At 41.8% G+C, this 57,671-nt stretch carries 56 protein-coding genes, 4 tRNA genes and 2 rRNA genes (2 of these 62 cut by a window edge); 29 read left to right on the forward strand and 33 right to left on the reverse strand.

Features of this window, described 5'->3' with window-relative positions; all coding sequences use genetic code 11:
* Both leuA and fabR read right to left on the reverse strand, forming a co-directional pair.
* Positions 1–412: the 5' portion of a 2-isopropylmalate synthase gene (leuA, locus tag NDQ71_RS11315; RefSeq protein ID WP_301561649.1), read on the reverse strand. 1,142 nt of this gene lie to the left of the window's left edge; only the first 412 of its 1,554 coding nucleotides appear in the window; the start codon lies at positions 410–412; the stop codon falls past the left edge of the window.
* Between the two features lie 383 nt (positions 413–795).
* Entirely contained in the window at positions 796–1,413 is a 618-nt protein-coding gene (gene fabR, locus NDQ71_RS11320) for an HTH-type transcriptional repressor FabR (RefSeq protein WP_064667700.1), read from the reverse strand.
* A 127-nt stretch (positions 1,414–1,540) separates the two neighbouring features.
* Between fabR and NDQ71_RS11325 the strand changes: the two genes are divergently transcribed.
* Positions 1,541–2,674, forward strand: coding sequence for a fatty acid desaturase (locus NDQ71_RS11325; RefSeq protein WP_301561650.1), 1,134 nt, complete (start codon positions 1,541–1,543; stop codon positions 2,672–2,674).
* A gap of 13 nt (positions 2,675–2,687) precedes the next feature.
* Positions 2,688–4,115, forward strand: coding sequence for a Si-specific NAD(P)(+) transhydrogenase (sthA, locus tag NDQ71_RS11330; protein ID WP_301561651.1), 1,428 nt, complete (start codon positions 2,688–2,690; stop codon positions 4,113–4,115).
* Positions 4,116–4,205: 90 nt separating this feature from the next.
* Here sthA and hemE read toward each other — a convergent pair whose 3' ends face one another.
* Complete coding sequence (hemE, locus tag NDQ71_RS11335; protein WP_301561652.1) at positions 4,206–5,270, reverse strand: uroporphyrinogen decarboxylase; 1,065 nt, start codon at positions 5,268–5,270, stop codon at positions 4,206–4,208.
* 484 nt (positions 5,271–5,754) lie between these two features.
* On the opposite strand from hemE, the gene rsd reads away from it, so the two are divergent.
* Positions 5,755–6,222 (forward strand): sigma D regulator, encoded by a 468-nt coding sequence (gene rsd / locus NDQ71_RS11340; RefSeq protein ID WP_283709843.1) that lies wholly within the window; start codon positions 5,755–5,757, stop codon positions 6,220–6,222.
* 164 nt (positions 6,223–6,386) lie between these two features.
* Positions 6,387–7,436: an LD-carboxypeptidase gene (locus NDQ71_RS11345; RefSeq protein ID WP_192540590.1), complete on the forward strand. Its 1,050-nt coding sequence runs from the start codon at positions 6,387–6,389 to the stop codon at positions 7,434–7,436.
* 55 nt (positions 7,437–7,491) lie between these two features.
* Here the strand turns inward: NDQ71_RS11345 and fkpA are convergent, their stop codons facing one another.
* Positions 7,492–8,244: an FKBP-type peptidyl-prolyl cis-trans isomerase gene (gene fkpA / locus NDQ71_RS11350; RefSeq protein ID WP_192540589.1), complete on the reverse strand. Its 753-nt coding sequence runs from the start codon at positions 8,242–8,244 to the stop codon at positions 7,492–7,494.
* A 201-nt stretch (positions 8,245–8,445) separates the two neighbouring features.
* Here fkpA and NDQ71_RS11355 point away from each other — a divergent pair, with 201 nt between their 5' ends.
* The gene (locus tag NDQ71_RS11355; protein ID WP_192540588.1) at positions 8,446–9,444 is read left to right on the forward strand and encodes a WD40 repeat domain-containing protein; all 999 of its coding nucleotides are present in this window, start codon (positions 8,446–8,448) and stop codon (positions 9,442–9,444) included.
* Complete coding sequence (locus NDQ71_RS11360; RefSeq protein ID WP_064667692.1) at positions 9,431–9,646, forward strand: SlyX family protein; 216 nt, start codon at positions 9,431–9,433, stop codon at positions 9,644–9,646. The genes NDQ71_RS11355 and NDQ71_RS11360 overlap by 14 nt, the downstream gene beginning before the upstream one ends.
* Before the next feature lie 10 nt (positions 9,647–9,656).
* On the opposite strand, the gene NDQ71_RS11365 is transcribed toward NDQ71_RS11360, so the two are convergent.
* On the reverse strand, positions 9,657–9,860 hold the full coding sequence (locus NDQ71_RS11365) for a YheV family putative zinc ribbon protein (protein ID WP_029216159.1): 204 nt from the start codon (positions 9,858–9,860) through the stop codon (positions 9,657–9,659).
* 143 nt (positions 9,861–10,003) lie between these two features.
* On the opposite strand from NDQ71_RS11365, the gene NDQ71_RS11370 reads away from it, so the two are divergent.
* Positions 10,004–11,926: an ATP-binding cassette domain-containing protein gene (locus NDQ71_RS11370; RefSeq protein ID WP_192540587.1), complete on the forward strand. Its 1,923-nt coding sequence runs from the start codon at positions 10,004–10,006 to the stop codon at positions 11,924–11,926.
* Positions 11,913–12,326, forward strand: a complete 414-nt coding sequence (locus NDQ71_RS11375; protein ID WP_192540586.1) for a TIGR02444 family protein — start codon at positions 11,913–11,915, stop codon at positions 12,324–12,326. Before NDQ71_RS11370 ends, NDQ71_RS11375 begins: the two co-directional genes overlap by 14 nt.
* 653 nt (positions 12,327–12,979) lie before the next feature.
* Here NDQ71_RS11375 and NDQ71_RS11380 read toward each other — a convergent pair.
* The gene (locus tag NDQ71_RS11380) at positions 12,980–14,188 is read right to left on the reverse strand and encodes an IS256 family transposase (protein WP_192543251.1); all 1,209 of its coding nucleotides are present in this window, start codon (positions 14,186–14,188) and stop codon (positions 12,980–12,982) included.
* 633 nt (positions 14,189–14,821) lie between these two features.
* Between NDQ71_RS11380 and NDQ71_RS11385 the strand changes: the two genes are divergently transcribed.
* The 6 genes from NDQ71_RS11385 (at position 14,822) to NDQ71_RS11410 (ending at position 20,555) form a co-directional block, all read left to right on the forward strand.
* A complete protein-coding gene (locus NDQ71_RS11385; RefSeq protein WP_064667686.1) occupies positions 14,822–15,802 on the forward strand; it encodes a hydrolase in 981 nt (326 codons plus the stop codon).
* Positions 15,799–16,044, forward strand: a complete 246-nt coding sequence (locus NDQ71_RS11390; RefSeq protein ID WP_192543172.1) for a YheU family protein — start codon at positions 15,799–15,801, stop codon at positions 16,042–16,044. The genes NDQ71_RS11385 and NDQ71_RS11390 overlap by 4 nt, the downstream gene beginning before the upstream one ends.
* Positions 16,045–16,103: 59 nt before the next feature.
* Positions 16,104–17,297 (forward strand): dipeptidase, encoded by a 1,194-nt coding sequence (locus NDQ71_RS11395; protein ID WP_192543171.1) that lies wholly within the window; start codon positions 16,104–16,106, stop codon positions 17,295–17,297.
* Between the two features lie 387 nt (positions 17,298–17,684).
* The gene (locus NDQ71_RS11400) at positions 17,685–17,954 is read left to right on the forward strand and encodes a hypothetical protein (RefSeq protein WP_283709838.1); all 270 of its coding nucleotides are present in this window, start codon (positions 17,685–17,687) and stop codon (positions 17,952–17,954) included.
* A gap of 124 nt (positions 17,955–18,078) precedes the next feature.
* A complete protein-coding gene (locus NDQ71_RS11405; protein WP_192543170.1) occupies positions 18,079–19,008 on the forward strand; it encodes an alpha/beta hydrolase in 930 nt (309 codons plus the stop codon).
* A gap of 146 nt (positions 19,009–19,154) precedes the next feature.
* Positions 19,155–20,555, forward strand: coding sequence for an IS4 family transposase (locus NDQ71_RS11410; RefSeq protein ID WP_301561653.1), 1,401 nt, complete (start codon positions 19,155–19,157; stop codon positions 20,553–20,555).
* Between the two features lie 101 nt (positions 20,556–20,656).
* Here the strand turns inward: NDQ71_RS11410 and tuf are convergent, their stop codons facing one another.
* The 8 genes from tuf to murB all read right to left on the reverse strand — a co-directional run bounded on the left by tuf (position 20,657) and on the right by murB (position 25,195).
* On the reverse strand, positions 20,657–21,841 hold the full coding sequence (gene tuf / locus NDQ71_RS11415; protein ID WP_064668786.1) for an elongation factor Tu: 1,185 nt from the start codon (positions 21,839–21,841) through the stop codon (positions 20,657–20,659).
* A gap of 134 nt (positions 21,842–21,975) precedes the next feature.
* Positions 21,976–22,051 (reverse strand) — tRNA-Thr (locus NDQ71_RS11420).
* A gap of 12 nt (positions 22,052–22,063) precedes the next feature.
* Positions 22,064–22,138: transfer RNA gene (locus NDQ71_RS11425), tRNA-Gly, on the reverse strand.
* Positions 22,139–22,183: 45 nt separating this feature from the next.
* Positions 22,184–22,268, reverse strand: a tRNA-Tyr gene (locus tag NDQ71_RS11430).
* 39 nt (positions 22,269–22,307) lie between these two features.
* Positions 22,308–22,383 (reverse strand) — tRNA-Thr (locus tag NDQ71_RS11435).
* Positions 22,384–22,503: 120 nt separating this feature from the next.
* Positions 22,504–23,199 (reverse strand): type III pantothenate kinase, encoded by a 696-nt coding sequence (locus tag NDQ71_RS11440; RefSeq protein WP_192542583.1) that lies wholly within the window; start codon positions 23,197–23,199, stop codon positions 22,504–22,506.
* A complete protein-coding gene (gene birA, locus NDQ71_RS11445) occupies positions 23,196–24,188 on the reverse strand; it encodes a bifunctional biotin--[acetyl-CoA-carboxylase] ligase/biotin operon repressor BirA (protein WP_192542582.1) in 993 nt (330 codons plus the stop codon). The genes NDQ71_RS11440 and birA overlap by 4 nt, the downstream gene beginning before the upstream one ends.
* Positions 24,185–25,195 (reverse strand): UDP-N-acetylmuramate dehydrogenase, encoded by a 1,011-nt coding sequence (gene murB / locus NDQ71_RS11450; protein ID WP_192542581.1) that lies wholly within the window; start codon positions 25,193–25,195, stop codon positions 24,185–24,187. The genes birA and murB overlap by 4 nt, the downstream gene beginning before the upstream one ends.
* Positions 25,196–25,338: 143 nt before the next feature.
* On the opposite strand from murB, the gene NDQ71_RS11455 reads away from it, so the two are divergent.
* A complete protein-coding gene (locus NDQ71_RS11455) occupies positions 25,339–27,183 on the forward strand; it encodes a M1 family metallopeptidase (RefSeq protein ID WP_192542580.1) in 1,845 nt (614 codons plus the stop codon).
* 46 nt (positions 27,184–27,229) lie between these two features.
* Here NDQ71_RS11455 and NDQ71_RS11460 read toward each other — a convergent pair whose 3' ends face one another.
* Positions 27,230–27,853, reverse strand: coding sequence for a DUF2057 family protein (locus tag NDQ71_RS11460; protein ID WP_064668685.1), 624 nt, complete (start codon positions 27,851–27,853; stop codon positions 27,230–27,232).
* A 93-nt stretch (positions 27,854–27,946) separates the two neighbouring features.
* Between NDQ71_RS11460 and NDQ71_RS11465 the strand changes: the two genes are divergently transcribed.
* From NDQ71_RS11465 to NDQ71_RS11480, 4 genes are all read left to right on the forward strand, one after another.
* Complete coding sequence (locus tag NDQ71_RS11465) at positions 27,947–28,312, forward strand: histidine triad nucleotide-binding protein (RefSeq protein WP_064668684.1); 366 nt, start codon at positions 27,947–27,949, stop codon at positions 28,310–28,312.
* 232 nt (positions 28,313–28,544) lie between these two features.
* A complete protein-coding gene (locus NDQ71_RS11470) occupies positions 28,545–29,201 on the forward strand; it encodes a response regulator transcription factor (protein ID WP_064668683.1) in 657 nt (218 codons plus the stop codon).
* Positions 29,202–29,336: 135 nt separating this feature from the next.
* On the forward strand, positions 29,337–31,493 hold the full coding sequence (locus tag NDQ71_RS11475; RefSeq protein ID WP_192542579.1) for an ATP-binding protein: 2,157 nt from the start codon (positions 29,337–29,339) through the stop codon (positions 31,491–31,493).
* 61 nt (positions 31,494–31,554) lie between these two features.
* Complete coding sequence (locus NDQ71_RS11480) at positions 31,555–31,908, forward strand: 2OG-Fe(II) oxygenase (protein ID WP_192542578.1); 354 nt, start codon at positions 31,555–31,557, stop codon at positions 31,906–31,908.
* A gap of 6 nt (positions 31,909–31,914) precedes the next feature.
* Here the strand turns inward: NDQ71_RS11480 and NDQ71_RS11485 are convergent, their stop codons facing one another.
* Positions 31,915–33,333, reverse strand: coding sequence for a mannose-1-phosphate guanylyltransferase/mannose-6-phosphate isomerase (locus NDQ71_RS11485; protein ID WP_192542577.1), 1,419 nt, complete (start codon positions 33,331–33,333; stop codon positions 31,915–31,917).
* Between the two features lie 160 nt (positions 33,334–33,493).
* Between NDQ71_RS11485 and NDQ71_RS11490 the strand changes: the two genes are divergently transcribed.
* Positions 33,494–33,955, forward strand: coding sequence for an RNA-binding protein (locus tag NDQ71_RS11490; protein WP_192542576.1), 462 nt, complete (start codon positions 33,494–33,496; stop codon positions 33,953–33,955).
* Positions 33,956–33,963: 8 nt separating this feature from the next.
* Here NDQ71_RS11490 and NDQ71_RS11495 read toward each other — a convergent pair whose 3' ends face one another.
* Together NDQ71_RS11495 and NDQ71_RS11500 are read right to left on the reverse strand one after the other, a co-directional pair.
* Complete coding sequence (locus tag NDQ71_RS11495; RefSeq protein WP_192542575.1) at positions 33,964–35,076, reverse strand: aminotransferase class V-fold PLP-dependent enzyme; 1,113 nt, start codon at positions 35,074–35,076, stop codon at positions 33,964–33,966.
* 1 nt (position 35,077) lies between these two features.
* Positions 35,078–36,250: a monodechloroaminopyrrolnitrin synthase PrnB family protein gene (locus tag NDQ71_RS11500; protein ID WP_192542574.1), complete on the reverse strand. Its 1,173-nt coding sequence runs from the start codon at positions 36,248–36,250 to the stop codon at positions 35,078–35,080.
* A 144-nt stretch (positions 36,251–36,394) separates the two neighbouring features.
* Between NDQ71_RS11500 and NDQ71_RS11505 the strand changes: the two genes are divergently transcribed.
* The 4 genes from NDQ71_RS11505 (at position 36,395) to NDQ71_RS11520 (ending at position 42,150) form a co-directional block, all read left to right on the forward strand.
* On the forward strand, positions 36,395–36,853 hold the full coding sequence (locus NDQ71_RS11505; protein WP_301561654.1) for an Lrp/AsnC family transcriptional regulator: 459 nt from the start codon (positions 36,395–36,397) through the stop codon (positions 36,851–36,853).
* Between the two features lie 74 nt (positions 36,854–36,927).
* Positions 36,928–39,654, forward strand: coding sequence for a CHASE domain-containing protein (locus NDQ71_RS11510; protein WP_192542572.1), 2,727 nt, complete (start codon positions 36,928–36,930; stop codon positions 39,652–39,654).
* Positions 39,644–41,008: a carboxylesterase gene (locus tag NDQ71_RS11515; RefSeq protein WP_192542571.1), complete on the forward strand. Its 1,365-nt coding sequence runs from the start codon at positions 39,644–39,646 to the stop codon at positions 41,006–41,008. The genes NDQ71_RS11510 and NDQ71_RS11515 overlap by 11 nt, the downstream gene beginning before the upstream one ends.
* Positions 41,008–42,150, forward strand: coding sequence for a GNAT family N-acetyltransferase (locus NDQ71_RS11520; RefSeq protein WP_192542570.1), 1,143 nt, complete (start codon positions 41,008–41,010; stop codon positions 42,148–42,150). Before NDQ71_RS11515 ends, NDQ71_RS11520 begins: the two co-directional genes overlap by 1 nt.
* Here NDQ71_RS11520 and NDQ71_RS11525 read toward each other — a convergent pair.
* Positions 42,147–42,740, reverse strand: coding sequence for a DUF938 domain-containing protein (locus tag NDQ71_RS11525; protein ID WP_192542569.1), 594 nt, complete (start codon positions 42,738–42,740; stop codon positions 42,147–42,149). The two genes, NDQ71_RS11520 and NDQ71_RS11525, sit on opposite strands and share 4 nt — an antisense overlap.
* A gap of 182 nt (positions 42,741–42,922) precedes the next feature.
* Between NDQ71_RS11525 and NDQ71_RS11530 the strand changes: the two genes are divergently transcribed.
* The 5 genes from NDQ71_RS11530 (at position 42,923) to NDQ71_RS11550 (ending at position 45,957) form a co-directional block, all read left to right on the forward strand.
* A complete protein-coding gene (locus tag NDQ71_RS11530; RefSeq protein ID WP_064668671.1) occupies positions 42,923–43,105 on the forward strand; it encodes a hypothetical protein in 183 nt (60 codons plus the stop codon).
* Positions 43,106–43,202: 97 nt separating this feature from the next.
* Positions 43,203–43,568: a hypothetical protein gene (locus tag NDQ71_RS11535; protein WP_064668670.1), complete on the forward strand. Its 366-nt coding sequence runs from the start codon at positions 43,203–43,205 to the stop codon at positions 43,566–43,568.
* 8 nt (positions 43,569–43,576) lie between these two features.
* Positions 43,577–44,953 carry a lyase family protein gene (locus NDQ71_RS11540; RefSeq protein WP_064668669.1) on the forward strand — a complete coding sequence of 459 codons (1,377 nt, stop codon included), beginning with the start codon at positions 43,577–43,579 and terminating at the stop codon, positions 44,951–44,953.
* 117 nt (positions 44,954–45,070) lie between these two features.
* On the forward strand, positions 45,071–45,550 hold the full coding sequence (locus tag NDQ71_RS11545) for a hypothetical protein (RefSeq protein WP_301561655.1): 480 nt from the start codon (positions 45,071–45,073) through the stop codon (positions 45,548–45,550).
* Positions 45,551–45,561: 11 nt separating this feature from the next.
* Entirely contained in the window at positions 45,562–45,957 is a 396-nt protein-coding gene (locus NDQ71_RS11550) for a hypothetical protein (RefSeq protein ID WP_301561656.1), read from the forward strand.
* 17 nt (positions 45,958–45,974) lie between these two features.
* On the opposite strand, the gene NDQ71_RS11555 is transcribed toward NDQ71_RS11550, so the two are convergent.
* The 14 genes from NDQ71_RS11555 to NDQ71_RS11620 all read right to left on the reverse strand — a co-directional run.
* Positions 45,975–46,160, reverse strand: coding sequence for a hypothetical protein (locus NDQ71_RS11555; protein ID WP_192542566.1), 186 nt, complete (start codon positions 46,158–46,160; stop codon positions 45,975–45,977).
* A gap of 73 nt (positions 46,161–46,233) precedes the next feature.
* Positions 46,234–46,551 carry a hypothetical protein gene (locus NDQ71_RS11560; RefSeq protein WP_064668665.1) on the reverse strand — a complete coding sequence of 106 codons (318 nt, stop codon included), beginning with the start codon at positions 46,549–46,551 and terminating at the stop codon, positions 46,234–46,236.
* A complete protein-coding gene (locus tag NDQ71_RS11565; protein WP_301561657.1) occupies positions 46,548–47,186 on the reverse strand; it encodes a hypothetical protein in 639 nt (212 codons plus the stop codon). Before NDQ71_RS11565 ends, NDQ71_RS11560 begins: the two co-directional genes overlap by 4 nt.
* A 71-nt stretch (positions 47,187–47,257) precedes the next feature.
* A complete protein-coding gene (locus tag NDQ71_RS11570) occupies positions 47,258–47,950 on the reverse strand; it encodes a PspA/IM30 family protein (RefSeq protein WP_064668663.1) in 693 nt (230 codons plus the stop codon).
* A gap of 30 nt (positions 47,951–47,980) precedes the next feature.
* On the reverse strand, positions 47,981–48,394 hold the full coding sequence (locus tag NDQ71_RS11575) for a YjfI family protein (protein ID WP_064668662.1): 414 nt from the start codon (positions 48,392–48,394) through the stop codon (positions 47,981–47,983).
* Between the two features lie 76 nt (positions 48,395–48,470).
* On the reverse strand, positions 48,471–50,195 hold the full coding sequence (locus NDQ71_RS11580) for a polyamine aminopropyltransferase (RefSeq protein ID WP_301561658.1): 1,725 nt from the start codon (positions 50,193–50,195) through the stop codon (positions 48,471–48,473).
* 3 nt (positions 50,196–50,198) lie between these two features.
* Complete coding sequence (locus NDQ71_RS11585) at positions 50,199–51,098, reverse strand: DUF350 domain-containing protein (protein ID WP_192542563.1); 900 nt, start codon at positions 51,096–51,098, stop codon at positions 50,199–50,201.
* Between the two features lie 39 nt (positions 51,099–51,137).
* Complete coding sequence (locus NDQ71_RS11590; protein WP_192542562.1) at positions 51,138–52,070, reverse strand: CHAD domain-containing protein; 933 nt, start codon at positions 52,068–52,070, stop codon at positions 51,138–51,140.
* 102 nt (positions 52,071–52,172) lie between these two features.
* Positions 52,173–52,706, reverse strand: coding sequence for an IS630 family transposase (locus tag NDQ71_RS11595; protein ID WP_301561659.1), 534 nt, complete (start codon positions 52,704–52,706; stop codon positions 52,173–52,175).
* 25 nt (positions 52,707–52,731) lie between these two features.
* On the reverse strand, positions 52,732–53,190 hold the full coding sequence (locus NDQ71_RS11600) for a winged helix-turn-helix domain-containing protein (RefSeq protein ID WP_301561660.1): 459 nt from the start codon (positions 53,188–53,190) through the stop codon (positions 52,732–52,734).
* 107 nt (positions 53,191–53,297) lie between these two features.
* A complete protein-coding gene (locus NDQ71_RS11605; protein WP_301561659.1) occupies positions 53,298–53,831 on the reverse strand; it encodes an IS630 family transposase in 534 nt (177 codons plus the stop codon).
* A 25-nt stretch (positions 53,832–53,856) separates the two neighbouring features.
* Positions 53,857–54,315 (reverse strand): winged helix-turn-helix domain-containing protein, encoded by a 459-nt coding sequence (locus tag NDQ71_RS11610; protein WP_301561660.1) that lies wholly within the window; start codon positions 54,313–54,315, stop codon positions 53,857–53,859.
* A 342-nt stretch (positions 54,316–54,657) separates the two neighbouring features.
* Positions 54,658–54,772: ribosomal RNA gene (gene rrf, locus NDQ71_RS11615) — 5S ribosomal RNA — on the reverse strand.
* A 203-nt stretch (positions 54,773–54,975) separates the two neighbouring features.
* Positions 54,976–57,671 (reverse strand): 23S ribosomal RNA (locus NDQ71_RS11620); it runs 293 nt beyond the window's last position.

A 57,671-nucleotide genomic window follows, 5' to 3' on the forward strand; every position in this document is an offset into this window, starting at 1 on the left:
CATCATCAGTATAATTACGGGCAAGTTTGATTGATTTAACCGCCATTGCTGTGGCGTCATCTAAGCTCATGCGCAGTTTGTGTTCTAAATGCAACGGGCTAGTAGCAATAAAAGTATGAATTCGACTTTGCTGTGCGCTGCGAAGTGCTTCGCCACAGGCTTCAATATCTTTAGCAACAGCACGCGCTAAACCACAAATAATTGGGCCTTTCACTTCTGTGGCAATACGTTGTACTGAACGAAAATCAGCAGGGCTCGAAACCGGAAAACCAACTTCCATCACATCCACATTTAGGCGACTAATAGTATGCGCCAGCTGGATTTTATCTTCTTCAGTTAGGCTCGCTTTAAGCGCTTGCTCACCATCACGTAAGGTGGTGTCGAAAATCCATACTTTATCTTGTTCTTGCATAATCTACCCTTAATTCTCTGCTGCCCTGGATGCGAGATAAAAAAAACCCCGCAATATGCGGGGTTTTTTGTGTTTACTTAATGCAAATACACTAATCCCCGCTCACGTGCACTAGCAGTAAGAGGTTTAGTTTTAATGTAATTAAATGAGTATTTTGCATCGTCTTTACTAAATGTGTGTGTTCAGTGAGGCCTATTTTTAACACTTCAAAACAATACAAGCAAGCATAATATTTCCAAGAAAAGGAATTTAACACCATATAAAAAGAAATAACAATCCAAAAAATTAAATTTAAAGCATAAAAAAACACAAAAAACCAAAAATAAAAGTCTATTAAACTAATCAGCTTACAGCCTTCGCCTAGATTAACTCTTTGTTATTTTTTACTCTTTATTCCCATCTCGTACATAATTGCTAGCGCCACGAGTAATGTAGCGTAATTGCCAAATTAAGCGCTCGACTAACTCTTCTCGTTGTTGGCCTTCAATATCAAGGGCTTCAGCACCGGCATTAAATACTAGCGTGACCATAGCCTCTGCTTGAATATACGCATGAGTGGCATCACAGGGAGTTTCGCTTTCAAGGTAGTGGGCAAGCTCTAAAATAAAGTGTTTAATTTCACGGGCTACAGCGGCTCTAAACGCTTTAGAAGTGCCGGAACGTTCCCGTAGTAGTAGCCTAAATTGGTTACTAGAATTATCGATAAACTCCATAAATGTTACCACTGAGGTGGTAATAATACTGCCACCACTAGCTATACGGCGACGTGCTTGGCGCATTAGCTGGCGCAGCGTTAAACCGGCTTCATCTACCATAGTTAAACCTAGTTCATTCATGTCTTTAAAGTGGCGGTAAAATGAGGTTGGTGCTATACCTGCTTCACGGGCAACTTCACGTAAACTTAAATTAGAAAAACTATGATCGGCGCTCAATTGGTTAAATGCCGCCTCAATTAAAGCTTGTCGTGTTTTTTGTTTCTGTTGCGCGCGAACACCCGACATGAACTACTCCTTGATTTAATTTAAATCAATTTATGGTGATTTTTATCTTAATTCCCCAGTCTAATACTTGACGGCAGGAGAATGAAATATTATTTTAGCTTACAAGTGTACGCTCAGATTTGAACAGATGAAAAAACCACCGATTATTTGGACCAACGTCCTATTTTTTAGCATTACCTTTTTGGCAGCCGCCATCTTAGTACCTTGGTATGGAATTACCTACGGGTTTACTAGCGCGCATTGGATTGCCTTCGTTGCTTGTATGTTTTATGCCGGTATGTCGATTACCGCTGGCTACCATCGCTTGTGGGCCCATAAAACTTACGACGCCCACCCTTTTGTTGAAGCTTTTTTTGCTTTAGGTGGTGCTTTTGCACTGCAAAATAGTGCTCTGCACTGGAGTAGTGACCATCGCGTTCATCATGGCCAAGTTGATGACCCTGTAAAAGACCCTTATGCTGCAACTAATGGCTTTTGGTATAGCCACATCGGCTGGATGCTTCGTGATTACCAAGGCGACAGCTATGGTGATTACAGTAATTGTCGTGATTTACAACGCAATAAAATAGTGATGTGGCAACACCGCCATTATATGAAATTAGTGCTAGCGACTAATATTGGCATTCCACTTGTACTTGGCTTAATGATTGGTGATGTATTGGGTATGCTTTTATTAGCCGGATTATTGCGCTTGGTATTGAGTCAGCATTTCACCTTCTTTATCAATTCTGTGGCACATATCTGGGGATCTCGTCCTTATACTGAAAAAAATACCGCCCGTGATAACGGCTTTTTAGCCTTATTTACTTATGGCGAGGGTTACCATAACTTTCACCATATTTTTGCCAGTGACTATCGCAATGGCATAAAATGGTTTCATTATGATCCAACAAAATGGATGATCCGCGCTTTTGCGGCTGTTGGTCTTGCTAAAAAATTAAAACGTACGCCGGTTGAACGCATCGAAAAAGCTAAAGCCGAAACGTTAATGAATAGAACGCAAAACCGTTTAGCTAAATTGCCTTTAGCGCAAGATAAGCTTACATTATTGCAGCAAGAGTACGATTTATTGCTGAAAAAGCTACAGCACTATTGCGCACTAAAAAAGCAGGTATTAGAAGTTAAAAAGAATAACATGCTGCAACAATGCGAAAAATCAGCTTTAATGACACAATATCATGAGTTGGAAGCGGCCTGGGAAAACCAAAAACAGGCGTGGCTTGCACTCAATGCGAGGTTATTAAAAGCCTCTTTTAGCTAATGTAGGAGTGGCTGTGGCCAAACAACAAGTAAAGCAAGAACAACCATCATTTCAGTATGATGCAATTATTATAGGCACAGGTCCTGGCGGTGAAGGTACCGCCATGAACCTGTCTAAAAGCAACAAAAAAGTGGCCGTTATCGAACGCCAAGCTGCCGTTGGTGGTGGTTGCGTACATTGGGGTACTATCCCTTCAAAAGCACTACGTCACTCTGTTAGCCGCTACATAGAATACAAAGCAAACCCATTGTTTAATGTCGGTGAGCGCCCTAGTCGGTTAACGTTTCCTGATATTTTGCACCACGCCAGCTCGGTTATTTCTAAGCAATCAAATTTACGCAGTAGCTTTTACGACCGTAACCGCATTCATATGTTTCAAGGTGATGCCAGCTTTGTTGATAAGCACACGATTGAAATTAAACGTCTTGATGGTTCAACCGAACGACTAACTGCTAAAACCATTGTTATTGCTACAGGTTCTCGCCCTTATCGTCCACCTGAAGTCGACTTTACCCATTCACGTATTTACGACAGCGATACTATTTTAGGGCTAGAGCATGACCCTCATCGCGTTTTAATTTATGGCGCTGGGGTAATTGGCTGTGAATACGCTTCGATCTTTAAGGGTTTAGGCGCAAAGGTAGATTTAGTAAATACTCGCGACCGCTTACTCGCTTTTATGGATGCTGAAATCTCAGATGCGTTAAGCTATCACTTTTGGAATAGCGGCATTGTAATTCGTCATAACGAAGAGTTTGACCGCATTGAAACCCGTGATGATTGCGTTGTTATGCATTTAAAATCAGGCAAACGCGTTAAAGCTGACTGTATTTTATTTGCCAATGGTCGCACCGGCAACACTGACGGACTTAACCTTGCAGCGGTTGATTTAAAAGCCGATGGCCGCGGGCAGTTAAAAGTTAATGAAACTTACCAAACTGAGGTCGATAACATTTATGCAGTCGGTGATGTCATTGGCTACCCTAGCCTTGCCAGTGCGGCGTTTGATCAAGGCCGCATTGCAGCCGATGCGATTGCCTGTGGCAACTGCGATGAAAAACTCATTATTGATATTCCGGCAGGTATTTATACCATTCCTGAAATGAGCTCTGTGGGTAAAACCGAGCAACAGCTTACTGCTGCTAAAATCCCCTATGAAGTGGGTCGTGCGCAGTTTAAACACTTAGCGCGAGCACAGATTGCCGGTACCGAAGTAGGTAGTTTAAAAATATTATTCCACACTGAAACCAAAGAAGTACTGGGTGTGCATTGTTTTGGCGAGCGTGCCTCGGAAATCGTGCACATTGGCCAAGCCATTATGGAACAAAAAAATGGCGGCAATAATATTGATTACTTTGTAAATACCACTTTTAACTACCCAACCATGGCTGAGGCCTACCGTGTTGCGGCGTTAAATGGTTTGAATCGCTTGTTTAAATAACCATTGATAACGACTAACAAAAAGCCCGCTTAATGTAAGCGGGCTTTTTTAATGACAAAAATAACTAATTACTCGTTACTTAACATATTATTACTTATGGTATTGCGCGCTAAATTCATGCACTGCGTTTATGAATACACCTGCATTTTCAGGATCTACATCTGGGGTAATACCGTGGCCTAAATTAAATACATGACCATTACCGGTACCAAAATCCTTAAGAATTGTTGCTACTTCTTCGCGAATACGTTCTGGTGTGCCATGAAGCATTGACGGGTCCATATTACCCTGTAGCGCCACTTTATCGCCAACACGTCGTTTGGCATCGCCAATATTTATAGTCCAATCAAGGCCTACGGCATCACAGCCAGTTGCAGCAATTGCTTCTATCCATTGGCCGCCATTTTTAGTAAACAGCGTTACAGGCACTTTACGGCCATCGTAATCACGAATTAAGCCATCAACAATCTTATGCATATATTGTAATGAAAACTCGTTGTAATCACGTGGGCTTAAAACGCCACCCCATGAGTCAAATACCATGAGTGACTGTGCACCCGCTTTAATTTGCGCATTTAGGTAATCGATCACAGAGTCGGCTAGCTTATCAAGCAATAAGTGCAGTGTTTGTGGCTCTGCAAATGCCATTTTTTTTATTTTACCGAAGACCTTGCTGCTACCACCTTCAACCATGTAAGTCGCAAGAGTCCAAGGCGAACCTGAAAAACCAATTAACGGCACTTCACCTTTCAACTCACGGCGAATAGTGCTCACCGCATTCATTACATAACCAAGTTCATCAGTTGGGTCTAACTTTGGAATCTTTTTAACATCAGCTAATGATGAAATCGGGCGCTCAAACTTAGGGCCTTCACCCGTTTCAAAGTACAAGCCTAAACCCATTGCATCAGGGATAGTTAAAATGTCACTAAATAAAATAGCGGCATCTAATGGGTAGCGTCGCAGTGGCTGAAGTGTCACTTCGCACGCTAGCTCAGCATTTTTACACAGGCTCATAAAATCGCCCGCTTGTGCACGTGTTGCGCGGTATTCAGGTAAATAACGCCCTGCTTGGCGCATCATCCATACCGGAGTTACATCAACTGGTTGTTTTTGTAATGCACGTAAATAACGGTCGTTTTTTAATTCGCTCATGCGTAAGTGATCCTAAAGCTTTTATGAAATTGCGCAGATTGTATCACCATATCGCACAGCGCTCTATCGCTATAACAGCAAAACGCACTTGGATAGATATAGATCATGGGTTTTATTTTTCGCTTAAAAACCGAGCAACACGCAGTAACATTTGAAGTTTTTTATTAATATGTTTGCAACATTGTAAAAAGCTTGGTATAACTTGTTCCGCGTTAACAATAAAAACAATAAAAATTTAATAACAACAAAAATAAAAATCTTCCCATAACAATAAGAAAGCTTGTTTTAACAGGTCATGGAAAAAGAAATTAAACCACCATTTATGGTGGTTTTTTCTTGCCTGAAACAATTGCAAAGTAGTAATAATAACTACATAAATATCAATGCATTAAGCTTTTATTACTAAATTATTTAAAAAATGTGTTGATCTTTACTGCATATTTCATTGTTATAGAAGAAACCAACCCAGCTAAGGAGAATGATAATGCTGACGCGTTTGGAAAAAGCTCAACAAAAATGGGGTGGTAGCCACACCGTTATCGATAAATGGCTTACAGAACGTCAAGAGCTGTTAGTTTTATATTGTCGTATTGCTGGCTTTTCACCGTATGATCAAAAAGACCACGCTTTACCAGATCAATTACAGATCCAAAGTTTTTGTCAAATTTTGATGGATTACTTATCTGCTGGGCATTTTGAAGTGTATGACGACATTGCCAAAGCATGCGAGCAAAAAGGCCCGAGTAGCCAGCAGCTTGCAAGTGAACTTTATCCGCGAATTTCAGAAACCACCGATATTGCACTTGATTTTAATGATAAATATGCGGAAGTGGATAAAGAAGATTTACTCAAAGATTTTGATGATGACTTATCAAAACTAGGCGAAGCACTTGAGCTGCGCTTTGAGTTAGAAGATGAATTAATCGATAATTTATATTCTAATCACACCTAAATAACACACAATTATGATGCAGCAAGGAGTCCAGCTCCTTGTTTGTTTCACTGTAGCCCAACCAATAAAAAATTAAATATTCCAAACCACCCCAAATAATTGAAATTTATATTCTCATAATGTAATGATAGCGCCATTGTGTATAAAAATAACAAAGGCTCACTATGAATAAACGTACATTTTTAAAGTCTGTATCACTCATCAGTGCAGGATTACTCGCTAGCAATAGCGTTCAAGCAGCTAACCTATCAAGCCAAACTACGCTAAGTTTAAAAAAGCCGAACGCCTTGCCAAGAAGAGGCACAATTGGTGTAGCTAGCCCATCAGCGGCAACAGCAAATCAAAAAGATATTATTTTAGCTAAGCAAGTTATAGAGGCACTCGGTTACCAAGCTAAGTTAGCTCCCAATATTATGGCCAGACGTGGGCACCTTGCAGGTACTGATACACAGCGTGCAGATGATCTTAATGCACTGTTTAGCGACAGCAGTGTTGATGCTATTTTTTGCTTACGAGGTGGCTCAGGGGCTGCGCGTATTTTACCGTTACTCGATTACGCCATGATCCGCGCTAACGCTAAACCATTGATGGGCTACTCAGATATTACGGCACTTCACAATGCGTTGCTGGCTAAGGCGGGGATTGTTAGCTTTCATGGTCCCAATGCATCAAGTAACTGGAACCCGTTTCATGTGAAGCAGTTTAAACAAATGTTTGAACAACAAACACGCATGCATTTTAGCAACTTACCTAAAGCCGAAGACGAACTAGTTAATAGCCAATACCTCACCCAAACCATCACACCTGGTAAAGCAACTGGGCAACTAATTGGTGGTAACTTAACTGTACTTACGGCCTTGGCGGGCTCAGCTTATTTACCTGATTTTGACGGGGCAATTTTATTTTTAGAAGATATTGATGAAGCACCTTATCGCATTGACCGTATGCTTAGCACTTTAAAGCTCATGGGCGCGCTGGATAAAATAGCCGGTTTTGTATTTGGTGATTGTAATGACTGTAAGCCTGGTAGAGGCTATGGCTCATTAACCCTTGATGAAATTTTTGCAGATTACATTAAACCACTAGGTATTCCTGCTTATCGTGGCGCGATGATTGGCCATATTAAACGACAGTTTATTTTACCAGTCGGTACGCAAATTGAGCTTAATGCTGATGCAGGTACGTTGACCATGAAAGAAGCCGCTTTCAGCTAAAATTTTAGCAATAAAAAAGGGGCTAATTAGCCCCTTCTCAATACAGAATAACTCATTACTCTGCAGCAGCTGCCTGCTCTTCGTCTTGAATTTCAAGTAGTTCTACTTCAAAAACAAGCGTTGAGTTAGCTGGAATTTTACCTAAGTCACGGTCGCCGTAAGCAAGCTCAGCAGGAATAGTGAACTTGTACTTAGAGCCAACTGGCATAAGTTGCAAACCTTCAGTCCAACCAGCGATTACGCGGTTAAGAGGGAAAGTTGTTGGTTCGTTACGTGAATAAGAGCTGTCAAATTCAGTGCCGTCTAATAAAGTACCTTTGTAATGTACTTTTACTACATCAGTAGCAACTGGTTTTTCGCCATCACCTTGAGTGATCACTTCATACTGTAGGCCAGACTCAGTAACTGTAACGCCTTCTTTGTTAGCGTTATCTGCTAGGTATTTAACGCCTGCAGCTTGGCTCTTTTCAGCTTCAACTTTAGCCTGTGCTTCTTGTTTAGTACGCACTGATGTATCTAATGCAGTTAATACTTCACGAATTTTTTCTTCGTCAATTTTTGCATCGCCAGCAAGGGCGTCTTCAAAACCACGAATTAGTAGTGTTTGATCAAGCTCAATACCTAGCTCTTTTTTGTCAGCTAAATCTTTATTTAAGAAGTTACCAACAGATGCACCGATGCCGTATGCTTGTTGTTGTGCTTCAGTATCTAGTTTAACAGGTGCTTGCTCTTGTTTTGCTTCTTGATTACAAGCTGTTAGCGCAAAAACTGACGCTGCAATCAATGACAATTTAATCGTCTTTTTCATTTTAAATCTCCGACACACTTTGCAGATGTCATTTATTGTATTATTACTAGTTAATGATTAACGGCCCATGATAGGCTACTTATCTAATTGCTGATTGCAAGCTACCGCTCACTTTCAAGTTATTAGATAAACAACCTTGGCCTTTAACGTGCCCTAGTCTAACCTCTCAATCACTAAGAGTTAAGGGGAAATACCTGTAATATGTCGATATTTCGTACTTTTTTGTATCTTCTGTGCTGCACCTTACTAATTGCCTGCTCAGAACAAAAAGACCAAGCGACTGCAAGCTATGAGCATGCAGCTAGAGGTGCGTTTGCCTCAGCGGTATCCCATGATGGCAAATACAGCCTGATCTCATCCATACACCATGGGGTCGCCCTGTGGGATAATCAACAGCAAGTACTAAAATACCAATGGTTTCAGCAGCGAGCTCAAGATAGCTTAGTCCACACTGTCGCCATTGCGTATGACAATAGCCATGCTGTCACCGCAGAAAAAACCACTTTTGCAGTTTGGGATATTGCTAGCGGTAAAAATACCGGCTATTACAAAATCAAAACCGCCACCATTCGAGATATCGCTATTAGCAACCAAGGTCGCAGCGTTTTATACGGCCGTAGCGATGGCGTGGTCGTTTACCTCGAGTTAGAGACCGGTAGACGCATAGAGTTCCTTGGCCACCAAGAAAAAATTAACGCGGTGGATTTATCCCCTAATGGACATTTTGCCCTCAGTGGCTCTAACGACTACGTCGCCTACTTTTGGGACACGCGAACAGGGCAAGTGATCCATCGCTTTAATCACCCAACCAGAGTGACTCAAGTGACCCTTGATCCACAAGGTCGCTATGCATTTACCGCAGACAGTATGGCACAAGCACATGTATGGCAGCTGACAACAGGTGATCTTGTTAGTAAACTGGCGTATATTGCCCGACAGAAAATTTTCACTGCGGTACGCTTTAATGACGCAGGCACCTTACTTGCTACCGGCTCACCTAATCGCTTAGTTGAGTTATGGCAATTAGATACCGGTGAAAAAATTCAAAGTTGGCATGTCACCCCGCGCGAAGGCAGCAGACCTAAATCGGCGGTGGTGCTAGATGTTGCTTTTACTGACAACGATACAAGGTTGTTAACCGAAAGCTCCAGCGGAATAGCTGAGCGCTTTATTAGACGAGATAAAAATGAACACAATTGAACATCGCTTAACAGAACTTGAAGCTAAAATAGCCTTTCAAGATGAAACGATTGAAATTTTAAATGACGAAATTAAGGTTCACCAGCAGCTGTTAGCGAAAATGAAACGCCAAACAGAGCTACTGGCCGAAAAAATTAAAGAGTCGCAATCATCACCGTCGATGATGTCTAATATGCCAGAGCCACCACCACCGCATTATTAATTGCAGTGGCTTAATCGCCTGGTTTAAACACGCCAATAACTTGCTCAAATTGGCGTGTTGATGCTTGCACTGCCTGTTCTGGCTGCGCCATTTTATGTCCGCATTGCATGCATTCAACTTTTTCTACGTCATGCTCTTTATAAAGCATCATCATATCCATTGTTTTACATTCTGGGCAGGTTGCTCCTGCAATAAATCGTTTTTTCTGCTTCACTACGCTTACTCACAGTTAGAAAAGAAACTCGCCGCATTTTAACCCAATAACTGTTCAGTTGATACGCTAGCAATTGAAATATAGCCCAGCTTCCGTGCTATGATAGCGCCAAGTTCACACAGGCACAGTAAAGCGCATAATACATGATCCAGATCTCAGAAATTGAATTACTCCGCGGCGGTAAAGCACTGCTTAAAGATGCATCGGCAACGTTATTTCCAGAGCACAAAGTCGGCCTCGTTGGTGCAAATGGTTGCGGTAAGTCGACACTGTTTAGCTTATTAAAATCTGAGCTACAGCTTGATGCAGGTAATTGCAGCATTCCTAAAGATTGGTCGATTGCCTCGGTAAAGCAAGAAACCCCTGCACTTGAGATAAGCGCCATAGATTATGTATTACAAGGCCACCCAGATTATTACGCCTTGCGTATTGCCCTGCGCGAGGCTGAACAGAATAACGATGGCGACACGCAAGCCAAAGTTCATATCCAGTTAGAAAACATCAAAGGCTACAGCATTGAAGCCAAAGCCGGTGAACTGCTGCATGGTTTAGGGTTTGCCAATAACCAAATCGAAAACCCAGTGAGTGATTTTTCCGGTGGTTGGCGGATGCGCTTAAATCTTGCCCAAGCACTTATTCGCGACGCGGATTTATTATTACTGGATGAGCCAACCAACCATTTAGATTTAGATGCCGTGTATTGGCTAGAACGCTTTTTACGCGCCTACACAGGTACACTGGTATTAATATCGCATGACCGTGAGTTTTTAGACGCGGTAGTTGATCAAATTTGGCATATTGATAAGCAGCTGATCAATGTCTACAAAGGTAATTACTCGCAGTTTGAACGCCAAAAAGCAGAACGCTTATTACAGCACCAAGCCATGTTTGAAAAACAACAAGAACAAATTGCCCACCTTGAGCAGTTTATTACCCGCTTTAAAGCCAAAGCCAGTAAAGCTAAGCAAGCACAAAGCCGTGTTAAAGCGCTTGAACGTATGGAAAAACTCGCCCCCGCTCACGCCGACTCGCCCTTTGACTTTGAATTTGCCGAGCCAATCGCGCTGCCAAACCCTTTGATGACCCTAGATAAAGCGCAAGCAGGTTATGGCGACACCACCATATTACACAGCATTAAACTTAACTTAGTACCGGGTAGTCGTATCGCCCTACTTGGTCGTAATGGCGCGGGTAAGTCTACGTTAATCAAATTGCTATCAGGTGAGTTACAACCGCAAGCCGGTGAAGTGTTCCAACATCAGGGTTTAAACATTGGTTACTTTGCCCAGCATCAGTTAGAGTCGCTGGATTTAAAAGCCAGCGCAGTCACTCATTTACAGCGCCTAAATCCAAAAGCCAGCGAGCAATCGCTACGCGACTTTTTAGGTGGTTTTGCCTTTATTGGTGATAAAGCCCTTGAGCCAGTTGCGCCGTTTTCTGGTGGCGAAAAAGCCCGCCTAGTTTTAGCCATGCTGGTTTATCAAAAACCGAACCTACTGCTACTGGATGAGCCTACTAACCACCTTGATTTAGAGATGCGTCATGCCCTGGTTATGGCACTGCAAGGCTTTGAAGGCGCGATGGTAACGGTATCTCATGATCGTCACATGCTAAAAAACACCGCCGACGAATACTACTTAGTCGATAACGGTGAAGTAACTCAATTTGGCTACGACTTAGACGAATACTATCAATGGCTACTCAACGCCAACAAAGAAGCGGCAAAAGCCACTCAAGCTGACGATGAACCAAAAGCAAACTCACAAGTAAATCGTAAAGAGCAAAAGCGCCTAGAGGCCGAATTTAGAAAAGCCGTGCAACCACTTAAAAAACAGATTGAAAAGCTTGAAAAACAACTCGATAAACACTCAGCGGAATTAGCTGAAATCGAAGAGGCACTTGGCGATAACGAGCTTTATAACGATGACAATAAAGCAAAGTTAAAAGAGCTAATAGCAAAACAAGCGACATTAACGCCAAAAGTAAATGACATCGAAGAGCAGCTACTTATGGCCCTTGAAGAGATGGAAGAAAAAGAACAAGCGTTTGCCGATGAACTTGCTTAACAGCAACGACTTTTGGCAATTTGCATGTCAGCTTTATAGTGAAGGTGATATGCAAGCGCGCCTGTTAGATTATCAAAATCAGCAAGGTAAAAACGTTAACCTGTGCCTGCTACTGTATTATTTAGATTCCCTCAATCTAGCAATTAGCCAAGATCAGCTAAACAAGCTTGAAGAATCCATTAGTGAGTTTGAGCAGCAGGTATTAACACCCTTGCGTGCCACACGCGTCTATTTAAAAGCCAATCAAACCGAAATTGCAGATTATGCTGCAATTCGTAAAGAACTGCTCAGTGCCGAGCTAAAACTAGAAAAACAACAACAACAGATGTTAATAACCACAATTAATAGCTTTGCGCTAACACCTTGCAGCGCGCCACATAACATATCGCTCTATTTGTAAAAGTTCTCATGTAGGTCGTGCTTTAGCGCGACAATCCTAATAACAAAAATAATTCATGGCTAAAGCCATTTCCTACGGGTAACCAAATTTTTTCATTCCCCCCTCATTTACTTCTCATTCTCTTCTCTTTGTGCAAAAAGACCTTTTAATGACTTATTCACAAAGAGGGTGAGAGACACTGCGTTTATTAAGAGGAAAGCCAGTAAAAGCTATACTAGCGCTTGTGTAGGTCGTGCTTTAGCGCGTTAATTCTGAGGCTGTAGGCTTGTTGTTATTTTTGGTTCTCAACCTTATACCTATTAATGTTCCTATAACTGCACTTAAAAATGAAATAGGTAGCTCAAAAGCTAAAGTTGGCGGGATATACAACTCTTGCAAAATAAACGAAGTGATCGCAGTGCTAAATAAAAACCCCAACACATAAACCGCACATGCGTATTGCCAATTATGGCTCGAACTTCTGTAAGCCATAACCCCATACATGAACATGGATAAGAAAGCTGAGGGGATTAACTGGATTACGAAAAAGTCTTCAAAGGTTAGTCTCGCAACCCTATTGATAACCAGGGGTGTCAAGAAACCTAAAATTACATAAAAAAATGCCATCACTAAAGAGCCTGTAACGGATTCTGTGTAACTGCCCGTTTTACATTTTAAATATGCTTGCTGAGTCGTTCCTCAAATTCAATGATAAAACGACTCATTGCATTTCGCCAGTCACGAATTGGCATCGTCCATTTTTTCGATGCCTCTTTTATTGCCAAATAAATCATTTTTCTCGCAGAGTCGTCATTTGGAAATATCTTACGCTTTTTAATCGCTCGGCGAATAACGCTGTTGAGTGACTCAATGGCATTCGTTGTATAAATGGCTTTTCGTATTGCATCCGGATAATTAAATAACGTGTTTAAATTGTCCCAATTCGCACGCCATGACTTTGCTATTTGAGGATATTGATTGTCCCATTTCTCTGCAAATCGCTCCAACTCCAGCAACGCCTCCTCTTCTGTCGACGAGCGGTAAATCAGCTTCAAATCAGCCGTCACGGCTTTATAATCTTTCCATGAGACATATTTCAATGAGTTGCGAACCATATGCACTATACACAATTGAACATGAGTTTGCGGGTAAGCAGTATTAATTGCATCAGGAAATCCCTTCAGGCCATCTACGCACGCGATTAAGATATCTTCAACGCCCCGTTGGCTTAATTCGGTGAGCACGCTCAACCAAAACTTAGCCCCTTCATTTTCTGAAATCCACATGCCAAGCAATTCTTTATGGCCGTCAATATTAATACCTAAAGCAAGGTAAATAGACTTTTTGATAACGCGCTTATCTTGGCGTATTTTTACAACCAGGCAATCCAAATAAACAATAGGATAAATCGCATCCAGGGGGCGAGATTGCCATTCAGTGACCTGCTCCATAACAGCACTGGTAACACGTGACACCAATGTGGGAGAGATATCAGCGCCATACCACTCATGAAAAGCATTCACGATATCGCGTGTGCTCATTCCTTGGGCATACAGCCATAAAATTTTATTATCCATTGAGGTGAATCGAGATTGATGCTTTTTAACAAGCTGCGGCTCAAAAGAGCCTTCACGGTCGCGGGGCGTATCAAGCTCAAACTCACCGTCTTCTGTCTTGATACGCTTACTTGTTTTACCGTTTCGGCTATTACTGCTCGTGGATTTACTGTGTTTTTGATAGCCTAAATGTTCATCCATTTCTGCATTAAGTGCGGCTTCAACGGTTATCTTTTTTAACATCTGACTAAATTGATTTAAATCGTCAGGTGTTTTAATGCTTTTAGCTGCTTCTTTTGCAAACGCTTCAAGTTCTTCTTTATTCATGTTCATCGCCTAATCCTTAAACTCTTGATAGAGTAAATTATGATAGGCATTTACACAAAATTAGTTACATCCTCTCACTAAAGTGTATTTAACTATCCGCGTAACCCTCAAGATCTCTCCTTACATTACAGTTTTTATAAACAATGCAGTTTACAAGAAAACTGTAAAGACTGGTAACTTCCAATTTTGCTCATCAATGATGGCCCACAAGATCCCCAGAGCTTTGTCTCTTTAACCTTCCCCCTTCTCTAACTTCACTTAGCTTCCTTGATCCAAATCAACTTCTCAATCACGCTTTTTATAATCAACAAAGTAGCTTGATCTGGATCATATCAGCCTCTGCCAACTCGCACTATGATGAACCCATAGCCATTAGGAGGCATTTATGGACGTATTCTTCAGAGACTTTTTTAGTGACCCAGTACTATTTTTATCATTCGGTTTTCTGGGAGTCGTGATCAGTTTATGCCTTTTCTTTGTGTACTTTTTTATCAAGAAAGTGCATGACGACCAAACACCCAATTAGAATTAAGCACGACGCGCAAAGCCCCTTATCAAGTTGTTTGATTAGGGGCTTTTTATTGCTAAAAATTTGTTACACTAATACTTCAATTAGCTGGGTAGTTATAAATAATGCTTACAAATTTCAAGCCTGCGTGGTGGATGAGTAACCGTCACGTACAAACAATTATGCCGCGTTTCTTTCGCCCTTTTCATAATACCCGTTACCAATTAGAACAGCTTGATACCCCAGACGGTGATTTTTTAGAGCTTGCTTGGTCGTTACCAAAAAATGACGATGCCCCGCTGGCTATTGTGCTGCACGGCCTTGAGGGCAACATAAATAGCTTTTATGCCAAAGGTATGATGAAAGCCCTGAAAAAAAGTGGTTTTAGTGTTGTATTAATGCATTTTCGTAATTGTTCGACTGAAGCTAACCGCCTACCCCGTGCTTATCACAGTGGTGAAACTGGCGACCTTGATTTTTTTATAAAACAGCTCAAACAGCAGTTTCCAGATCGACCTTTGCTGGCAGTTGGTTTTTCACTCGGTGGTAACGTACTGGCAAAATACTTAGGTGAACAAGGGTCGCAATGTTTACTTAATGGCGCAGCGGTTGTATCTGCACCTTATGATTTATCGGCATCATGCCAAGTAATACGTAAAAGCTTAGCAAAAATTTATCAGAAGTATTTGCTCGATCGGATGAAGAAGTCCATGCACCGTAAACTGCCGCAAATCAAGCAACAAATTAATTTAACGCCAGAGCAATTACTGGCCATTGATGATTTATGGCTGTTTGATGAGCACCTCACAGCACCACTGCATGGCTTTAATGGCGCTGAAGATTATTACCAGCAAGCCAGTGCCAAGGCATATTTAAAACATATCGCCACACCCACTTTAATTATTCACGCTAAAGATGACCCTATGCTGTCGATTAAAGCCGTACCTAGTAGGCAAGATGTGAGTGAGCATGTTACGCTGCGTATCTCAGAAAAAGGCGGCCATGTTGGTTTTATAACGGGTAGTAACCCATTTAAACCTGTTTACTGGTTAGAGCAAATCGTGCCTGAGTACTTCAATCAGATCGTTAAAAAAGAGCCGTTATGATCATTCCACACCAACAACTCGATAAAGATACATTGTATAACCTTATTGAAAGCTATGTTTTGCGTGAAGGCACCGATTACGGTGAGCAAGAATTCAGCATTGAAAGTAAAGTGGCGCAAGTCAAGCAGCAATTAACCACTGGCGAAGCGCTGGTGTTTTTCTCTGAACTACACGAATCGGTCACTATTATTTCGAAGAGCGAATTTAAAGCACTGCAAAGTGAAGAGCAATTTAACGAGTAAACTTGTAACCAGCGTTGCAAAAATAGACAATGGCTTTTTTCCTTAAAGAGCCATTAAAAATGATAAAACTAAGCTCAATGGTTGTTGCTATTTCTTTAGCTCTTAGCAGCCAAGTAAATGCAGCTACAATTACCCCCTCAGCTAAAGCAATTAAACTCACGCAAGATACCATTTTGATCGATACTCATATCGATGTGCCGTACCGTATTCATGCGAAATGGGCTGATGTGACTAAAGCCACTGATGACGGTGATTTTGACTACCCGCGCGCAGTACAAGGTGGCTTAAATGCGCCGTTTATGTCGATTTATATTCCAGCTCATTTAGAGTTTGAAGGAAAAGGTAAAAGCTACCAATTAGCAAATCAACTCATTGATAGCATGGAAGCGATTGCACAACGTGCTCCAGACAAGTTTGCTATTGCAAGCTCTACCGCTGATATTAAAGCGCAATTTAAGCAAGGTAAAATGTCACTTGCCATGGGCATGGAAAACGGCTCACCCATTGAAGGCGATATGAAAAACCTACAACACTTTTTTGACCGTGGTGTGCGCTATATCACCCTAGCTCACTCACAAAGCAACCATATTGCAGATTCGTCGTATGATATTCGCCGCAAATGGAAAGGCCTAAGCCCATTTGGTAAAAAGCTGGTTACTGAGATGAACAACATCGGCATGCTGATTGATGTTTCACATATTTCAGATGATGCGTTTTATCAAGTAATAGAACTATCTAAAACGCCGGTGATCGCCTCACACTCATCGCTACGTAAATACACGCCGGGCTTTGAGCGTAATATGGATGACGATATGCTGCTCGCACTGAAAAAGAATGGCGGTGTTATTCAAATTAACTTTGGTTCAAGCTTTGTTACATCGAGCTCGCGCAGTTGGTACGACCAACTCAATAACAAAAAAGACGATGCTAAAAAGCAAGGCGTTAAACTAAGTAAAGATTTTGATGCCGCGTATCGTGCTAAAAACCCATTCCCGTTTGCCAGCCTTGAGCAAGTGCTAGATCATATTGATCACGTTGTTGAGCTTATTGGTATCGATTACGTTGGTATTGGCTCTGACTATGACGGTGTAGGCGATTCGTTACCGATAGGCTTAAAAGATGTATCTAGCTACCCTAACCTTGTACAAGGCTTGATGGATAGAGGCTACAGCGACACTGATATCAAAAAAATATTAAGTGGTAATGTATTACGCGTATGGCAGCAAGCTGAAGAGTATGCGAAAAAGCACTAATCCGTAAATTTTAAGCTCTGGGCAACTGGAGCTTATGCCCTATCCACTAAAAAATGCATTTGTGTACCTACCTTCTTACATCTTTTAACAGAACTTTTTCGCCAAAAGAGGTAAATTAGCGTTTTATCTTTGGAGCACATTTTTAATGCCTATCAATAAGGGCTCTGTAGCAATTGTTATCGCCACAATGGCCATTGCTATATCGTGTTACGGTACTTTTTTCGCAGAACATATAGTAACCCCACATACAAAACAAAACGCTATACACCAAAATGGCTCGGAAATAGTGGTTACTAACATCCCATTAAATAGCGATTATAATGAGCTATCAATTGCACTGATGGTAATTTTAAAATACAAGCAATAGAGACCATTACACAAACACCGGTGCTTGATCACCGTGTTGTCGAAAAGTTTACTCATTTATTAGAAACTGATAACAATGACTATGTGCGTCGCTTAGCTGTACAAGGTTTAGTGATGCAATACTATCAAGCGCAAAATGAGCAAAGTGACTACACCCAACAAGTAGCGCAGCATCTTTTAACTTTATATCAAAATCCCACTGATAATGACGTAAAAACGTTACTAGATGAGGTATTCGGCAATCAAAAAATGCTAGAAAAACTGCAGGGCCATGCAAGCGGCGGTAGTTAAAAGCAAATAGTTGCAAAGCAGAAGCCTTTGAATATAAAAAATTCATACTAATAAACATGAAGCTACTCGTTGTTCTAGCTATACTTTGCATAATTAATTAGCTGCATTAGATCCATAATCGACTATGCGCACTATCAAAACGAGCAGCGGCATCAGCATTAGCTATCAAGATAGCGGAGAGCTTGCTGCTCCCGTTATTATTTTGATAATGGGACTCGGTGCACAATTAACAGTATGGCCTGACGAACTGTATTATGGCTTAGTTAATAATGGTTTTCGGGTGATCAGGTTCGATAACCGCGATACAGGGCTTTCGAGCAAACTTGAGCAGCTAGGCAACCCAAACCTATTTAAAATATGGTTAAGCACACGCTTGCCAGTTGCATCTCATATCCCATACACCTTAGATGATATGGCAAATGATGTCATCGAGTTGATGGCTGCGCTAAAAATTAAAAAAGCTCACCTAGTAGGTGCATCTATGGGTGGTATGATTGCGCAACTTATTGCAGCACAAAATAAAAAGAAGGTTTTGAGTTTAACCTCAATTATGTCGAGCTCAACTAAACCTAAACTATCAGCATCGAGTTTAAAGTTATTTTTGCGACTCGCTAAACACCGCCCGTTACGAGCAAATCGCGATAGCGCTATTCATTACAATATAAAACTCAATCAATTAATTGGTAGCCCCGCCTATCCTCAAGATGAACAAAGGCTCCGTAAACAAGCGACATTAGGAGTTGATAGAGCACACAACCCGCAAGGTTTTAACCGCCAACTGGCAGCTATTGCCGCCAGTGATTGTCGGCAGCATTTAATGCCGAAAATAAAAGCCCCGACATTAGTCATTCACGGCAGTTTAGACCCTGTCATGCCTGTTGCCGCAGGAAAGCAAACCGCACAGCAGATACGCAAAGCAAAATTAAAGATAGTTAAGGGTATGGGCCACGACTTCCCGCCAGCATTAATGGCAAAAATGACCAAATGGATCAGCAAACACGTTAAAAAAGCAGAACAAAAGCGCGAGCAGAAAAAGTTAAAGAAAAAACCATAAGCTATCAGCTGCAAAATTTTGCTCATTTTAACTTAGGTGTCAAGAGAAGCTTGTCTTTCGCTGACGGCTTAGAGCCTGTCTCTTATACAGAAGTTTCTATTTTCTTATATTCATGATCTAATAAACAAAAAAATTAGGTCATGAATATGGTAAGCAATGAATCTCTCGAATGGGCGCAACTTATTTTCAGTAAAGCTAAGCTTAACGATCCTCGCCGCACTAAACGCCTTGTAAAGATAGCCGCTTCTTTAGCAAGTAATGCCGGTAAGTCGTTAATGTCATCCTGCCCAGACCCTGCAAGTATTGAAGGTGCGTATCGCTTTATCCGTAACGATAATATTTCTGCTGATGACATTGCACTGGCTGGGTTTGCCCATACTGACAATATCGTTAGAGAGCGACCACTCGTGCTCGCTCTTCAAGATACAACAGGGCTGAGCTATAAACATTCAGTATGTGATGAATTAGGTGAGGTCAATTCGGCATCTGATGAAAAGCGCAGCTCTAAAGGTCGCACTTTATACGCTCACTCAACACTGATGCTCGATGCAAATGAAGAAAAAGCAATAGGGCTTGCATACCAACATTACTGGTATAGAGAGAAGAAACAAACGGGTAAACAAAATACGCTGCAATGCCGTGATAGAGAGCTAAAAGAAAGCTACAAATGGCAAAATAATGTTGAAGAAGTTAAAGAGCGCCTTGGTGATTTAAGTAATGTAATAGACGTATGTGACCGCGAAGCGGACATGTATGAATACCTTGATTACCAAATACAAAATGAACACCGCTTTATTGTCAGAGCAAAAGACAATCGTCGTCTTGTAGGTGAATATCATAAATTAGAAGATATTTTACCGACACTCACTCCCGCAGGTCAGTATGAAATAGATATTCAACAAAGAGGCGGGAGAAAAGCACGAACAGCCCATATAGATGTAAGCTTTACATCGATTAAATTGAAAAAACCACAAAGAGCAAAAGGTGAAAAAGAAGCCCCGCTGACCCTCGTGGTATGCACGGAACAAAATAACGACAACAAGAATAAATTACAGTGGTTACTGTATACAACAGAGTCGGTTACAAATGCAGTAGAAGCAAGAAAAATAGCGCGTTATTACGAGTTACGGTGGCGTATAGAAGAGTTCCATAAGATTTGGAAAACGGAAGGAACAGAAGTCGAGAAATTACGCATGCAGCATTTAGACAATCTAAAAAAGGCAGCAGTAATAGAGGCATTTATAGCGGTCAGACTCTTACAATTAAGGGAGCTTGCTCAAAATAGAGAAGAAGCAGAAAAAATCAGCTGCGAAGTCTATTTAGACACATTAAGTTGGAAATTACTCTTTAAAGCGACAAATCAGCAGGCTGCACTGCCGAAGAAAGCCCCGTCGTTAAAGTGGGCATATTATGCGATAGCCAAATTGGGAGGTTGGCACGATAGTAAACGAACAGGGCGTGTTGGCACAAAAGCCATGTGGGATGGCTGGGTGAAGTTGGTATTTTTAGTCGAGTCCTATGCTTTTATGAAGGAACTCGACTTGTGATCAAGAGACAGGCTTAGAGCTTACAGCTCAAATCACAGCCATTAAAAAACCCGAGACTAAGCTCGGGTTTTTTTAGTAATAATTAACTTAAAAGTTAATTATTACTCAACGATAGTTGCTACAACACCAGCACCTACAGTACGGCCACCTTCACGGATAGCGAAACGAAGACCTTCGTCCATCGCGATTGGCGCGATTAGAGTTACTGTCATCTTAACGTTATCACCAGGCATTACCATTTCTACGCCTTCTGGTAACTGTACGTCACCAGTTACGTCAGTTGTACGGAAGTAGAACTGTGGACGGTAACCTTTGAAGAATGGAGTGTGACGACCACCTTCATCTTTCGAAAGTACGTATACTTCTGAAGTGAATGTAGTGTGTGGCTTGATTGAACCAGGCTTAGCTAGTACTTGACCACGTTCAACATCTTCACGCTTAGTACCACGTAAAAGTGCACCAATGTTCTCACCAGCACGACCTTCGTCTAGTAGCTTACGGAACATTTCAACACCAGTACAAGTAGATTTAGTTGTATCACGGATACCAACGATTTCTACTTCGTCATTCACGTTGATGATACCAGCTTCAACACGACCAGTTACAACTGTACCACGACCTTGGATTGAGAAAACGTCTTCGATAGGCATGATGAATGGCTTATCGATGTCACGCTCTGGCTCTGGGATGTATGAATCAAGTGCGTCTGCAAGTTCAATGATCTTGTCTTCCCACTCTTTCTCGCCTTCTAACGCTTTAAGCGCAGAACCAGCGATTAGTGGTAAGTCATCACCTGGGAAGTCGTACTCAGAAAGAAGTTCACGAACTTCCATTTCTACTAGTTCAAGTAGCTCTTCGTCATCAACCATGTCACATTTGTTCATGAACACAACGATGTAAGGAACGCCAACTTGACGAGAAAGAAGGATGTGCTCACGCGTTTGTGGCATAGGGCCGTCAGTCGCAGCAACAACTAGGATAGCGCCGTCCATTTGAGCAGCACCAGTGATCATGTTTTTAACATAATCGGCGTGTCCAGGACAATCTACGTGTGCGTAGTGACGAGTTGGTGTATCGTACTCAACGTGTGAAGTTGAGATTGTGATACCACGCTCGCGCTCTTCTGGAGCGTTATCGATTGATGCGAAATCTTTAGCAACACCGCCGTATACTTTTGCAAGTACGTTAGTGATTGCTGCAGTTAGGGTTGTTTTACCGTGGTCAACGTGGCCGATTGTACCTACGTTTACGTGCGGTTTTACGCGTTCAAACTTTGCTTTTGCCATGACGGAACCTATCAGTTTTGTGTATCTAGATTACATATGAAAATAATCCACCGGAGGTAGATTAAGTTAATTTTTTCAAATTTCAAATAGTATTTTCTGACAGATAAAGGAAGTAATCAAGAAGATTCTAAGACTGGTGCTGATAGGCAGAGTTGAACTGCCGACCTCACCCTTACCAAGGGTGCGCTCTACCAACTGAGCTATATCAGCAACACCAGAAACTGGAGCGGGCAGCGGGAATCGAACCCGCATCATCAGCTTGGAAGGCTGAGGTAATAGCCATTATACGATGCCCGCGTTAGGAACCTGTTCTTAAACTACCTCTAACCGTCAAGAATAAAGTGGTGGAGGGAGCTGGATTCGAACCAGCGAAGGCTGAGCCGTCAGATTTACAGTCTGATCCCTTTGGCCGCTCGGGAACCCCTCCACGATAATTCTTTACTAAGCACTTTCGGTAAAAGGAAAGTGGTGCCGACTAACCGAGTCGAACGGTTGACCTACTGATTACAAGTCAGTTGCTCTACCAGCTGAGCTAAGTCGGCACTGCTTTAGTACGGGGCGAGATATTAGAGGAAGGTTGGTGGTGATGCAACAATAAATTTGAAAAAAATGTAATTTTTTAGCTTGAATGCTCACAAATCACGCAAAACACGGTGTTTTTGTTACTTTTCACTCAATTCATACCAATAATTGAGCCCCTTCATCACTAATTGTGGATCATAAATCGCGTCTGAAAATTGCGCTTTCAGTAATGCACCGTAGCCACCAGCAAAAATTAGTTGAGGTTTTTTATTGGTGAACTGCAATTTTGCTTGTTCAACAGCCCCTAAGGTTGCCACTAGCGCGCCATTTTTTAAACCATTCGGTGTGTTTACACCCAGCTCATTCACAAAAGGCGTATTGGCATCATCAAAAACACGCTGCGTATTCTGTGTTAATGAGCGTGTCATTAAATCAAGCCCCGGTAATATCCAGCCACCTAAGTGCTGGCCTTGCGCAGTAAGGACATCAATTGTTGTGGCAGTCCCTGTGTCTATTACAATGCAATCTTGTTGTGGCCATAGTTGAAAGGCGGCAATTAAACCAAGCCAACGATCAATACCTAAATTATGAAATTGTTGATATGCACAACTTAAGTTGCTCAATTGCTTAGTCACCTTCGCTTCAAAGCAAGGTACCTGAAATACGCTTGCCTGTGCTAGTAACTCATTTAGCTGCTCACTTTTACCAACACTGGCATACACAACCTCGTTAATTTGCGACCATGGCTGTACATTAAGCTCGCATGATTTGATTTGCCCATCTTGCCATATAGCCGCTTTTAGTGCGGTGTTGCCTACATCAATTAATAATCTCATACGCTCGCCTTACGTAATGATATTTCTCCGCCATAATAACTTTTCACTTCACCATCTTGGCGAATACGAATACCACCGTTAGCATCAATACCTTCACAAATCCCCCCCCAACTGCGATGCCCAGTGTTAAGCTCAACATATTGCCCAGCAAATACATTTAAACTGTTCCATTGTTGATACATATCATTTAGGCCAGTTTGACTATATTGTGCGAGCCGCTGCTCAAGGTAATAGGTTAAATATGCAACCAACTGGTTTTTATCAATCTGCTTAGTATGCTGGCTTAAATCAGTCCACGCTTGGTCGATGTGCTGACTAAAGCTGTCGGGCATTTGTAAATTAATACCAATGCCAATAACTAACTGACATGGCCCTTGCGGTTGACCATCTAATTCAACTAACACGCCAGCGAGTTTTTCATTATTAAGATAAATATCATTTGGCCACTTCAGTTGAATTTCCAACTTATACAATGCTTTTAAGGTATCAAATACCGCTAACCCTACAGCAATCGACATTCCCATTGCCGCTTGCAGGCCATCATCTAAACGCCAGTAGTAACTATAATATAAGTTTGCGCCAAACGGCGATTGCCACACTCGGCCACGGCGACCGCGCCCTGCTTGCTGCATTTCCGCAACAATCACTGTTCCTGACTCTAATATTTGTTTCGCTGCAATACGGCGCATTAGCTCGCTATTAGTCGAATCAATAATTGGCTGGACCTCCACTTGCGCGGTGTGTGCCCCTAAGTTTTGGTAATGCTGTTGGATCTTGGTTTGCTCTAATAAGCCGACATTATTATTTAAGCTGTAGCCTTTGCCACTGACTTTAAAAATGTCTAAACCCATCTCTTGTAAACTTTGCATGTGCTTACTCACCGCTGCGCGGCTAATCCCCAATTGCTCACCCAGTAATTGTCCTGAGATAAAGCCACCTTGATTAAGTGCATTTAAAATAGCCAGTTTATTGCCATCTGGTGCTTTCATGCTCTGTCCTCAAGGGTAATGTGACACTCATCAGTGACTGCCATTAACCGCACTTCATGGTGTAGCTCTATTTGATAACGCTGCCAAATTTGTTGCTGGATATAAGTGATCATGGCAATCAGGTCGTCGCCATTACTATTACCATGATTTACCAGCACCAGCGCTTGTTGTTGATGTACTTCTATGCCTGCAATACGGTGCCCTTTCAGCCCCGCTTGCTCAATCAACCAGCCCGCGGCTACTTTATGGTGTTGCTCGTCATAAACATAATGCGGTAATTGCGGATGCGCTTGTAACAGGGTGTGTAATTGCTGATTAGTGATTATTGGGTTTTTAAAAAAGCTACCAGCATTCGCGAGCACATAAGGATCGGGCAGTTTACTATTGCGGGTTGTAACCACTTGCTCAAACACGCTTTGTGGGGTCACTGTATCTAGTTGCTGCAAAGGACCATAACTTAGCTCTGGTTGCCACTGCTTTGGTAATGCCAGCGCCACTGTAGTGATCACCGCTTTATTTTTTAATTGCTGCTTAAAAATAGAATCACGATAACCAAACAGACACTGTTGCTTGTTTAGCCGTTTTATTTGCTTTGTCGCAATATCTAAATATTCTACATATTCAATATATTTCGCTAGTTCAACACCATATGCTCCAATATTTTGCACTGGGGCTGCACCTGCGGTTCCTGGGATCAAAGCGAGATTTTCAAGCCCTGGCATGCCTTGCGCTAAACTATCACGCACAAGTTGATGCCAGTTTTCACCTGCAGCTACCTCTAGTAAATAGTCATCTTGACGCTCAGTGGTATTAACACCGCGAGTCGCCATTTTGATCACAGTCCCTTGATAGGTGCTTAAAAAAACAGTGTTGCTGCCTTCACCTAAAATACAAAAAGGGCTAGCAAACGTTAGCTGCTGCAATTGCGCTAAGTCAGTAATTTCGATTAATTGCGAGCACTGACTCGCTAAAGAAAAGGTATGGAAAGATTGCAGGGACTGAGCCACAAAACGCCTCAAAGGTTAATTGTCACTAATCGCACTAGTGTAACTCTTAGTCGCAAATGTTGCACTAGATTGTAAAAAATGCTCAAACAAGAATCGCAATCATGATATAAAACCTGCACTTTTTATTCGTGTTCAGGGTATTTATGAAAATCAAACCTCTCTTTTTAAGCCTCGCGATGGCTGGAATGTGCTCTCAAGCAATGGCCAGTGCCATTGATCAAAACTCATATGCCAATCTTGATGACGTCATCACAACGCATTTAAACCTTGATTTAGATGTCGACTTTGCCGACAAGCAATTAGAAGGTTTTGTTGAACACACGCTAGCATGGCAAAACACCACTAGCAAAACCTTAGTGCTTGATACTCGCGATTTAGACATCGATAAAGTCATGTATCAAGGTCAAAATGGCAGCTGGCACAAAGCTAAGTTCACGCTTGCGAAGCGCGATGATGTGAAAGGCTCAAAACTAACCATTACGTTTAAAAGCCAAGCACCTAAAGTACGTATTTATTATAACAGCCGCCCAGAAGCATCTGGCTTACAATGGTTAACCCCAGAACAAACCGCCAGTAAAAGCCACCCATTTATGTACAGCCAATCACAAGCAATCCATGCTCGTAGTTGGATCCCAGTACAAGATACACCAGCAATGCGTGTAACTTACTCAGCGCGAATCCACACACCTAAAGATATTCGTGCAGTTATGAGTGCAGATAACAAGGATGCTTTATATAAAGACGGCGATTACATTTTTGATATGCCACAAGCTATCTCGCCATACTTAATTGCCATTGGTGCAGGTAACTTAGAATTTAAAGCCATGTCTAAGCAAACCGGTATATTTGCTGAGCCAACTATTTTAGATGCATCCGTTGCCGAGTTTAACGACACGCAAGCGATGATCGATAAAACCAATGCCATGTATGGCGAATATGCATGGGGTCGTTATGACTTACTAATGCTACCGCCAAGTTTCCCATTTGGTGGCATGGAAAACCCACGCCTTTCTTTTATCACGCCAACAGTTGTTGCTGGCGATAAAAGCTTAGTAAACCTGATTGCTCACGAGCTTGCGCACTCTTGGTCTGGTAATTTAGTAACCAATGCAACGTGGGAAGACTTATGGTTAAACGAAGGTTTTACCTCATACGTTGAAAACCGCATTATGGAAGAAGTATTTGGTCGTGACCGTGCCGTTATGGAGCAAGCTCTTGATGCTGCAGGCCTGCGTGCGCAACTAAAAACGATTGATGCACCTGATACACGCCTTAACTTAAAACTTAATGGCCGCGATCCAGATGACGCTTTCAGCTCAGTCCCTTATACCAAAGGGCAGCTATTTTTAATCTACTTAGAAAACAAGTACGGCCGTGATAAATTTGACTCGTTTGTAAAAGCTTATTTTAAAGAGTTTTCATTCAAATCATTAACCACTGCAGAATTTGTAACGTATTTAAAAGCTAACTTAATTGAAAAATATCCAGGCGTGGTCAGCATGGATAAAGTTAATGAGTGGATTTTTCAACCAGGTTTACCAAATGATGCGCCAAACCCAACCTCTGATGCATTTGATAAAGTAGATGCAGCATCTGCCGCATGGTTAAAAGGTGAAACAACCGCCGCACAACTTCCTACCACGAATTGGACTGTGCATGAGTGGCTACATTTTTTAAATAACTTACCGCGCGATTTAAGCCTAGAAAAAATGGCCGCATTAGATGCAGAGTTTAACTTAACTCAGTCAACCAATGCTGAGCGTGCGTTTGCATGGTATATGCTTGCGGTAGGCAATGGTTATCAACCAATTTATCCAGCACTTGATAAGCACCTATCAGGCATTGGCCGTCGCAAGTTGATTGTGCCGCTATACAAAGCCTTGATCAAAAATGGTAAGCGTGAGTGGGCTCACGATGTTTACATTAAAGCTCGCCCGGGTTACCACCCACTTGCACAAGGTACAGTTGACGACTTATTTGCTAAGTAATAGCTAAACAACAAAATAGAAAAGGGCGATTTATTCGCCCTTTTTGCTATTTATTTTTGGTAACTTTATTGATGAAAGCTTGCTGCTCTTGCGCACTGGCTTGTTGCCACCAAAAATCGAGCATTGCTGCCGCATTTGGCGCATTACCTGCGTTTGCCGTGGGGCGAGATGCTGGAACTTGCACTGCGGTCGCCGTAGCAATTGCCGTGGTACTCGCTGCAGGTGCTGTTGCCACTTGAGGTGTTGCACCGCTGCTCAAATTTGGTTCAGCTATAATCGCTAAAGGCGTGCCTAATGACTCTCCCTTCGCTTGCAAACTCACCTGTGGAGCCTCAGCAAACACCTTTGCCGCCACCGCATTATCAGCACGATTAAACACCACATCGTAATCGGTATTTGCAGCAATGGTCATTGTTACCCAAAATGGCTCAGAATCGACAACTTGATGCTCATCGTAGCCTTGCTCATATAAATCCGTGTACTTAAGTTTGAATTGATACACGCCGGGAGTCAGTTCGACTTCATCAACACGGTTGAAAAATGAATGTTCAATTTTTTTATCGCCCACTTGTAACGGCACGATTTCTTCAGGGAAATGCACAGTTTCAGCAATACAGGGAACAGTCAAAAATACTGAAACAATCCCGCTCAATAATAAATGTTTACGCATAATAACTCCTTGTGGTTTGATTTCAGTTTGACACTGCAAGCAAAGTTTGTCATTAGTGATATTTATTAGATTACATATGGAAACAATTTTAACGTGAGCCAAGAAACTATTTTTACTAAAATTATCAATCGTGAAATTCCGGCAGACATCATCTATGAAGATGAGCTAAGTTTGGCCTTTAGAGATATTAACCCACAAGCACCTTTTCACGTGCTGATTATCCCAAAAAAGAAGATTGCGACCATCAATGACATTACCGAACAAGATGCGCCTATTGTCGGTCATCTTTACGTAGTGGCCGCAAAAATAGCCAAACAGCAAGGCTTTGCGGAAGATGGTTTTCGAGTTGTAATGAATTGTAATGAACATGGCGGTCAAACTGTTTTTCACATCCATTTACACATGTTAGCTGGTAAATTAATGGGATGGCCACCTTATCAGGATAAGAAAAAAGGCTGATTTTTAAATTTAAAGTGTAAATGTTTGTAAAGGGGACAACTTACTATGCAAATTTAATTTTAACCATATAAATCAAAAGATTAATGTATAATTAAAGTATTTTTTTAATGGCTAATGTACAAAACGTTATAAAACTATGTTTATCCTCCCCCAATATAGGAAATTTCTAATACGAAAGGGGTGGATTGCATGGTAGGATTGATTAGTCAACTTTATTCAAGAGTGTATAAGTATGAGTAGTTCAGCCTTTTTGTTACTAGATCTAGAGCCAATTAATACAATTGGTATTAATGTATTAGAGCCTTTATTAAAAACCCAAGGGCTCAATGTTACTACCGGAACAAACATATTAGACGTTCCAGAGGGAACACGTTTATTGTTTATTGAAACATCAAGTCAAGACGCGTGGGGAAAATTAAAAGAGCAACTGGTAAACCTACGTGTTAAATGCGATATCGTATTATTCAACTTAGATGAAAACCCAGAACTTGCTAATCGCGCGCTTTTAAGCGGTATCCGTGGTGTTTTTTATACCACAGACAACGCCGACGTACTGATGAAAGGTATTCGTTTATTGCTTGAAGACCAACTCTGGTATCGCCGTGATATCATGTGCAATGCATTAAACCGCATGCTGCAATTTAATAAAGATGCCTTACACAAACTTACCGACGGTGATATTGAACCCGTAAAACTGACTAAACGTGAGAAAGCGATTATCTCATTAATGAGTAATGGCTCGAAAAACAAAGAAATCGCAGAAGCGTTAAGCATTAGCCCACACACAGTTAAAACACATTTATACAGTGCATTTAGAAAAACAAAATGCCGTAACCGTATTGAGTTACTGTCATGGGCACAGCAAAATATTCCTGATGAAATTCGCTGAGCTAGCGACTTTCATTTAACTATAAAAAAACAGGTACTTTGCTACCTGTTTTTGCATGTCTATACCACACCTTATTTGCTAACCCTGGCAATTGCCATTATTCTAATCTCGTTACCCGATCAGCTTGGAATATAAATGCTCGACTCCCCCACTCTGTATTTTGCTAGCGCCGCAATGATGGCCGTAATGGCACTGCTTAATTTTTTAACTTGGCGTGCGAACAAACATACTCCTGGTACTGTGTTGTATATATTTTACCCGTTAGTCCTGTTTACGGCATTAATGAGCTTTGCTTTGCATGGCTATATCGATAACCTTATTACCATTATCTTAGCAAATAGTTTGTGGTTTAGTGCATCCATCATTCATGCATTAGCGATCAGCCAATTTTTAGGTTATCGCGGTAAAGAATTTCGATTTTTTGTATTGGCGACGTTATTTTGCGGTGCATTGTTAATGTACTTTACGGTGGTCGATTCAAACTTACGCAATCGAGTGCTAGCCTCTGATTTACAACATATCAGCGAAGCACTATTTTTACTGTACTTATTTATTCGCTTTGCCCGTAAGCCCTACCCCAACGGCAGTATTGTCTATATTTTAATTCTTACCATTATTAGCAGTATTTTTGTCGGACGCGCTTTTTTAATGGAAGATGTGAACAATTTCACACTGTTAAAAGAAAACTGGTTTAGCGTTACCTTACTGATCAATGGCGTGATCGCACCGATATTTTATACTACCGGCATGGCATTATTATGTAATGAGCGCAGAGAGCAAAACCTCAATCAGTTAACCAATAAAGCGCAAAAAGATCTTGAAATAAGAGGCTTATTTTTATCAACCATCAGCCATGAAATTCGCACTCCCCTAAATGGCATTTTAGGCAGCGCACAATTGATCTTGAATCAATCAACGGATCCACGGGACAAACCTTACTGCGAAGCCATTATCAACTCAGCCGAGTCTCTTAACTTGTTAGTCGATAAAGTACTTGATTACGCAAGCCTTGATCAACACAACGAAGCGCTTTATGAAGAGGACGTAGAATTTAAAACCTGGCTCCACAATCTCTGTTTACTACTAAGTCCATTAGCTGAGCAAAAACGCTTAAAATTTGAGTTAATTTATAACTTACCAGAGCAAGCGTGTTATTACTGTGACCAACAAAAGCTTCGGCAAATTATCATCAACCTCGTCGGTAATGCGATCAAATTTACCGACAAGGGTGAAGTTAAAATTCGCGTAGAGTTATTAGAGGAGCGCCAACTTGAGCATCATATTCGCATCAGCGTAATTGACTCAGGCCCAGGTATTGAAGATGACGAAATAGAATACCTTACAGAGCCATATGTACAAAGCAGTGCGGGTAAAGAAAAAGGCGGAACAGGCCTTGGGCTTGCCATCACCAGCCGCCTACTGGCCAAACTTGGCTCCCAGCTCGATATTATCAGTGAGTTAGATAAAGGCAGTTCGTTTAGCTTTGATATCACGCTTGTGCTTGGCGAACTCAGTCTTGTTGAACAACGCCATCAGTCAAAAGATTACTTAACCGGTTTAGATGTGTTACTGGTCGAGGATTTAGATTTAAATCAAAAAATAGCCATCGAGTTTATGGCTGATGACGAGCATAAAATCAAGCTCGCCCGCGATGGTAGAAGTGCTATTAACCTGATGCAAGAGTACCACTTTGATGTTGTGCTATTAGACATGAACCTACCAGATCTCACTGGCCAAGAAGTGCTGAAAACCCTCAAAGGTATGGAACATAAAAACCAACGTACGCCGGTACTAGCTTTTACTGCAAGTTTAAGTCCTGACGAAATAAAAGAATATTTTACCCTTGGTATTAAAGACATTGTTGGCAAACCGATTAAACAGCAAAAGTTACGCCAAGCATTAAGTGATTCACAAAGCAGCCATGCAGCCAATATTGCTGTTGAGCTTAGTGATGTTTTGTATGACGATACCGCAGCAGACACATTAAAAAGCTCTTTTAGTGAAGACGAGGTTTCCTCTATTTATAACGAGTTTGTATTATCCGCACGTAATAAATTGATCCGTGCACAACAATTGCTGGACGAAGATAGAGAGCAATGTATAAAGCTACTGCATCGTCAAGCCAGCACTGCATTACAGCTTGGCTTTAACCGTTATGGTAGCGAACTAAAAAAAATAGAGCGACGCTTACTTGATAACAAGCCACTAAAAGAGTCACTCACCGCAGCATTGGTACTGTGGCAAAGTAGCCTTGAGCAGTATTTAAAGTATGTAAGAGAGCAGATGAATTAGCGAGTTGGCGAGTTGGCGAGTTGGCGAGTTGGCGAGATTAAAGTAACGAGGAGCAAGTGTAATGGCTATCTTTAAAAACTTATTTCGCTGGCAGCGTGGTAGGCAAGCTTCAGGTTATGACAAAATGCTGTTATGTGGCGCTTATTGGCCAATAAAATTTGATACTTATTTAATTAAGTTTCCCGTGGGTAGCGAAATAAAACCCCATACGGATAAGGTTAATTCAGGTAAACACTTTAGGTTAAATATTATTCTCAAACGTGCTCAACTCGGCGGTGAGTTTATCTGCGAAAATACCTTATTTCAAAGCACGCGGATGAAGCTATTTAGGCCTGATATCACTCAGCATGCAGTAACTAAAATTGAAAAAGGCAATCGTTATATATTAAGTATTGGCTGGGTTAAGAGCGACTAACGGTCGCTAACTTCGCCCATATTGATCATCAAAGCGCTCTATATCTGCTTCATCTAAAATACTGCCGGTTTGCACTTCGATGAGAATAAGCTGCTCGCTCTGGGAGTTTGCTAAGCTGTGGATTTGGTTTGGCGCGATATAACAAGATTGATCGGCTGTTAAAGTCTGTGTATTACCAGCGATACAAATATCTGCGATGCCTGAGACCACCACCCAATGCTCGGCACGATGTTGATGACGTTGAGTTGATAGTCTGCCACTTGGGTGTACGCTAATCTTTTTGACTTTAAAGCCAATTCCTTCGACTAACACTTGATAACTACCCCAAGGTCGATACATTGCTTGATGATGCAATAACTTATAGCTTTGCTGAACAGCTAGTAACTTTAATAATTCAGGCAGTTGATCTAGCTGGCTTTTATCTGCAACTAATGTAGCGTCGTGAGTGTGAATAACAGCTAAGTCTTTAATCCCTAAAGTAGCAATAGTATGACCGCTTTCACTACTGAGTAAGTTATTTTCACTATTTAACAACACGGTATCTTTGCTGAGATTATTCCCCTGGGCATCTTTATCAGTACTTTGCCACAGCGCATTAAAACCACCCACATCACTCCAATCAAGCGCTAACGGCAGTACCGCTATGTTCGCGCTGCGCTCTAAAATAGCGTAGTCGATAGAATCACTGGGACAATTTTTTAAGGCATTGTTGTCGGCACGCGTAAAACCTAAATCGCCGCTAAAATTGGCGGCTTGTGCAATGCAATTGGCAATTTTGGGGGCAAAGCGTTGCAGCTCTGCAAGGTATGCCCTCGGGGTAAATAAAAACATCCCGCTGTTCCAGCTATATGCGCCACTGGCGAGATATTGCTGTGCCAACAGTAAGCTGGGCTTTTCTTTAAACTCATCAACTTGATAACAATTTGAGGCTGCTATTTTAACCCCTCTTTTGATATAACCGTAACCGCAATGGGCAGTATCTGGCTCGATTGCAAAAGTAATTAATTTGCCCTGCTGCGCCAACGTTATCGCATCTGGCAGTTGTGCAATTAACAATTCAAAATTATCAATATGATGATCCGCTGGCATCACTAATAAAGGCGTATCAAGCCCTTGCTGTAATACATATTGTGCGGCAAGCGCTATGGCTGGTGCAGTATTTTTCCCTTCAGGCTCTAATAATAACGCCTGTGGTTGTACATTTATCTGCTGACATTGGCTACTGGCAATAAAGCGATGTTGTTCGTTACACACCAAAATAGCATCAGTAAAACACTCATCTTCGCAACGCTTTAGGGTGCTCTGCAATAACGATTCATCCCCAAGTAAAGGTAAAAATTGCTTTGGCATAGCTTGGCGTGACAATGGCCATAACCGTGAACCTATGCCACCAGCCAAAATTACAGGAATGATTGAATGTTTCATAATAACCAATACAGTAATAAGAAGGGGATAGTTTAGCAGATGTTAAGCATCGAAATAACTGCGGCCTCCCAAGTAATCCGCCAAAACTCTATTCTATAATTGTTACCTTTAGCAACTTCAGGCATTATTATCAATAAAAAGCTAATCCGTGGCGTCAAATATGGTTCGAGCTATCATCCTAAGCATTGTATTTATCAGCATTCCAGCCTTTTCAGCTGTTTATCAATGCACTATTGATGGCGTCGCCACGTTTAGTCAATTGCCGTGTGGTGAAGACACCAAAGAAATAATCATTCCCGAAACCAACGTAGCACAAGGTATACCAAAGCAGAGCAAAGCTGTTGCTGGAGAAGTTGATAGCTATATTACGATGCAAAAAATTGACCGAGACATTGCACTGCTTCAGCGCGAAATCAAACAACTACAAGATACGCTGGCAGCACAAAAAACTAAAATAAGCTATATGACTCAAGATACTGCCAATAGAATGGGGGCAAGCTCAATTGCAGATGCGATAGCACAACGAACCGCACAAGTTGAGCGGCGCATCAAACCGCAAATCGAGCAGTATCAACAACAGATCGAGACGTTGAACACTATGAAAACGCAGCTCAGCCAGTAGGTTTAACCTTACAGAACTTGTTTAACAACTTTTATTAGCCATTCAATATCGCGACTGTCGTTATAAATATGCGGTGAGATTCTTATTCCGTATGCCCGCACATCAACGCTAATATCAGCGGCTGTCAAAGCGGCTAAAACCGCAGCTTGTTGCTTAGCAAAATTAATAATTGCGGTACCACTACATTTAGTGGCTGCAACTGGCGATACCACATAAGGAGCCAGGGCTGTAGTTAATTGCGCGAGTAGTGCTAAATTATGCTCACGCACCTTATCAATACCTAAGCGAGCAAAATAGTGAATACTGTGCCCTGCAATAACGAATGGCGCAATTGAAGGTGTGCCGCCCCAAAAACGCAGCGCGCTGTCATGATAAGCAAAATGATGGATATCAAATTCAAATGGATTTTGATGAGAAAACCAGCCAACATCCTGTGGCTCACAAACGCTTAACTGCGCTTTGCTCACCCATAAGTAGGCCGCACCAGGCCCTGAGCATAGCCATTTGACACTTGAGCCAATCATAAAATCAACATCAACTTGACTTAAATCTAACGGTAAAACCCCCGCTGATTGCGCCACATCAACAATGCTCAAACAGCCGACTTGCTTACAGTATTTACTAATTTCAGCCACTGGGGCTTGCTGACCTGTATTTGAATAGGCATGACTAATAAACACTAAATCGATATCTGGCTTTATGTACTGCTGCCACTGGGTAATGTCTGTTAAATCAACATGCTCAGGAATAAATTCAATTTTAGCACCGCTGGCTAAGGCTTTTTGCATTGCAAAGCCCATGCTAGGAAAGTCACTTTGTGCCATTAACACTTTACAGCCAGCTTGTTGTAGTCGAGGGTGTGACATAACCAGCTTAGTTAATGCACTAGATAGGTTAACTTGCGGGCAAAACTGCTCGCTTGGTGAATTAAACAGCAAGCTCAACGCAGCGGTAAAACGGCTTATAACCGCTAACCATTGCTGCCACGGCTCTTTATTACTGGATTGCCAAGGAGCAAAAAAGTGTTGGTTAAAATCATCTTGGCTACTTTTCAATGCGCGACCAACAGAGTGATTAAGTAAATAACACCCTTCGGTCAAATTAAAATCGTCTTTATACATCTTAATTGCCTACCCACTGTTTGAGCTGTGTTAAATCATGGTAACGCGTTTTGATGTCATCACGCTTAGCCGCCGCTCGGCGATCTCTTAATTGTTCGAGTGAGTCTAATAACACATGTAATGGCGGACCGCTGGCTGTCACTTTATTCATATGCTGCTGTTGCATTTGTTGCGCAGGCTGAGCAATAAACTTGCTTACTAATTGGTTGTGATGGCCAATTGCCGTATCGCCATGGAGTTTGCACACTTGAATAAATAATTTGGCATTGGTTTTAAACCATGCACTGTGACGTGCCTCTCCTGCTGCTAAAAAGTCATCCATTAAACTTGGCATGCGCATTGATTCACGCAGTATTTGCTGATCTTCAGGCATCATATATAAAAATTTGTCCACCAGCATTTGTGAATAACTCGGCTCGTTGGCAAAGCACAGCCCTAGCAGCATATCAATCACGTTAATACCGGCAAAATCGCCGGCATTAGCGCCGCGGTAAATCTCTTTACCCACTCGGTATGGCTTATAATAAGGGCGCACACAAAAGAAGAATCGCTCGGTATCGAGTTGATTATATAACGCTGTATTTGATTCGATCACATCCATGAGTGCTTGCTTAGCAACTTTAAGTAAATCACCGCATAGCGGATGCGAAATACCTAATGGCTGAATTTTTAATAAGGCATCTGCAGCACGCTTATAAGCTAAAATGCCTTTGGTGTTGTAGTCAATAAACAACTTTTCATCGCTCAGATCAGTAAAACGCTTATATAAACCATTTACCGCTTTATTATGGGTCGTTAAGTGCGCTGTCGCAAAACGTGGCGTTACGCCAATTGACGCGCCAATATGCATTGCCAATGCTGACGCTTCGACCAACGGCGACCTTGTTTCTCTTGATGGCTCGGTGATCTCATGACGCCGACATGCAGCCATAAACAACCCCACATTGCCGAGTAAATCAAAGGCACGGTCAAACCCTTCATCGGTATTGCCCTCAGCTAGCAACTTACGAATATGGGCATTACCTTCTGCTTCTAATTGGTGCTTAAATTGTTCTCCTACAAACTCTACATTGGCTTTATCTGCTTGCTGCCAATAGATAGTCTCTAGTTGACTGTTGATCTCTACAAAGCGGGTTCTGAGCCACTCGTCAAATGCCTGAGTATTATTGCTCATCAGCATAACTCCGTATCAAATATTTATTGCATTTATGTTAACAGAAAATACTGAGCGCAAATCAGCAAAACTGCAAATAAAAAAGCCCACGATTAGTGAAATTCACTCTATAATCACAATTAAATACAATTTATTGCCATATTTATGAGTTTAGATACAAAAGATCAACAATTACTAACGTTATTACAAAGCAATGCGCGCACCTCTATATCAGAACTTGCAACAACTGTAAGTCTATCGGATACCCCTTGCTTACGGCGCATCAAAAAGCTTGAAGCAAGCAAAGTGATCAGCGGCTATCATGCGGCTCTAAACCCCCGCGCTCTTGGTTTAAATGTGTTGGTTTATGCATTCGTGCGATTAAGTCAAAACTCAGTCAGCGCAGCTAATATGTTTGAAGAGCAAGTTGAAAAGCTTAACCATGTACTAGAATGTTCTGTAATATCTGGTAGCTATGATTATTTATTAAAGATTATTGCGGCCGACCTAGAAAGCTATGAAAGCTTTGTAAAACATAAACTTGGTAGTATTAATTGTATTGCCAATATTGAGTCTACGGTGGTTTTAAAGCAAACATTTAGCAAAAAGCAGCTGCCGCTTTAAAAAGTAGCACTATTCAATGTCGATTCGCTATACTGAAAAATCTTCTATAAAAATAATTTTTAACAAGGAAGCATGTGAAAATCTTTCGCTCTACATTGAACTCGTTTGTTTTTTACATACTTTTTGCTGTTGCATACTTCGCAACAGGTAAGTTACTCACTAATTTTGCTTTTCAATCTCAAGTGATCCCTATTTGGATACCAGCTGGTATTGCTTTAGTGGGCTGCTTTATTTGGTGGTGGCGCTTTATACCGGCATTATTTATTGCTTCAGTTGCATTTAATTTAAGTATCGGTGATAACGCAATCACTGAACAGGTGTTAATTGGTAACACCTTAGAGCAAGTGCTTTTAATTGGTTTAGGGGCAGTGATACAAGGCATGGTGGGTGCTGCCCTACTAAAATATTGGTTAGGCCATCCGCTATATTTAAAAAAGCGCCAATCAATCATTTATTTTATTTTTATCGTGGGCATTGCTGTCAGCCTCATATCGGCCAATGTAGGCGTTTATGCTTTAAGTGAATTTAACCCTGCATACAGTATTGATAACCACTGGAGAAATGTAACTTATTGGTGGCTCGGCGACACCTTAGGCGTACTCATTGCTACGCCATTTTTATTGGTATTATTACAACCTAAATTTAAGCAGCACTATGTTGCTCCATTACCGACGATTGCGGTCTGCTCAGTGTTGTTTGCCTCAGTGGCTTTAACAACCAAACTATACAATCAAGAAAGTTATTCAAATGCGATACAAATTGCAAAACGCGAAACCTCTATCATTGAAAACAGTTTACTTCGTCATTTAAATCTCAGCCAAATCGCAGTGCAAAGCCTCGCCAGCCAAATCCAATCAACTCCGACTGTCAGTAAGCAAGAGTTCGATAGCTATAGTTCAGAGTTATTGGCTGAACACTCTTTTATTAAAGCCTTTTCTTGGAATCGCAAAATTACACCCGATCAAGCTGATGCTTTTAATGCTCACCTAAAGGAACTTTATAAGTCCTTTAATTTTACTCCTAGCATTCAAGGTCAACCATTAACAGAGGATGACCCACTAGTAATTGTTACCTATGTAGCACCTCTTGCGAGCAATGAGTCAGCCGTGGGCTTTAATTTATTTTCTCGTGAAGACCGTCGAGAAACTTTACTCGACCCACGTATAAAAAATCGCCCTGTTAGCACCAAAATAATTCAACTCGTGCAAACAGAACAATCAGAGCCAGCATACTTATTATTTGTTCCAGTGTTCCTACAAAATAATGAAGTAGCATCCATCAAGGGTTACGCTACTGGAGTGTTTTTAGTGGAAAATATGATCGCGCAATCAATCACTCCCGCGCAGAACAAAATGTTTAATATCGCTATTTATGAATCCCAAAGTAGCCTTCCTTTTTACAATAGTCAGCAAAATTCGCCCACTAAGAACAGTAAACTTGCAACTATCGAGATTAATTTTGCCGGGCAAACTTGGTTTGTCGACTTAACCATTAAAGACGAATTCCTGCCTCATCAAAACAATAATATGACTCTTTTTTTACTTATTCTGCAAGTCATTGTCAGCTCACTCATTTTATTAGTACTGTTGTTGTTTAATCACCAACATATTGCCCTCTCCCGTTTGGTCGCTGAGCGCACCAGCTCATTGGCCAAAGCTAAAAAACAATCCGATTTAGCTAACCACGCCAAAAGCCGATTTTTAGCAAATATGAGCCATGAAATTCGTACGCCACTTAATGCCGTAATAGGGTTTTCGACATTAGCGAAAAATGAAGATAGCGTTGAAACTCTGAGTGGTTATCTTCATAAGATTAATTTATCCTCAAAATCATTATTAAGTTTGATAAATGACATACTCGACATATCTAAAATTGAATCACAAAAGCTCACGTTAGAAGTCGCACCTTTTGATTTGAATGATTTACTTGATCGGATCAACAGCATGTTTGAACAAAGTGCACAGCAAAAAGGTATCTGTTGGAAAGTTGATAACCAACTACCAACCGATATTTGGTTTGAAGGTGATGTTATGCGCATTGAGCAGATTTTATTAAACTTATGCAGTAACGCCATCAAGTTTACCTCTGAAGGTGAAGTAACACTTCGTGCCGCTTGTAAAAAAATATCTGCTCAACGCCTGCAAGTCACCCTTGCAATTACCGACACGGGCATCGGTATTGCAGCAACAGAGCAAAGCAAATTGTTTGATGCATTTACGCAAGCTGATAATTCAACATCGCGTAAGTTTGGCGGCACTGGGCTTGGTTTAACAATAGCAAAAGAGTTGAGCTTACTCATGTCAGGAGATATTTATATCCAAAGTGAAGTTGGCAAAGGCTCAACCTTTACCCTCTGCGTCGAACTTAATAGCTGCGCAGCTCAACAAGTCGCGCCTCAAGAAGCGCCACAACAGGTTGACTTGAGTAAACTAAAAGTACTGGTCGCAGAAGACAATAACGTAAATCAACTGGTCATAAAAGCAATGCTTGGCTCTTTAGGCATCACCCCAACCATGGTCGGAAATGGTGAGCTTGCAGTAGCGCAAATCAAAATGCATGACTTTGATTTAGTATTAATGGATTGCCAAATGCCAGTTATGGACGGCTATCAAGCCACTCGGTTAATACGTGAATTTAAAACACCTGAGCAATTGCCTATTATCGCGCTAACTGCCGATGTGATGCCCGAAGATAAAGCATATGCTTTAACAATTGGCTTTAATCAACATCTTGCAAAACCGCTCGAACTCGATAAGCTAACCGCGTGCCTTATCAATTATGTAGATGTTTATGAGCCTTAATGGAATATTACTAGCCGTTGTTTTACTAACCACCTCTAACTTTGCAATCAGCCAAACCAACTGTGTGACGCAGTTAACTGATTTAAATTATATAATGCAAAGTAAACAGCAAGGGCTATTACGGTTCGAAAAAAATAAACCGACAACCGATTTTGCCTATCAAACAATGCAAACATACCGTGACTACTTAAGCTATGCATATCAGCATATTTTAAACGCCAACCCGCGTGCCTCGATGCCTTGCCCAATTCAAACAGCAACCTATCAGCTATTAGTTAAACAACAACAGCGACCAAGCACACCCAACATTGCCGACCTTATCGCACCGTTTGAGCTACGCCAAACCAATACTCGCAAAGCAGTGCTATTGATCCATGGCCTGACTGACTCACCGTTTACCTTTCATGACTTAGCACAAATTTACTTTGAGCAAGGTTACAACGTGCGTACTTTATTGTTACCTGGTCATGGCACGGCCGCTGACGCACTGAGTCGGGTTACGGCCAAACAATGGCAGCAAGCTGTGAACTATGCAATTGCGCGTACCAGCAAGGATTTTGATCAGGTTATTTTAGGGGGCTATTCAACAGGTGCCACACTTTTAGTTAATTATTTAACTGTGCAGCCCAGCAACCCAAAAATAACCGCGCTGATGTTGTTTTCACCTGCCACTGCGCCACACAATAAAAATGGCTGGCTTGCTAAATGGATTGACTATATTCCTTTTGTTAATTGGATAGATAAAGACGCCGACATCGATTTTGCTAAATATGAATCTTTTCCTTTTAATGCCGCAGCAGCAGCCGATGATGTAATGCAGTCAATTGCCTTGTCTAAACTAAGTAAACGCTCATTACCAAACTTAGCCGTTTTTTCAGTGATGAGTGATGTAGATACCACCATAGATACCCGTGCTTCACTGCAATTATTAAGCACTTTACATGATGCCACAGCCCGCCCTGCCAATCGCTTGGATACATTGCTTTATTATGGCGACAAAAATACCATTAACAGTGATTTCCCTAAAGATTACAAAGTAATAAATCCTCAATGCCAAACAGCAACTTGTAAGAATATTCATGGTATATCTCATATTGCCGTGGTTAATTCACCTAACAACCCACATTATGGCGCCCAAGGTCACTATCGTAATTGTGGCAGTTACCTTGATGACGATGTCTTATATTCAGAGTGTAAAACTACGAAGGAGCCAAACATTGGCGAGCGTACTGCAGCAAATGTGTTGGCATTTGCAACCTTGCAACGGCTAACTTATAACCCCTACTTTGATGAGCAAGCAGGTTATATCAGGCAATTCATTCAGCAGGTTGAAGGTTTGCAGGGGAAGCAATAATGACAACATTTAGTCATCGCTGGTTAGCCAGCATTAGTGAGATAGATGCGAGCGTTTGGCAAACGTTTTTTGCAGCGACCCCATTTACCGATCATGCGTTTTTATTTGCCCTAGAGCAGAGCCAATGCGTATCAGCAGTGACCGGCTGGCAACCGTATCATTTAGCGGTGTATGAAAATGACACCCTAGTTGCACTTGCGCCTGGTTATCTAAAAAGTCACTCTTATGGCGAATATGTATTCGATTGGGCATGGGCTGAAGCTTATCAACAACATGGCTTAGAGTATTACCCCAAATGGCTTTGTGGCTCTCCTTTTAGCCCAATTGAAGGACCACGTATTGCCGTTGACTATGCACAGCCAGAGCGAGTATATCAGTACATAACTACTCTATTAACAACTCAATGCCAACAGCAAGGATGGTCGGGTTGGCATATTAATTTTTGTACACAACAGCAAGTATCACAATTAACAGCACACCAAGGCATGCATCGCATTGGCGTACAATTTCAATGGAAAAACGCTGACTACACTGATTTTGATGATTTTTTAGCGCAACTTTCGGCACGTAAACGCAAAGTGTTGAAAAAAGAGCGCAGTAAAATAGCTCAGCAAAATATCACCATTGAATGGCTGCAAGGTGAACAAATTACACTCGCTGTTATGAACCAATTTTGTGAGTTTTATCAACGTACTTACTTAAAGCGATCTGGTCATCTGGGGTATTTAAGTCATGATTTTTTTGTGCTACTGCATGCACTTATGGCGGATAAACTGGTGATCATGCATGCAATACGCGACGATGAGGTGATCGCTGCCACGCTGAGCTTTAAAAGTAATGACACTTTATATGGGCGCTATTGGGGAGCACGAGAGGAAGTAGACTGCCTGCACTTTGAACTGTGCTATTACCAAGGAATTGAGTATTGTATTAAACAGCAATTAAGCTGCTTTCACTCCGGCGCACAAGGCGAGCATAAACTAGCCCGTGGATTTGCTCCTGTATTTACTCACTCAGTACACCATGTACTTGACGCAGATTTTGGTCCCGCGATTGCCGATTACTTACAACGCGAGCAACAACATCTTCGTATTTATCACCAACAATGTACTGAGTTATTACCTTTTAAAAAAACTGTTTAGGCACATTTTTTAAACAGCAGCAACTGATTATTCGCGGGCATAGCCACGTCACTTACTAAGGTTAAGCCTGCAGAGGCGGCTAATTGTTGGATCCACTCAAAATCACGAATGCCGCTTTGGCTATCTTGTTGTTTTAAAAATTCATCAAAGCGTTGGTTGCTCTCGCTGGTAAAACGCCCATGATATTTAAATGGCCCATAAATACATAATCGACCTTGCACTGCTAAATGTTGCTCAACGCCATTAAAAAACCGCTCAACAAGGGCTTTACTAACGATATGCAAAGTATTGGCAGTGTAAATAGCACTGATCTGTTTGACCGGCCAAGGATCATTTAAATCAAGCTCAAGCGGCTCATGTAGATTAGCTAACTGTGCCTCACTAAGCCATTGCTTGATGCCATGATGATTAACTAGTCGATCACTTGTGTACCATTGTAATTGCGGTAAATGTTTAGCAAAGTGCACACTATGCTGACCTGTGCCTGAGCCTACTTCTAAAACATTATCAACATTAGCAAAAAAACTTTTTAACTCACTAAGTATTGGAGATTTATTATTTTCACAGGCCTGAGAGAAAGGTTTTTCCATGCAAATTTGTGCACCATGTTTGGTAATTAATGCACAACAGTAAAGCAAAAATATATAACAATGTCTTGTCCTAATTTATTATTAACAAAATAAATAATTAAAATTCATGGAGTTAAATTATTTAATAATCATTGGTACGAGTTATGCTTTTATCAATGTGAATCAACCAAATGGAGAAGACTATGTATATCTCACCCTATACCGCACTTGATGCTGCTTTAGCTGCAAGTGAAAAATCAGACACAGATAAAACCAGCTGTGATGAACGTGGCACTATCATCGACTTACTTTCGCAATCGAATCAACACACACAAGTCTTGAGAAAACATGAAACTGATCAAATATTTATTCTTGGCTACAATTAAACACTTACCCTCTCGTCAAAATTTTCAATTTGTGACTTGCACCAAAACCGATTAACTGTAATGATAACAATTATCGTTACAGTTAATCGGTTTTCTTATGCACGACCATCAAGCTATGCTTTTCTATCAACAGCAAATGAAGTGCGTTTGCCAGCGCCCTGGTCTACATGCCCCTGCGTTAGTGGCTGACTACATTGAAGCTGGATTAAATGCGGCTCGCTATTATGAAAAACAGCAATGCCTCTTACTACAAGAACTTTATTTAAGACGTACTTTCCATGAAATTCTCAACAAAATGTGCGATTCTTTAATTCATTGTGCAATTCGCAAGCAATGTTTAGAGCAACTTTATAAACCTCTGATGGCCTTAAAGCGCTTTTATAAAACCCATAACAGTACCAGAAAATATCTAATCTTGGAGCGAGAAGCACGTATTCTCAGCCACGAATTCAACCCTTTTTAGGAGCTTTTATGAGCGAATTTAGAACAGAATCAGACAGCATGGGGGAACTTAAGGTTCCTGCTGATGCACTTTATCAAGCACAGACTCAGCGTGCGGTTAATAACTTTAAAATTAGCGGCTTAGTGATGCCAAAGCAGTTTATTACCGCCCTTGCCTATATCAAACAAGCCGCGGCGCAAAGTAACTACGAACTGGGCCACTTAAGTCAACAGAAGGCGCAATTAATTGAACGAGCTTGCCAAGAGATCATCAATGGCCAGCATTTAGCGCATTTCCCTATTGATGTATTTCAAACCGGCTCTGGTACCAGCACAAATATGAATGCCAATGAAGTGATCGCAACGTTAGCGAGTAGCTATGGCGATGGCACTATTCATCCAAATGATGACGTAAATATGGGGCAAAGCTCTAACGACGTGATCCCCACAGCTATTGCAGTAAGTAGTGTCATTAACGTGGTGTATGAATTATTTCCAGCGTTGGAGCAACTATCACAAACGTTGGAGCGCAAGAAATCAGAAATTGGTGAAATAGTAAAAACAGGCCGTACCCACTTAATGGATGCAATGCCAGTCACCTTCGCGCAGACGCTCAACACATGGCAATACCAAGTTGATACGGCCATGGCAAGTATTCGTCATAGCCTTGAAGGGGTTTCAGCGTTGGCACAAGGTGGCACAGCGGTTGGCACCGGCGTCAATGCCGATCCATTATTTGCTGAGCAATTTTGCAAAAATCTTAGTGCTAATGTGGGCATACGCTTTGTACCTAGTAAAAACTTTTTCTACAATATTGGCTCGCAAGACGCGATTGTGTCACTTTCAGGGCAGTTAAAAGTGCTTGCCGTGGCACAAATGAAGATAGCAAACGATCTACGTTGGATGAATTCAGGCCCGCTTGCCGGATTAGGTGAAATTGAGCTTGAAGCCCTTCAACCGGGATCTTCAATTATGCCAGGTAAAGTTAACCCCGTGATCCCAGAGGCGGCGGCTATGGTAAGTGCCCAAGTTATCGGTAATGACGCGACCATTACTATCGCGGGACAATCAGGCAACTTTGAGCTCAACGTAATGTTGCCGGTAATAGCCTATAACATTTTGCAGAGTATCGAGTTACTTGCAAACAGTAGCCAAGCATTAGCTGATAAAGCGCTACGCTCCTTTCAAGTTAAGCAAAGCAATATCGACAAAGCTCTGGCTAAAAATCCAATTTTAGTAACAGCACTTAATCCGGTAATTGGCTATGAAAAAGCAGCCAAAATTGCCAAGCAAGCTTATCAAAGCGGACAACCTATCATTGATGTAGCAGAGCAAGAAACCGAGCTTTCTCGTAATGAACTGGAAACCTTACTTAACCCTGCAAAGCTAACGCAAGGCGGGTTATAAGCAATATTAAACCCGTCAATATGACGGGTTTAACCTTTGAATGTCATAGTTTTTATTGCTGTGTTATGTGCAAAGTGTATGATGGTGGTTACTTGTTCATCACTGTGAAGGTTTCTCATGCGCTTATCTGTTTTCGCTTTACTACTCCCACTTTGCCTATCTGCCTGTTCAGATGCTGCAACAACGTCTAATAGCGACCCACTTAGTCCCGCCCCGGAAGTACTAATGAAAGGCAAGCAAGCGACTAAGTTAGACCCGCAAATGCAGGAACAACCAACAAGAGAAAATATCCAAAAGGCGCATCAGCAATTAAAAACGTTAACGGCAGACTCACAATGTGATAGCAGCGCACAATGTAAAGTAGTGGCAGTTGGTAGCCGTGCTTGCGGTGGCCCAAGTAGCTATCTTGTCTATTCGAATAAAGCAGCGAATGAGCAAGCTGTTGAGCAACTAAGTAAAAAAATCACCTCATTGGAAAGCCAATTTAACGCTGAGAATTCGATGGTCAGTATTTGTCAGCATTTAATGGCGCCTGGTGCTCAATGTGTTGAAAATAAATGTGTTAAACTAGACAGCTCTGCGGCAAGTGTTTATTAAGGGATAACCATATGAGTCGTTTATCATATTTTAAATGTTTAGTTACAACAGCCTGTTTGATGATTGTGAGTGGCTGTGTAAGCACCACAGACTCAGCTACAACGGGCAGTGCTAGCTTAGATAAATCAAATAGTGCGTTGAATGAATTAGTGCAAGACACCAGCTGTACAGCTAGCTTTCAATGTAAAGTACTTGAAGTAGGCCAACGCGCATGTGGCGGTCCTAGTCGTTACGTGGTGTATTCTACACTCAACACTGAGCAAGAAAAAGCCGAACAACTAGCGCAGCAAATCAATGCATTAGAGGCCGAAAATAATAAGCGTAACGGCTTAACGGATTGTTTGCCTGTGTTACCCGTACAAGCCTTGTGTATAAGTCAAACTTGTCAGTCGTTTGAGCTAAAATAGCGTGTTTTTTATTTGCGCTAAACCAGCAGTGGAATTAGCGCAGAGATAATTAATACTGCAATAATACAAATTCCCGCCTTAAAAATATGCTGCATTGGCATTTGTTTTTTCACCCAGTAAGCATAAATAAATCGCACAAAATAGCTTGCGGCAGTGCCAAACAAGGCGAAGATAATTAAGTACGCGATTAAAACTATATTCACAGCAACTCATTTTTATTAGGAATTAAGCCCACAGTGTAAGGGCTTAATTTAAAGAAGGCAAAATATGGGTGGCTCAGCGCTTATTAGTGTGGGCAATTAGTAACTCTGCAACTTGTTGCTTTACCGCCCGCTTGTCATCTGCATCTACACCAAACCGCTCAGCAAGCAAGGCGATTTCCTCATCATTTAAATTAAATGAAAGGCGCTGACGCGTCTTCTTTGATTTTACTTCAAGCGCTAAAATTTTGCGGATCATATCTGATGGCGTGAGCTCTTGATCAATGGCTTGTTTTTTTATCGACTTTTGCACTTCACTGCTAAGGTCGAATGCCATTTGCGTCGCTCTGACGGCTTGCTCTTGGCGTAACCATTTATCTTTGGTATTGCTCACTGTGCATCTCCTGGAAACAGATCAACAATATCAGTGATAGGCCGAGTTAAAGTCAGTGATACTTCGGTTTCTCCACCATCCCAAATTTCAATATTGAGGCCATGGCTTTCATCACTTGATTCTAGGCAGATCATTTCGCACGGTTCACCACCTTCTTGCTCATACTGAGGAAGCGCTTGATTACGATAATCTTTATTATGAAAATAACACACAAACGGTGTTTCAGTTTGTTGGTAGCTGTTACCTAAAAACTGCATATAACGCTCAGGGGTATTTTTTACTTCGATAAAGGTCAGTTGCTCTTCATCAAAAATGCGTGCAAATTCATCCAGTGTGAAAATTTCATCTACTTCATCGCGCTGAATTTTTATTGAGAAATTAGCCCACTCTTCACCATCACTACGCTCAATTTGCAAAAATATAACTTTTCCTGCATCACTTTCAAGTACCAGCTCATAGTCAGCACTATGCTGATATTGATAGGTTTGCACATCAGTAACACGCAGAGTCTGCCCTTTTAGCCAACTTGGGTAAGCAAACGAATCAATTACGGTAAACATATCACCGACTCTAAGTTCACTCGGATGATTTAATTGACGTTCAGGGGCTTTTTTAGATTTAAAGAAGTTAAACATAGACTGCCTCATAAGCAAAAAAGGTAACCAAACATTGCCCGGTTACCTTTTTAATAATCAATAATACCGCGTTAGCCGTTTTGCTTAGCTTTAATACGCGCTAGGATGTCTGCACTTTTCGGGCTTGTATCGCCAATTCCGGCTTCAGCCATTTTTGCTTTTAGATCATCGCCATTAGTGTCTGCTTCAAGCACTTTAGCTGCACCTAATTGATCTTGACGATCTTGTTGACGCTGCTTAATACGCTCCAGTGACTGACGAGCATTAGTCATCGACGAGCTATTGGTATTCAGTGTGCTGTTTACAGCCATCGTTGCTTGTTGCACGCTTTCTGTGGTTTTCACCATAGTAAGTTGACGTTGGTTTTCTTTAATCGACTTTTCAGCGTCTTTTACTTGCTGTTTAAGCGTCACAATGTGATTACTAAAACCCGCTAGCACTTGATCATGCTCTGCTTTTTCGTTTTCAAAATCACCGATTTTCTCAGCAATTTCTAACGCTAATGCTTCGTTACCTTTTTCAAGTGCCTGACCTGCATAAGCTTCATGCTCAGCAATTGAGGCATCTAAGGCGCTAATTTTACGCTTAGTTTGCATCTCTTTTGCCATCACTTCAGTTAAGCTCTTCTTCGCGCGCTGTAAGGCGTTTTGTGCGTCAGCAATTTCTTGCTCAAAAATACGAATGCCATTGGCATCAACAATTGCTTCACCTGCTTCACGGGCGCCGCCACGAACTGCTGTAAATAATTTTTTTAAAATACTCATAATCTTAACTCCACGTAAAATAGCTAGCTATTAATCGTTTAAATAAATGGTTACCGCTTCTAATGCATCAATAGCATTGTCAGATAATGTAACTAGCTCATGGGTAATATCATCAAACGATGAATTAACCGACAAAGCACCAAAGATCGCATACTTATCATCAATCTTTGCAAATGCACTCAGTGGGATTGGTACATTTAAACGTAATAGCGTTTCGTTTAACTCACCACGTAATTCCGATTTAACTTCCTCATCCGCAAATAAGTAGCTGATACATAACAGCTGTTCTTGTGTTTGCGTAACAAAAATTGGAAGCTCATCATTCCCATCAACTATGACTTGCAACACATCTTGCTCACCAGGGTTGGCAATCAAGAAAGACTCAAAGTTAGCGCCTTCAGTTTCAAAGGATGCTAGTTTTATTGAAAGTTCATTTAATTCCATGTCTCTGCCTTTTTGTCATTTGACATATTATGTCTGAGTTAAGATTCGCACGGACGACATATTATGTCAACCATGTTTATTGATTTTTATACAATTCACTTTCTATTTGCCATGCACTACGGTAGTAATCATACAAAGTACCTGACCCTAATTGGTTGACTTCAATATCATTTATTTGTTCAAAATAATGATTGGGAAATACAAATGCAGCTAATAAATATTTTTGGCTAATCCACCTTGAAGGCACAGGAAGTGCAGTAGCTTGTTCAATTCGCGCACTGGCTGACTTGCCTGTCGTTGTTGCGATTGTCCAGCCCCATTGCCCAAATGAAGGGATATTTTGCTGGTATTGCTCTACATGTTTAAAGCCCGCGGCTTTCACCGTTTTGCCAATACTTAAAAAAGCCTTTTTTGCATGATATGGCGAGGTGGATTGCACAGCCATCGCACCATCTGCAGCAAGTAATTGACGAATGTGATTATAAAAATAATCGCTGTACATCTTATTTAAGTCTGGGTGATTCGGATCCGGTAAATCAATAATAATAGTGTCAAAACGCTTCCCTTCATCGAGTAGTCGCTCAACCTCTAAAAATGCATCACCCACTATCACGTTCGCCCTAGGATCAAGCATAGAGTTGCCATTGAGTTTGCGCAAACGTGCATTGATCTGCTTAGGTGCCGTAAATTCGTTGCTAGGGTGACCAAATAAGTTAAGTAACTGACCATCCAAATCAATCAGTATGACTTCTTTTACCGGCCACTTTAATACATCACGCATAGCAAGCCCATCACCGCCACCGATAATCAACACATTATCATGACGGTTCGAAGCTAACAGCGGCGGATACACCAGCATTGAATGATAAATTTGCTCATCAACACTAGAGAACTGTAAGCGACCATTTAAGTAAAGATCGGTGATTGGCTCAGGTTGGTTACGGCTTAATCGTTCGGTTAGCACAAGATGCTGATATTTAGTCGCCTCAGAGTAAATAACTTTATCTTTATAGAGCACGTTGCTTAAATCCTTCATCCAGCTGCTACCAAGCACCAGAATAAAAGCAAACAACACCAACAAACCAATATGGCATACAAGCAGCAACTTGGCATAACGTACGTGGCTGTGATAGCGCCACAAGAAAGCTAAACCGGCAATAATATTAAAAAGTGCGGTCCAGGCAGCTGCTTGCATAATAGGCATCGCCAACATAATGCTCACCCATATGGCTGCACCAATCCCAGCACCAATGTAATCGGCGCCATAAATTGTACCGGCATTATTTTCTAAAAACCGACCATAAACATGCTGGCGGATACGCGCGATCAATGGGATTTCCATACCAATCAATAAACCGAGCAATAAGCCAAATACATACGGTAAAAAACGCGACCATTCTTGCAGCTTTTCAAAAACATAGCCGTTGAGCACCACATCAGCAGGAAGATTAAAAATCTCTGAAAAAAGATGCGGTAGCGAATAGCTAACAGCTATAACGCTGGCGATGGCTAATATGCAACCCATACCAACCAAAGCGATGAGACTCTCAAGCCAGGCAAATGCAGTAAACGGATCTTTAAACCAACGAGCTAAAAAAGCCCCCATGCCCATGGCGACGATCATAGTGCCAATCATGGCATAAATAGCACTCTCTACTGAACCTAAAACACGCCCTGCGTAGTGAGATAAAAGATACTCATAAATAAGGCCACACCCAGCGAGTACAGCCATAACAGATATCAATAAAAAATCATGCCCAAGTAAGGCAAACTTACTTGGGCTTTGCTTTGTGTGTGACAAGTTTTATGCGCCTAATAAAGTTGCCATAGTAATACCCACTGCAAATGAGACAGCAGCAGAAATAGAGGCTACACCAATATTCTTTTGGCGATTTACTTCATCAGAAATATCACAACCTGATAAGATGATTTTGATGGTAACTAAATGCAGGCCAATGAATACAGGGATGCAAACAACTGCACTAATCGCCCAATATACTAAGCTAGCATTGATGCTATCAGCTACATAAGGCGCGATACCTGACGCTGCTGTAATCGCAAGCGCACTACCAACCAAAAATCCCGCATAACGAATACCAACCGCTAAATTGCCATCAACAATAGCTTGTTGTAAGCAATCTCCACTACGGTTAGTACGCTTAAACAACTGAACGCGATACTGACTCACTAACAACAATGCGATACTACCAATAATAAATGCCGCAATGACGATTGGGATACCATGCCAGCCTTCTGTAGCGACCCAGAACAATGCTGAGCGTATAACGATTGCGACACTGACAACATGGCCAAAATCAATCACTGCCGCTGTTACATTACCCTTAACGATTTCGTCATGCAGGCTTACTTTACGCAGTGCGACTTTATCTTGAAAAAAGTGACCCAGTTTGATCAGCGCAATCGCTAACAAACCGTATCCGCCCATTTGCAGTGCTTCTTGCTGTAAAGATGCAGCAAACGCACCGCTACTGACACCTGTCAGCACTATTGCTAATGCAACTAGGCCTGCAGCAAAGCTAATGCCAAACGCGAAGTTATCACGCTCGGTGATTTCATCATTGGCATGTAAATTAGATACCCAACCTTTAATAAATTTCAGGCTCACAAACAAGGCAATAATAATTGCAAAATCAATCGCGATTGCTTGCAGCGACCACATAGTTATTCCATTAAATTCATACATATTCTTATAACTCCAACACTAAATCTTTTAAATAGCCGTTTACTTACCGCGACTAACACCGCGAGAGGTTCTGCTGCTGCTGTCTCTTACCGAGCCCGAACTTTTACTGTAACTACTGCTTTTAGAGTAACTACTGCGTGTTTTCGGTGGGGTATAACTGCTACGACTTAACCCTGAAGCACCGCTCTTTTTCGACGCATAAGGACTGGTAAACTGCTTACCTTGACGTTGATAAGACTGGCGTGTTCGTGTTTCTACTGCCGTTTGTGCTTTCATCTGTTTCGGGCTGGTATAGCGGGCACGACCATAATCATTATAATAGCTATATTTACGGCGCTTGCTCCAACTGCCATATTCCACACGATCAAATACATCGCCTAAAATACGGTACATACCATACCATTGCCAAAAGCTGATACCGTTACTGTTAGTTTGCCAATTACCATAATTAGGATTGCCGACTAACTGATTGCCTTCACCTTCACCTTCCGCCTGCTTGCTAATTGCACCCACACGCGCCAATGAACCACCTGACATATCGGCAAGCATATTAATTGGATCGGTTAGCGCGTCAGAAAATATCGTAGGCTTAACGGCATCGCGTAACATATCAATATTAAGCAATGTTTCTTCATAAGGAGGGATTAAATAAGTACTTTTAATATCAGCTAAACGCTGGGTTAAGCCACTATAAAGTGCGCCCTTGCGAGTTGCATCCTGTGCAAGTACTGTTGCGATTTGCGCCAACTCAGGCTTTTCTTCGCTGATTATACGACCGTATTCGCCCAATAAAACCGCGTTGCGAATTGAGCCATTATCTAACGCTTTACCAAGTCCTGCTAACTCAACTTCAGCTTTAGCTATAGATTGTTTAATTGTTTCTTGTAACTGCTCTTCTTTCGATTGACAGCCCATAAGTAAGCTTACCAAACAAAATAAACTGATAAGTTTCCAAGCTTTTATATTCGACATTCATGTCACCTGATTTACTAAATTAACCCCGCTAGTTTTACACAGCTCAGAAAGTAAACCAAGGATGAAATTGCAACAAGATGATAATACCAATACTATTTATTAAGTGATCAAATTTGTCCATGCTCTAAAGCACATATGCTTAACGTTAGTAATATTTGAACGAAACACATTCCACGCTCTACTTACTTGCTCCACAATGTCGTCATAATCTGAAAAAGTACGATTAGATAACTCTCTGTTTCGCATCCATGCCCATACTTGCTCAACCGGATTAAGTTCTGGTGAATAAGGAGGCAACGGTATCACCGACACATTTTTAATCCCTTCACCAACATTACCCATATGCCAGCTTGCGCGATCAACAATAACCACTGCGTGCCGTCCACATGGCGTAGCATCTGAAATGAGTTGTAAGTGTTGTTTCATTATATCCTTACTCAAATAAGGGGCTATAATCGCCTCTGTTTGCCCTGTTGCGGGGCATACTGCACCAAAAATATGAGTGGATAGAAATTGCTGTTGCTTCACAACACGTGGCCTAGTGCCTTTTTTAGCCCAAATTTTTGAGGTGGTATTTTGTTGCCCAAATCGCGCTTCATCTTGAAACCACACATCCACTCTATCAAGCGCCACGTGGCCTGGAATTGTGATGATCGTATTATAATGGAAATTTTTTAAAGTCTTTTTGTGCCTCAATTGACTGTTTAGGATGTTTAGAACGAGACGTTATCCATGAAAGATTAAGCTCACACATCAAACGGTAGACATTATTGAGTTTGTATTGGACACCAAATGTATCGTAAATGTATTTGCGTATATCTTCACCTATCAACCTCCCACCTTCTTCTTTCACTGCGTGCGCACAGATATAATCTTTAAGCTGGCACTTTTGTTTTAATGTTAAGCCACAAGGGCGACCTGATTGTTTTTTAATATCAAGCGCTTTAAGTCCATCGGATAAGTATGCAGTAACCCACTCATTGACCAGTCTACGGCTAACGCGTGTGGTTTTGGCGACAACAGTACGATTTTTTACTTCGAGAAAGAGGCGAATAACTTCATAACGCGTTTTTAATCGGGCATCTCTGGTATACGGGAAGTTAGGAATAGTAGACAAGCTAAACTCAATGATAATGACAAATGTATGGGTATTAGATCATAAAAAGAAGGTAATTAAAATAGATCATAAATTAAATATGTTTGGTATAATACCAATACTATTTATTAAGTGATCAAATTTGTCCATGCTCTAAAGCACATATGCTTAACGTTAGTAATATTTGAACGAAACACATTCCACGCTCTACTTACTTGCTCCACAATGTCGTCATAATCTGAAAAAGTACGATTAGATAACTCTCTGTTTCGCATCCATGCCCATACTTGCTCAACCGGATTAAGTTCTGGTGAATAAGGAGGCAACGGTATCACCGACACATTTTTAATCCCTTCACCAACATTACCCATATGCCAGCTTGCGCGATCAACAATAACCACTGCGTGCCGTCCACATGGCGTAGCATCTGAAATGAGTTGTAAGTGTTGTTTCATTATATCCTTACTCAAATAAGGGGCTATAATCGCCTCTGTTTGCCCTGTTGCGGGGCATACTGCACCAAAAATATGAGTGGATAGAAATTGCTGTTGCTTCACAACACGTGGCCTAGTGCCTTTTTTAGCCCAAATTTTTGAGGTGGTATTTTGTTGCCCAAATCGCGCTTCATCTTGAAACCACACATCCACTCTATCAAGCGCCACGTGGCCTGGAATTGTGATGATCGTATTATAATGGAAATTTTTTAAAGTCTTTTTGTGCCTCAATTGACTGTTTAGGATGTTTAGAACGAGACGTTATCCATGAAAGATTAAGCTCACACATCAAACGGTAGACATTATTGAGTTTGTATTGGACACCAAATGTATCGTAAATGTATTTGCGTATATCTTCACCTATCAACCTCCCACCTTCTTCTTTCACTGCGTGCGCACAGATATAATCTTTAAGCTGGCACTTTTGTTTTAATGTTAAGCCACAAGGGCGACCTGATTGTTTTTTAATATCAAGCGCTTTAAGTCCATCGGATAAGTATGCAGTAACCCACTCATTGACCAGTCTACGGCTAACGCGTGTGGTTTTGGCGACAACAGTACGATTTTTTACTTCGAGAAAGAGGCGAATAACTTCATAACGCGTTTTTAATCGGGCATCTCTGGTATACGGGAAGTTAGGAATAGTAGACAAGCTAAACTCAATGATAATGACAAATGTATGGGTATTAGATCATAAAAAGAAGGTAATTAAAATAGATCATAAATTAAATATGTTTGGTATAATTTAGGAAGAATCAAAGGCAGAGAAATAGTTTGCGAGTTTAAATTTCATTATGGGGAGCGCGAGTTTAAAAAAAGCCTGCCAAAAGAGTCTGTTGCTTAAGGGATAGATTGCACTGCGAGGTAGTTGTGGCATTCTTTTTATGGTTGACACTGTGCAACTGATAGCTGACGGCTTAAAACTGAGAGCTATACTTTATTTTAGGCAACAAAAAACCCGTCACATCGCTGTAACGGGTTTCTTTAATTTGGAGCCTGGCGATGACCTACTTTCACATAACAAATGCTACACTATCATCGGCGCTGTTTCGTTTCACTACTGAGTTCGGCATGGGGTCAGGTGGGTCCAAAACGCTATTGTCACCAAGCAAATTTGGTGTAAGTTCGATTTAATCAAACTTACTAAAATTTGGAATTTCTGATAATAAAAAGTCTTCAGTAATCTACTTTAGTTATATTAACTTCTTCGCTTAAACTGTCACATAAAAATCTGTCTGGAACAGATTTTAACGCACTTGTGCGGCTTTAGTAATTTACATGGACGTAAATTATAAAACGCGTTTGGCGTTGTATGGTTAAGCCTCACGGGTAATTAGTACAAGTTAGCTTAACATATCACTATGCTTCCACATCTTGCCTATCAACGTTGTAGTCTTCAACGGCCCTTCAGAGACTTTAAAAGTCTAGTGAGAACTCATCTCGAGGCCTGCTTCGCGCTTAGATGCTTTCAGCGCTTATCAGTTCCGAACGTAGCTACCGGGCAATGCCATTGGCATGACAACCCGAACACCAGCGGTTCGTTCACTCCGGTCCTCTCGTACTAGGAGCAACCCCTCTCAATTCTCAAACGCCCACGGCAGATAGGGACCGAACTGTCTCACGACGTTCTAAACCCAGCTCGCGTACCACTTTAAATGGCGAACAGCCATACCCTTGGGACCGACTTCAGCCCCAGGATGTGATGAGCCGACATCGAGGTGCCAAACACCGCCGTCGATATGAACTCTTGGGCGGTATCAGCCTGTTATCCCCGGAGTACCTTTTATCCGTTGAGCGATGGCCCTTCCATTCAGAACCACCGGATCACTATGACCTACTTTCGTACCTGCTCGACGTGTCTGTCTCGCAGTTAAGCTGGCTTCTACCATTACACTAACCGTACGATGTCCGACCGTACTTAGCCAACCTTCGTGCTCCTCCGTTACTCTTTGGGAGGAGACCGCCCCAGTCAAACTACCCACCAGGCACTGTCCGTAACCCCGATTCAGGGGCCAACGTTAGAACATCAAAACTACAAGGGTGGTATTTCAAGGACGACTCCACAAAAACTAGCGTCTCTGCTTCTTAGTCTCCCACCTATCCTACACATGTAGGTTCAATGTTCAGTGCCAAGCTGTAGTAAAGGTTCACGGGGTCTTTCCGTCTAGCCGCGGGTACACAGCATCTTCACTGCGATTTCAATTTCACTGAGTCTCGGGTGGAGACAGCGTGGCCATGGTTACACCATTCGTGCAGGTCGGAACTTACCCGACAAGGAATTTCGCTACCTTAGGACCGTTATAGTTACGGCCGCCGTTTACCGGGGCTTCGATCAAGAGCTTCGTCCGAAAACTAACCCCATCAATTAACCTTCCGGCACCGGGCAGGTGTCACACCGTATACGTCATCTTGCGATTTTGCACAGTGCTGTGTTTTTAATAAACAGTCCCAGCCACCTGGTCACTGCGGCTCCCGTCCGCTTAGAGAGCAAGTCTCATCACAGATAGGAGCGTACCTTCTCCCGAAGTTACGGTACGATTTTGCCTAGTTCCTTCACCCGAGTTCTCTCAAGCGCCTTAGTATTCTCTACCTGACCACCTGTGTCGGTTTGGGGTACGATTCGGTATAATCTGAAGCTTAGAGGCTTTTCCTGGAAGTATGGCATCAGCAACTTCATCACCTTAGTGACTCGTCTCGTGTCTCAGCCTAACAGCAACCCGGATTTACCTAAGTCGCTAGCCTACTCACTTTCACATGGACTACCAACGCCATGCTTGCTTAGCCTGCTCCGTCCCCCCATCGCAATTATACCAAGTACGGAAATATTAATCCGTTTCCCATCGACTACGCCTTTCGGCCTCGCCTTAGGGGTCGACTTACCCTACCCTGATTAACATGGGATAGGAACCCTTGGTCTTCCGGCGTGCGGGTTTTTCACCCGCATTATCGTTACTCATGTCAGCATTCGCACTTCTGATACCTCCAGCATACCTCCCGGTACACCTTCAACGGCTTACAGAACGCTCCCCTACCACTTGAGCATACCCCGAAACTATCTTTTATCATCACCGACTCACGTTCGGGTGACGCTTGAACGTTGTGCGCTTCGCGCTGTCAACGTTAATCAAAATAGCTTGGGTGGTATGCTCAAATCCGCAGCTTCGGTGCATAGTTTAGCCCCGTTACATCTTCCGCGCAGACCGACTCGACCAGTGAGCTATTACGCTTTCTTTAAAGGATGGCTGCTTCTAAGCCAACCTCCTGGCTGTCTGGGCCTTTCCACATCGTTTCCCACTTAACTATGACTTTGGGACCTTAGCTGGCGGTCTGGGTTGTTTCCCTCTTCACGACGGACGTTAGCACCCGCCGTGTGTCTCCCGGATAGTACTTTACGGTATTCGGAGTTTGCAAAGGGTTGGTAAGTCGGGATGACCCCCTAGCCTTAACAGTGCTCTACCCCCGTAAGTATTCGTCCGAGGCTCTACCTAAATAGATTTCGGGGAGAACCAGCTATCTCCCGGTTTGATTAGCCTTTCACTCCTAGCCACAGGTCATCCCCTAACTTTTCAACGTTAGTGGGTTCGGTCCTCCAGTTGATGTTACTCAACCTTCAACCTGCCCATGGCTAGATCACCGGGTTTCGGGTCTATACCTTGCAACTATTCGCCCAGTTAAGACTCGGTTTCCCTACGGCTACCCTAATCGGTTAACCTCGCTACAAAATATAAGTCGCTGACCCATTATACAAAAGGTACGCAGTCACAGAACAAGTCTGCTCCTACTGCTTGTACGTACACGGTTTCAGGTTCTATTTCACTCCCCTCACAGGGGTTCTTTTCGCCTTTCCCTCACGGTACTGGTTCACTATCGGTCAGTTGGGAGTATTTAGCCTTAGATGATGGTCCACCTATATTCAGTCAAAGTTTCACGTGCTCCGACCTACTCGATTTCACTTAAAATGTCTTTTCATGTACGGGACTATCACCCTGTATCGTGGCACTTTCCAGA

The sequence above is a fragment of the Pseudoalteromonas sp. KG3 genome, from assembly GCF_030436385.1.
Taxonomy (GTDB): Bacteria; Pseudomonadota; Gammaproteobacteria; order Enterobacterales; family Alteromonadaceae; genus Pseudoalteromonas; species Pseudoalteromonas prydzensis.

Coding starts and splice junctions, on each gene's coding strand:
- fabR (WP_064667700.1), bottom strand. CDS start 1,413: ATGTCGGGTGTTCGCGCGCAACAGAAACAAAAAACACGACAAGCTTTA.
- NDQ71_RS11325 (WP_301561650.1), top strand. CDS start 1,541: ATGAAAAAACCACCGATTATTTGGACCAACGTCCTATTTTTTAGCATT.
- hemE (WP_301561652.1), bottom strand. CDS start 5,270: ATGAGCGAATTAAAAAACGACCGTTATTTACGTGCATTACAAAAACAA.
- rsd (WP_283709843.1), top strand. CDS start 5,755: ATGCTGACGCGTTTGGAAAAAGCTCAACAAAAATGGGGTGGTAGCCAC.
- NDQ71_RS11345 (WP_192540590.1), top strand. CDS start 6,387: ATGAATAAACGTACATTTTTAAAGTCTGTATCACTCATCAGTGCAGGA.
- fkpA (WP_192540589.1), bottom strand. CDS start 8,244: ATGAAAAAGACGATTAAATTGTCATTGATTGCAGCGTCAGTTTTTGCG.
- NDQ71_RS11355 (WP_192540588.1), top strand. CDS start 8,446: ATGTCGATATTTCGTACTTTTTTGTATCTTCTGTGCTGCACCTTACTA.
- NDQ71_RS11360 (WP_064667692.1), top strand. CDS start 9,431: ATGAACACAATTGAACATCGCTTAACAGAACTTGAAGCTAAAATAGCC.
- NDQ71_RS11370 (WP_192540587.1), top strand. CDS start 10,004: ATGATCCAGATCTCAGAAATTGAATTACTCCGCGGCGGTAAAGCACTG.
- NDQ71_RS11375 (WP_192540586.1), top strand. CDS start 11,913: ATGAACTTGCTTAACAGCAACGACTTTTGGCAATTTGCATGTCAGCTT.
- NDQ71_RS11380 (WP_192543251.1), bottom strand. CDS start 14,188: ATGAATAAAGAAGAACTTGAAGCGTTTGCAAAAGAAGCAGCTAAAAGC.
- NDQ71_RS11385 (WP_064667686.1), top strand. CDS start 14,822: ATGCTTACAAATTTCAAGCCTGCGTGGTGGATGAGTAACCGTCACGTA.
- NDQ71_RS11390 (WP_192543172.1), top strand. CDS start 15,799: ATGATCATTCCACACCAACAACTCGATAAAGATACATTGTATAACCTT.
- NDQ71_RS11395 (WP_192543171.1), top strand. CDS start 16,104: ATGATAAAACTAAGCTCAATGGTTGTTGCTATTTCTTTAGCTCTTAGC.
- NDQ71_RS11405 (WP_192543170.1), top strand. CDS start 18,079: ATGCGCACTATCAAAACGAGCAGCGGCATCAGCATTAGCTATCAAGAT.
- NDQ71_RS11410 (WP_301561653.1), top strand. CDS start 19,155: ATGGTAAGCAATGAATCTCTCGAATGGGCGCAACTTATTTTCAGTAAA.
- tuf (WP_064668786.1), bottom strand. CDS start 21,841: ATGGCAAAAGCAAAGTTTGAACGCGTAAAACCGCACGTAAACGTAGGT.
- NDQ71_RS11440 (WP_192542583.1), bottom strand. CDS start 23,199: ATGAGATTATTAATTGATGTAGGCAACACCGCACTAAAAGCGGCTATA.
- birA (WP_192542582.1), bottom strand. CDS start 24,188: ATGAAAGCACCAGATGGCAATAAACTGGCTATTTTAAATGCACTTAAT.
- NDQ71_RS11455 (WP_192542580.1), top strand. CDS start 25,339: ATGAAAATCAAACCTCTCTTTTTAAGCCTCGCGATGGCTGGAATGTGC.
- NDQ71_RS11460 (WP_064668685.1), bottom strand. CDS start 27,853: ATGCGTAAACATTTATTATTGAGCGGGATTGTTTCAGTATTTTTGACT.
- NDQ71_RS11470 (WP_064668683.1), top strand. CDS start 28,545: ATGAGTAGTTCAGCCTTTTTGTTACTAGATCTAGAGCCAATTAATACA.
- NDQ71_RS11475 (WP_192542579.1), top strand. CDS start 29,337: ATGCTCGACTCCCCCACTCTGTATTTTGCTAGCGCCGCAATGATGGCC.
- NDQ71_RS11480 (WP_192542578.1), top strand. CDS start 31,555: ATGGCTATCTTTAAAAACTTATTTCGCTGGCAGCGTGGTAGGCAAGCT.
- NDQ71_RS11485 (WP_192542577.1), bottom strand. CDS start 33,333: ATGAAACATTCAATCATTCCTGTAATTTTGGCTGGTGGCATAGGTTCA.
- NDQ71_RS11490 (WP_192542576.1), top strand. CDS start 33,494: ATGGTTCGAGCTATCATCCTAAGCATTGTATTTATCAGCATTCCAGCC.
- NDQ71_RS11495 (WP_192542575.1), bottom strand. CDS start 35,076: ATGTATAAAGACGATTTTAATTTGACCGAAGGGTGTTATTTACTTAAT.
- NDQ71_RS11500 (WP_192542574.1), bottom strand. CDS start 36,250: ATGAGCAATAATACTCAGGCATTTGACGAGTGGCTCAGAACCCGCTTT.
- NDQ71_RS11505 (WP_301561654.1), top strand. CDS start 36,395: ATGAGTTTAGATACAAAAGATCAACAATTACTAACGTTATTACAAAGC.
- NDQ71_RS11515 (WP_192542571.1), top strand. CDS start 39,644: ATGAGCCTTAATGGAATATTACTAGCCGTTGTTTTACTAACCACCTCT.
- NDQ71_RS11520 (WP_192542570.1), top strand. CDS start 41,008: ATGACAACATTTAGTCATCGCTGGTTAGCCAGCATTAGTGAGATAGAT.
- NDQ71_RS11525 (WP_192542569.1), bottom strand. CDS start 42,740: ATGGAAAAACCTTTCTCTCAGGCCTGTGAAAATAATAAATCTCCAATA.
- NDQ71_RS11530 (WP_064668671.1), top strand. CDS start 42,923: ATGTATATCTCACCCTATACCGCACTTGATGCTGCTTTAGCTGCAAGT.
- NDQ71_RS11535 (WP_064668670.1), top strand. CDS start 43,203: ATGCACGACCATCAAGCTATGCTTTTCTATCAACAGCAAATGAAGTGC.
- NDQ71_RS11540 (WP_064668669.1), top strand. CDS start 43,577: ATGAGCGAATTTAGAACAGAATCAGACAGCATGGGGGAACTTAAGGTT.
- NDQ71_RS11545 (WP_301561655.1), top strand. CDS start 45,071: ATGCGCTTATCTGTTTTCGCTTTACTACTCCCACTTTGCCTATCTGCC.
- NDQ71_RS11550 (WP_301561656.1), top strand. CDS start 45,562: ATGAGTCGTTTATCATATTTTAAATGTTTAGTTACAACAGCCTGTTTG.
- NDQ71_RS11565 (WP_301561657.1), bottom strand. CDS start 47,186: ATGTTTAACTTCTTTAAATCTAAAAAAGCCCCTGAACGTCAATTAAAT.
- NDQ71_RS11570 (WP_064668663.1), bottom strand. CDS start 47,950: ATGAGTATTTTAAAAAAATTATTTACAGCAGTTCGTGGCGGCGCCCGT.
- NDQ71_RS11575 (WP_064668662.1), bottom strand. CDS start 48,394: ATGGAATTAAATGAACTTTCAATAAAACTAGCATCCTTTGAAACTGAA.
- NDQ71_RS11585 (WP_192542563.1), bottom strand. CDS start 51,098: ATGTATGAATTTAATGGAATAACTATGTGGTCGCTGCAAGCAATCGCG.
- NDQ71_RS11590 (WP_192542562.1), bottom strand. CDS start 52,070: ATGTCGAATATAAAAGCTTGGAAACTTATCAGTTTATTTTGTTTGGTA.